Annotated in this window: 53 protein-coding genes (2 of these 53 only partly in view); 35 read left to right on the forward strand and 18 right to left on the reverse strand. The window is 63.9% G+C overall.

The features are described from left to right. A protein-coding gene (gene galT, locus ACFQ2F_RS12470) for a galactose-1-phosphate uridylyltransferase (protein ID WP_379090334.1) crosses the window boundary here: on the forward strand, positions 1-398 show its final stretch. It extends 580 nt beyond the left edge of the window; the window shows 398 of its 978 coding nt (coding positions 581-978); its start codon lies off the left edge, out of view; its stop codon occupies positions 396-398. Here the strand turns inward: galT and tal are convergent. From tal to ACFQ2F_RS12485, 3 genes are all read right to left on the reverse strand, one after another. Beyond that, complete coding sequence (gene tal / locus ACFQ2F_RS12475) at positions 395-1,510, reverse strand: transaldolase (protein WP_379090336.1); 1,116 nt, start codon at positions 1,508-1,510, stop codon at positions 395-397. The two genes, galT and tal, sit on opposite strands and share 4 nt — an antisense overlap. 131 nt (positions 1,511-1,641) lie before the next feature. Then, a complete protein-coding gene (locus ACFQ2F_RS12480; RefSeq protein WP_379090712.1) occupies positions 1,642-4,350 on the reverse strand; it encodes a cation-transporting P-type ATPase in 2,709 nt (902 codons plus the stop codon). 208 nt (positions 4,351-4,558) lie between these two features. Continuing rightward, complete coding sequence (locus tag ACFQ2F_RS12485) at positions 4,559-5,359, reverse strand: MipA/OmpV family protein (RefSeq protein WP_379090338.1); 801 nt, start codon at positions 5,357-5,359, stop codon at positions 4,559-4,561. Between the two features lie 281 nt (positions 5,360-5,640). Between ACFQ2F_RS12485 and ACFQ2F_RS12490 the strand changes: the two genes are divergently transcribed. Further along, positions 5,641-6,066 carry a DUF2177 family protein gene (locus tag ACFQ2F_RS12490; RefSeq protein WP_379090340.1) on the forward strand — a complete coding sequence of 142 codons (426 nt, stop codon included), beginning with the start codon at positions 5,641-5,643 and terminating at the stop codon, positions 6,064-6,066. Here the strand turns inward: ACFQ2F_RS12490 and ACFQ2F_RS12495 are convergent. Genes ACFQ2F_RS12495 through ACFQ2F_RS12510 form a run of 4 tightly spaced genes read right to left on the reverse strand, consistent with a single transcriptional unit; the run spans position 6,063 to position 9,178 of the window. Then, a complete protein-coding gene (locus ACFQ2F_RS12495; RefSeq protein WP_379090342.1) occupies positions 6,063-7,103 on the reverse strand; it encodes an SAM-dependent methyltransferase in 1,041 nt (346 codons plus the stop codon). The genes ACFQ2F_RS12490 and ACFQ2F_RS12495 overlap by 4 nt on opposite strands. Beyond that, a complete protein-coding gene (locus tag ACFQ2F_RS12500) occupies positions 7,100-7,921 on the reverse strand; it encodes a DUF1295 domain-containing protein (protein ID WP_379090344.1) in 822 nt (273 codons plus the stop codon). The genes ACFQ2F_RS12495 and ACFQ2F_RS12500 overlap by 4 nt, the downstream gene beginning before the upstream one ends. A 37-nt stretch (positions 7,922-7,958) precedes the next feature. After that, entirely contained in the window at positions 7,959-8,612 is a 654-nt protein-coding gene (locus tag ACFQ2F_RS12505; RefSeq protein ID WP_379090346.1) for a ChrR family anti-sigma-E factor, read from the reverse strand. Next, positions 8,609-9,178: a sigma-70 family RNA polymerase sigma factor gene (locus ACFQ2F_RS12510; protein ID WP_379090348.1), complete on the reverse strand. Its 570-nt coding sequence runs from the start codon at positions 9,176-9,178 to the stop codon at positions 8,609-8,611. Before ACFQ2F_RS12510 ends, ACFQ2F_RS12505 begins: the two co-directional genes overlap by 4 nt. Positions 9,179-9,418: 240 nt before the next feature. Here ACFQ2F_RS12510 and ACFQ2F_RS12515 point away from each other — a divergent pair, with 240 nt between their 5' ends. The 4 genes from ACFQ2F_RS12515 (at position 9,419) to ACFQ2F_RS12530 (ending at position 13,709) form a co-directional block, all read left to right on the forward strand. After that, the gene (locus ACFQ2F_RS12515) at positions 9,419-10,774 is read left to right on the forward strand and encodes an NAD(P)/FAD-dependent oxidoreductase (protein ID WP_379090350.1); all 1,356 of its coding nucleotides are present in this window, start codon (positions 9,419-9,421) and stop codon (positions 10,772-10,774) included. Between the two features lie 2 nt (positions 10,775-10,776). After that, entirely contained in the window at positions 10,777-11,556 is a 780-nt protein-coding gene (locus ACFQ2F_RS12520) for a DUF1365 domain-containing protein (RefSeq protein WP_379090714.1), read from the forward strand. Positions 11,557-11,593: 37 nt separating this feature from the next. After that, positions 11,594-12,835, forward strand: a complete 1,242-nt coding sequence (locus ACFQ2F_RS12525) for a class I SAM-dependent methyltransferase (protein WP_379090352.1) — start codon at positions 11,594-11,596, stop codon at positions 12,833-12,835. A gap of 172 nt (positions 12,836-13,007) precedes the next feature. Continuing rightward, positions 13,008-13,709: a type 1 glutamine amidotransferase gene (locus tag ACFQ2F_RS12530; RefSeq protein WP_379090354.1), complete on the forward strand. Its 702-nt coding sequence runs from the start codon at positions 13,008-13,010 to the stop codon at positions 13,707-13,709. Between the two features lie 27 nt (positions 13,710-13,736). On the opposite strand, the gene ACFQ2F_RS12535 is transcribed toward ACFQ2F_RS12530, so the two are convergent. Further along, positions 13,737-14,027 (reverse strand): hypothetical protein, encoded by a 291-nt coding sequence (locus ACFQ2F_RS12535; protein WP_379090356.1) that lies wholly within the window; start codon positions 14,025-14,027, stop codon positions 13,737-13,739. A 142-nt stretch (positions 14,028-14,169) separates the two neighbouring features. Between ACFQ2F_RS12535 and ACFQ2F_RS12540 the strand changes: the two genes are divergently transcribed. The 7 genes from ACFQ2F_RS12540 to ACFQ2F_RS12570 all read left to right on the forward strand — a co-directional run bounded on the left by ACFQ2F_RS12540 (position 14,170) and on the right by ACFQ2F_RS12570 (position 22,288). Next, on the forward strand, positions 14,170-15,480 hold the full coding sequence (locus tag ACFQ2F_RS12540; RefSeq protein WP_379090358.1) for an MFS transporter: 1,311 nt from the start codon (positions 14,170-14,172) through the stop codon (positions 15,478-15,480). Positions 15,481-15,706: 226 nt separating this feature from the next. Beyond that, complete coding sequence (locus tag ACFQ2F_RS12545; RefSeq protein WP_379090360.1) at positions 15,707-17,434, forward strand: type I secretion system permease/ATPase; 1,728 nt, start codon at positions 15,707-15,709, stop codon at positions 17,432-17,434. A gap of 27 nt (positions 17,435-17,461) precedes the next feature. Beyond that, entirely contained in the window at positions 17,462-18,772 is a 1,311-nt protein-coding gene (locus ACFQ2F_RS12550; RefSeq protein WP_379090362.1) for an HlyD family type I secretion periplasmic adaptor subunit, read from the forward strand. Between the two features lie 81 nt (positions 18,773-18,853). After that, positions 18,854-20,371 (forward strand): class I adenylate-forming enzyme family protein, encoded by a 1,518-nt coding sequence (locus tag ACFQ2F_RS12555; protein WP_379090364.1) that lies wholly within the window; start codon positions 18,854-18,856, stop codon positions 20,369-20,371. A gap of 105 nt (positions 20,372-20,476) precedes the next feature. Continuing rightward, positions 20,477-20,758, forward strand: a complete 282-nt coding sequence (locus ACFQ2F_RS12560; RefSeq protein WP_379090366.1) for a GlsB/YeaQ/YmgE family stress response membrane protein — start codon at positions 20,477-20,479, stop codon at positions 20,756-20,758. Positions 20,759-20,855: 97 nt separating this feature from the next. Beyond that, positions 20,856-21,113, forward strand: a complete 258-nt coding sequence (locus ACFQ2F_RS12565; protein WP_379090368.1) for a GlsB/YeaQ/YmgE family stress response membrane protein — start codon at positions 20,856-20,858, stop codon at positions 21,111-21,113. Positions 21,114-21,313: 200 nt separating this feature from the next. Then, on the forward strand, positions 21,314-22,288 hold the full coding sequence (locus tag ACFQ2F_RS12570; protein ID WP_379090370.1) for an endonuclease/exonuclease/phosphatase family protein: 975 nt from the start codon (positions 21,314-21,316) through the stop codon (positions 22,286-22,288). A gap of 20 nt (positions 22,289-22,308) precedes the next feature. On the opposite strand, the gene ACFQ2F_RS12575 is transcribed toward ACFQ2F_RS12570, so the two are convergent. Beyond that, positions 22,309-23,010: a Crp/Fnr family transcriptional regulator gene (locus ACFQ2F_RS12575; RefSeq protein WP_379090372.1), complete on the reverse strand. Its 702-nt coding sequence runs from the start codon at positions 23,008-23,010 to the stop codon at positions 22,309-22,311. 112 nt (positions 23,011-23,122) lie between these two features. Between ACFQ2F_RS12575 and ACFQ2F_RS12580 the strand changes: the two genes are divergently transcribed. From ACFQ2F_RS12580 to ACFQ2F_RS12615, 8 genes are all read left to right on the forward strand, one after another. Beyond that, complete coding sequence (locus ACFQ2F_RS12580) at positions 23,123-24,121, forward strand: HAD family hydrolase (protein WP_379090374.1); 999 nt, start codon at positions 23,123-23,125, stop codon at positions 24,119-24,121. Between the two features lie 52 nt (positions 24,122-24,173). Then, positions 24,174-25,877 carry an arylsulfatase gene (locus ACFQ2F_RS12585; protein WP_379090376.1) on the forward strand — a complete coding sequence of 568 codons (1,704 nt, stop codon included), beginning with the start codon at positions 24,174-24,176 and terminating at the stop codon, positions 25,875-25,877. 148 nt (positions 25,878-26,025) lie between these two features. Then, positions 26,026-27,075, forward strand: coding sequence for a class I SAM-dependent methyltransferase (locus ACFQ2F_RS12590; RefSeq protein ID WP_379090716.1), 1,050 nt, complete (start codon positions 26,026-26,028; stop codon positions 27,073-27,075). A gap of 209 nt (positions 27,076-27,284) precedes the next feature. Beyond that, positions 27,285-28,112, forward strand: a complete 828-nt coding sequence (gene phnC / locus ACFQ2F_RS12595; RefSeq protein ID WP_449288919.1) for a phosphonate ABC transporter ATP-binding protein — start codon at positions 27,285-27,287, stop codon at positions 28,110-28,112. After that, positions 28,109-28,966 carry a phosphate/phosphite/phosphonate ABC transporter substrate-binding protein gene (phnD, locus tag ACFQ2F_RS12600; RefSeq protein WP_379090378.1) on the forward strand — a complete coding sequence of 286 codons (858 nt, stop codon included), beginning with the start codon at positions 28,109-28,111 and terminating at the stop codon, positions 28,964-28,966. The genes phnC and phnD overlap by 4 nt, the downstream gene beginning before the upstream one ends. Before the next feature lie 42 nt (positions 28,967-29,008). After that, the gene (gene phnE, locus ACFQ2F_RS12605) at positions 29,009-29,815 is read left to right on the forward strand and encodes a phosphonate ABC transporter, permease protein PhnE (RefSeq protein WP_379090380.1); all 807 of its coding nucleotides are present in this window, start codon (positions 29,009-29,011) and stop codon (positions 29,813-29,815) included. Next, on the forward strand, positions 29,815-30,828 hold the full coding sequence (locus tag ACFQ2F_RS12610; protein WP_449288920.1) for a phosphonate dehydrogenase: 1,014 nt from the start codon (positions 29,815-29,817) through the stop codon (positions 30,826-30,828). Before phnE ends, ACFQ2F_RS12610 begins: the two co-directional genes overlap by 1 nt. After that, positions 30,822-31,706 carry a LysR family transcriptional regulator gene (locus ACFQ2F_RS12615; RefSeq protein WP_379090384.1) on the forward strand — a complete coding sequence of 295 codons (885 nt, stop codon included), beginning with the start codon at positions 30,822-30,824 and terminating at the stop codon, positions 31,704-31,706. Before ACFQ2F_RS12610 ends, ACFQ2F_RS12615 begins: the two co-directional genes overlap by 7 nt. A 3-nt stretch (positions 31,707-31,709) precedes the next feature. On the opposite strand, the gene ACFQ2F_RS12620 is transcribed toward ACFQ2F_RS12615, so the two are convergent. Continuing rightward, positions 31,710-32,210 carry a flavin reductase family protein gene (locus ACFQ2F_RS12620; protein WP_379090386.1) on the reverse strand — a complete coding sequence of 167 codons (501 nt, stop codon included), beginning with the start codon at positions 32,208-32,210 and terminating at the stop codon, positions 31,710-31,712. Positions 32,211-32,338: 128 nt separating this feature from the next. On the opposite strand from ACFQ2F_RS12620, the gene ACFQ2F_RS12625 reads away from it, so the two are divergent. The 3 genes from ACFQ2F_RS12625 to ACFQ2F_RS12635 all read left to right on the forward strand — a co-directional run bounded on the left by ACFQ2F_RS12625 (position 32,339) and on the right by ACFQ2F_RS12635 (position 34,498). After that, positions 32,339-32,605, forward strand: a complete 267-nt coding sequence (locus ACFQ2F_RS12625; RefSeq protein WP_379090388.1) for a hypothetical protein — start codon at positions 32,339-32,341, stop codon at positions 32,603-32,605. A 220-nt stretch (positions 32,606-32,825) separates the two neighbouring features. Continuing rightward, positions 32,826-33,800, forward strand: a complete 975-nt coding sequence (locus ACFQ2F_RS12630; protein WP_379090390.1) for a phosphodiester glycosidase family protein — start codon at positions 32,826-32,828, stop codon at positions 33,798-33,800. Further along, positions 33,797-34,498 (forward strand): glycoside hydrolase family 25 protein, encoded by a 702-nt coding sequence (locus tag ACFQ2F_RS12635; RefSeq protein ID WP_379090392.1) that lies wholly within the window; start codon positions 33,797-33,799, stop codon positions 34,496-34,498. Before ACFQ2F_RS12630 ends, ACFQ2F_RS12635 begins: the two co-directional genes overlap by 4 nt. A gap of 21 nt (positions 34,499-34,519) precedes the next feature. Here the strand turns inward: ACFQ2F_RS12635 and ACFQ2F_RS12640 are convergent, their stop codons facing one another. The 3 genes from ACFQ2F_RS12640 to ACFQ2F_RS12650 all read right to left on the reverse strand — a co-directional run bounded on the left by ACFQ2F_RS12640 (position 34,520) and on the right by ACFQ2F_RS12650 (position 39,276). Further along, positions 34,520-36,193 carry a tryptophan halogenase family protein gene (locus ACFQ2F_RS12640; RefSeq protein WP_379090394.1) on the reverse strand — a complete coding sequence of 558 codons (1,674 nt, stop codon included), beginning with the start codon at positions 36,191-36,193 and terminating at the stop codon, positions 34,520-34,522. An 88-nt stretch (positions 36,194-36,281) separates the two neighbouring features. Continuing rightward, complete coding sequence (locus tag ACFQ2F_RS12645) at positions 36,282-37,385, reverse strand: SH3 domain-containing protein (protein WP_379090396.1); 1,104 nt, start codon at positions 37,383-37,385, stop codon at positions 36,282-36,284. A gap of 565 nt (positions 37,386-37,950) precedes the next feature. Then, on the reverse strand, positions 37,951-39,276 hold the full coding sequence (locus ACFQ2F_RS12650; RefSeq protein ID WP_379090398.1) for a carbohydrate porin: 1,326 nt from the start codon (positions 39,274-39,276) through the stop codon (positions 37,951-37,953). 376 nt (positions 39,277-39,652) lie between these two features. Between ACFQ2F_RS12650 and ACFQ2F_RS12655 the strand changes: the two genes are divergently transcribed. The 3 genes from ACFQ2F_RS12655 (at position 39,653) to gluQRS (ending at position 42,575) form a co-directional block, all read left to right on the forward strand. Next, positions 39,653-40,573, forward strand: coding sequence for a CHAD domain-containing protein (locus ACFQ2F_RS12655; RefSeq protein WP_379090400.1), 921 nt, complete (start codon positions 39,653-39,655; stop codon positions 40,571-40,573). Between the two features lie 48 nt (positions 40,574-40,621). Beyond that, on the forward strand, positions 40,622-41,629 hold the full coding sequence (locus ACFQ2F_RS12660) for a sodium:calcium antiporter (RefSeq protein ID WP_379090402.1): 1,008 nt from the start codon (positions 40,622-40,624) through the stop codon (positions 41,627-41,629). Between the two features lie 70 nt (positions 41,630-41,699). Further along, entirely contained in the window at positions 41,700-42,575 is an 876-nt protein-coding gene (gene gluQRS / locus ACFQ2F_RS12665) for a tRNA glutamyl-Q(34) synthetase GluQRS (protein ID WP_379090404.1), read from the forward strand. An 8-nt stretch (positions 42,576-42,583) separates the two neighbouring features. Here gluQRS and ACFQ2F_RS12670 read toward each other — a convergent pair whose 3' ends face one another. The 3 genes from ACFQ2F_RS12670 to ACFQ2F_RS12680 form a co-directional block, all read right to left on the reverse strand. Beyond that, positions 42,584-42,883, reverse strand: coding sequence for a DUF2218 domain-containing protein (locus tag ACFQ2F_RS12670; RefSeq protein ID WP_379090406.1), 300 nt, complete (start codon positions 42,881-42,883; stop codon positions 42,584-42,586). A gap of 58 nt (positions 42,884-42,941) precedes the next feature. Continuing rightward, positions 42,942-43,913 (reverse strand): alpha/beta hydrolase, encoded by a 972-nt coding sequence (locus tag ACFQ2F_RS12675; protein WP_379090408.1) that lies wholly within the window; start codon positions 43,911-43,913, stop codon positions 42,942-42,944. Between the two features lie 108 nt (positions 43,914-44,021). Then, positions 44,022-46,379 (reverse strand): TonB-dependent siderophore receptor, encoded by a 2,358-nt coding sequence (locus ACFQ2F_RS12680; RefSeq protein WP_379090410.1) that lies wholly within the window; start codon positions 46,377-46,379, stop codon positions 44,022-44,024. A 386-nt stretch (positions 46,380-46,765) separates the two neighbouring features. Here ACFQ2F_RS12680 and ACFQ2F_RS12685 point away from each other — a divergent pair, with 386 nt between their 5' ends. The 5 genes from ACFQ2F_RS12685 (at position 46,766) to ACFQ2F_RS12705 (ending at position 51,482) form a co-directional block, all read left to right on the forward strand. Then, the gene (locus ACFQ2F_RS12685) at positions 46,766-47,755 is read left to right on the forward strand and encodes a helix-turn-helix transcriptional regulator (RefSeq protein ID WP_379090412.1); all 990 of its coding nucleotides are present in this window, start codon (positions 46,766-46,768) and stop codon (positions 47,753-47,755) included. Positions 47,756-47,849: 94 nt separating this feature from the next. Beyond that, the gene (locus tag ACFQ2F_RS12690) at positions 47,850-48,779 is read left to right on the forward strand and encodes a siderophore ABC transporter substrate-binding protein (RefSeq protein ID WP_379090414.1); all 930 of its coding nucleotides are present in this window, start codon (positions 47,850-47,852) and stop codon (positions 48,777-48,779) included. A 12-nt stretch (positions 48,780-48,791) separates the two neighbouring features. Then, positions 48,792-49,751 (forward strand): ABC transporter permease, encoded by a 960-nt coding sequence (locus ACFQ2F_RS12695; RefSeq protein WP_379090416.1) that lies wholly within the window; start codon positions 48,792-48,794, stop codon positions 49,749-49,751. Continuing rightward, the gene (locus tag ACFQ2F_RS12700; protein ID WP_379090418.1) at positions 49,744-50,727 is read left to right on the forward strand and encodes an iron chelate uptake ABC transporter family permease subunit; all 984 of its coding nucleotides are present in this window, start codon (positions 49,744-49,746) and stop codon (positions 50,725-50,727) included. Before ACFQ2F_RS12695 ends, ACFQ2F_RS12700 begins: the two co-directional genes overlap by 8 nt. Beyond that, complete coding sequence (locus ACFQ2F_RS12705; RefSeq protein WP_379090420.1) at positions 50,724-51,482, forward strand: iron ABC transporter ATP-binding protein; 759 nt, start codon at positions 50,724-50,726, stop codon at positions 51,480-51,482. The genes ACFQ2F_RS12700 and ACFQ2F_RS12705 overlap by 4 nt, the downstream gene beginning before the upstream one ends. Positions 51,483-51,496: 14 nt before the next feature. Here ACFQ2F_RS12705 and ACFQ2F_RS12710 read toward each other — a convergent pair whose 3' ends face one another. Next, entirely contained in the window at positions 51,497-52,345 is an 849-nt protein-coding gene (locus tag ACFQ2F_RS12710) for an LOG family protein (RefSeq protein WP_379090422.1), read from the reverse strand. Positions 52,346-52,619: 274 nt separating this feature from the next. Between ACFQ2F_RS12710 and aguA the strand changes: the two genes are divergently transcribed. Both aguA and ACFQ2F_RS12720 read left to right on the forward strand, forming a co-directional pair. After that, complete coding sequence (gene aguA, locus ACFQ2F_RS12715; RefSeq protein WP_379090424.1) at positions 52,620-53,726, forward strand: agmatine deiminase; 1,107 nt, start codon at positions 52,620-52,622, stop codon at positions 53,724-53,726. A gap of 149 nt (positions 53,727-53,875) precedes the next feature. Further along, positions 53,876-54,682 carry a hypothetical protein gene (locus ACFQ2F_RS12720; RefSeq protein WP_379090426.1) on the forward strand — a complete coding sequence of 269 codons (807 nt, stop codon included), beginning with the start codon at positions 53,876-53,878 and terminating at the stop codon, positions 54,680-54,682. A 19-nt stretch (positions 54,683-54,701) separates the two neighbouring features. Here the strand turns inward: ACFQ2F_RS12720 and ACFQ2F_RS12725 are convergent, their stop codons facing one another. Then, entirely contained in the window at positions 54,702-55,406 is a 705-nt protein-coding gene (locus ACFQ2F_RS12725; RefSeq protein ID WP_379090428.1) for a GntR family transcriptional regulator, read from the reverse strand. A gap of 136 nt (positions 55,407-55,542) precedes the next feature. Between ACFQ2F_RS12725 and ACFQ2F_RS12730 the strand changes: the two genes are divergently transcribed. Then, positions 55,543-56,571, forward strand: the 5' portion of a protein-coding gene (locus ACFQ2F_RS12730; RefSeq protein ID WP_379090430.1) for a glutamine synthetase family protein. It continues 318 nt past the right edge of the window; the window shows 1,029 of its 1,347 coding nt (coding positions 1-1,029); the start codon lies at positions 55,543-55,545; its stop codon lies off the right edge, out of view.

A 56,571-nucleotide genomic window follows, 5' to 3' on the forward strand; every position in this document is an offset into this window, starting at 1 on the left:
GGAACGAGCTGGAAGACGGCACCCGGATCATCGAGGGGACGGAAGATTTCGTGCTGCTGGTGCCGTTTGCCGCGTCGGGCCCTTTCGAGCTTCTCATCCTGCCGCGACGGCATCAGGCGTCGTTCGCCGAAGCGACCGCGCCGGAGCGCGCAGCACTCGCCGCGATGCTGCAATCGGCGCTGCGGCGGCTCAAGACGGTGATCGGACCGCTCGACTACAACTGGGTGTTCGAGACGTCGCTGCCCCACGATGCCGAGCCGGAATTGCAGTATTGGTGCTTACGGATCGCGCCCCGGCTTTCCACCCCCGGCGGGTTTGAGCTCGGGACCTATTTGCCCGTGAACTCGTCCTCGCCGGAGGACGATGCGGCCGCGTTGCGGGATGCTGCCGGCAGCTAGCCTTTCAGCTTCGCTTCAAGCGCCTGCATGAGCGCATCGAAGGGCTTCACGAACTTGTCGATGCCCTCCTCTTCCAGCTTCGCGCTCACCTCGTCGATATCGATGCCGAGCTGCTTCAGCTTGTCCGGAAGAGCGCGGGCCGCATCGAGATCGTCTTCCAGGCGCGTGGCTGGATCGCCGTGATCGCGATAGGCATCGAGAGTCTCGACGGGAAGCGTGGAGACGGTATCGGGACCGATCAGCGGATCGACATATTTGGTGTCCGGATAGGCCGGGTCCTTCGGCTGGGTGCTGGCCCAGAGCAACCGCTGGGGCGCGGCGCCCTCTTTCGCGAGGCGCTGCCAGCGGTCCGACTCGATCATGCGGCGATAGCTTTGATAGGCGAGCTTGGCGAGGGACTCCGCCGTCTTGCCCTTCAGAGCCTTCGCCTCGTCTGAGCCGATCTCGTCGAGCTGCGGATCGACCATGGCATCGATACGACTCAGGAAGAAGCTCGCCACGGAGGCAATGCCGGAGACCGGCTTGCCCTTATCGAACCGCTGCTCCAGCCCGCTCATATAGGCGTCGGCCACGGCCTCGTAGCGCTCCACGCTGAAGAGCAACGTGACGTTCACGTTGATGCCTTCGGCGGTCAGCATCTCGATCGCCTTCAGGCCGGGCTGGGTCCCCGGGACCTTGATGAAGACGTTCGGCCGGTCGAGCCGCGCCCAGAGGCGGCGGGCTTCTTCCACGGTGCCTTCGGTCTCTAGAGCGAGGAGCGGCGAGACCTCATGACTGACATAGCCTTCCCATCCGTTGCTCTTGTCGAAGGCGGGCCGGAAGAGATCGGCAGCGTCGGCGATGTCCTTCAGCACCAGCGCGTCATACAGCGCGGCGACATCGGCCGACTGGCTGCGCAGCTCGTCGATGGCCGACTGATAATCCTCCGAATGGCTGATGGCCTTCTCAAAGATCACCGGGTTGGAGGTGATGCCGCCCAGGCCGTCCTCCTCGATCAGGCGGGCGAGCGCGCCGTCCTCGATCATGCCCCGGCGGATATAGTCGAGCCAGATGCTTTGGCCCAGCTCCTTCGCCTTGAGCAGCGGATTGGTGCTCGCGACATCCTGCTTCATGACGGCTTTCTCTCCCTTGTTGTTGGCCAGCGCCGACGGCCGGCGGTTCTTCTAGGCTGGTAGGATATCGGAGTTGCGACATCACACGCAAAACTCCGTACCAATTCACTTGGGTCGCGGGTCTCGCTGCATCAACCGCGGGGCGGGCGGGGCCGGCCGTAGCGCCGCATCCATTTCGGTTTCCTGATCGGCATGAGGCGCGCAGCGACGCGCTTCTCGATCTCCACGATCAACAGCAGCGCGACGCCGATGGCTGTAATGATGGCGAGATCGGAGACCGCCAGCGGGCGGCTGTCGAAAAGCGTCTGCATGAACGGGATATAGGTGAAGGCCAGCTGGGCCAACACGACCACGGCGACCCCGATCAGCACCGCGCGGGTCCCCAGCACGCCCTGCCACGTGGTGGACGGCCCGTGCACGTAGCGCACGCTGAAGAGATAGAAGATCTCCATGGCGACGATGGCGTTGACGACCATGGTGCGGCCCTCCTCCACGGGCAGGCCGCGCTCGTTGGCCCAGGCGTAGAGGCCGAAGCCGCCGGCCACCATGAGAGCTGAAACGAAGAGGATGCGCCAGAGAAGCCGCCTGGAGATCAGCCCTTGGCCCGGCGGGCGCGCAGGCCGGCTCATGGCGTTGGGCTCGGTCGGCTCGAAGGCGAGCGTGAGGCCGAGGGCGACCGCGGTGACCATGTTGATCCAGAGGATCTGGACCGGCGTCACGGGCAAGGTAAGGCCGAAGAGAATGGCCAGGATGATGGTGAAGGCCTCGCCGCCATTGGTCGGCAGAGTCCAGGCGATCACCTTGGTGAGGTTGTCGTAGACCGTGCGGCCTTCGCGCACCGCGGCGACGATGGAGGCGAAATTGTCGTCGGTGAGCACCATCTCGGCCGCTTCCTTCGCGGCTTCGGTGCCCTTGTCGCCCATGGCGACGCCCACATCGGCGCGCTTCAGAGCCGGGGCGTCGTTCACCCCGTCGCCGGTCATGGCGATGACCGAGCCGTCCGCCTGAAGCGCCTCGACGAGCCGCAGCTTGTGCTCGGGGCTGGCGCGGGCGAAGACCGTGGCGGCCTGGGCCCGGGCATCGAAATCCTCCGCTTCCAGCGCGTCGAGCTCCTGGCCGGTAATGACCTCGGGGTGCTCGGCCAGGCCGAGCTGGCCGGCAATGGCGAGCGCGGTGGCCTTGTGATCGCCGGTGATCATCTTCACGCGGATGCCGGCAGCCCGGCATTCGGCGACCGCCGCCATGGCTTCCTTCCGCGGCGGATCGATCAGACCCACCAGGCCAAGCAGGGTCAGGCCGCGCTCCACATCGGGCGACCGGAGCGTGCGGGCGCCCTCAGGCAAGGTCCGGCAGGCGATAGCGATGACGCGCTGGCCCTGGGCTGCGAGCTGCTCGATGCGCTCGTGCCAGATGCTCGCATCGTATGGTTCGCTGTCCGCGCCGGCGACCTTGTCGCACATGGCAAGGATGCGCTCCGGAGCACCCTTCACATAGACGACCGGGGCCGCACCTTCGTCCTTGTGCAGGGTTGCCATGTAACGGTGACGGGCATCGAAGGGGATCTCGTCGAGACGCTTCGAGGTCTCCCGGAGGTCCGCTGCATCCAGCCCCGCCTTGCGGGCGAAGCAGACGAGCGCGCCTTCCATGGGATCCCCGTCGACGGTCCACGTCTCGTCCTTCTGAGTCAGGTGGGCGTCGTTGCAGAGCAGGCCCGCCCGGGCGAGCTGAGGCAGGACCGCGTCGGCAGGCGGGTCGATCAGCTTGCCGCCGCGCTCGAAGTCTCCGACAGGCTCGTAGCCGGCGCCGGAAACCGTGACCGCGCCCTCGCCCGTGAAGACGGATTTCACCGTCATCTCGTTGCGAGTCAGGGTGCCGGTCTTGTCGGAGCAGATGATCGAGACGGAGCCTAGGGTCTCCACTGCGGGCAGACGCCGGATGATGGCGCGCCGGCGGGCCATGCGCTGGACGCCGACGGCGAGCGCGATGGTCATCACCGCAGGCAGGCCTTCGGGGATGGCGGCAACCGCCAGGCCGACCACGGCCATGAAGCCTTCATCCAGGGTGTAGGAGCGGACCAGAACCGCATAGGCGAAGACCAAGGCCGAGACGCCGAGCACCGCGATGGTGATCTGCCGGGCGAAGGCATTCATCTGGCGGACCAGCGGGGTGGTGAGCTGTTCCACGGCGCCGATCATGCTGCTGATGCGGCCGAGCTCGGTGGCGGCGCCCGTCTCGGTCACGACGCCCATGCCGTGGCCCGCGGCAACGAAGGTGCCGGAAAAGGCCATGGAGAAGCGATCGCCAAGAGGCGCGTCCTGTTCGACCGGATCGACGGTCTTGTCGACGGGCACGGATTCGCCGGTGATGGCGGCTTCGTCGGCCTTGAGATTGCGGGCGGAGATCAGACGCAGATCGGCGGGCACCCGGTCGCCCGGCTCCAGGATGACGATGTCGCCGGGGACGACATCTTCGGCCGGCACGGTCATGCGGCGCCCGTCGCGCATGACCGAGGCGCGCGGATCGATCATCCGCCGGATGGCATCCAGCGCCCGCTCCGCCCGGCCTTCCTGAACGTAGCCGATCACTGCGTTGAGGAGCACCACGCCGAAGATGACGATGGCGTCTGGCCCGTGGCCGATGGCCGCCGCCATGATGCCGGCGGCGAGCAGAACATAGATCAGGAGGTTGTGGAACTGTGCCAGGAAGCGGACGAACGCGCTGCGCTGCTTGCCCTGGGGCAGGCGGTTGGGGCCGTGACGGGCCAATCGCTCCGACGCTTCCGTCGAGGCAAGCCCGCGAGGGCTGCTCGCAAGGGCTCCAAGCACCTCATCGGCCGCTATCGCATGCCAGCTTCCCGGATGCGACGGGGTGGTGCTCGTCTTCGGTGTGGGGGCAGACTTCGTGGGGGGCACTGATACCCTACGATGCTGACGATGGCCTTCGCTTGGCTACTCTAACTCGCTGCAAAAGCGTGGCAACCGGCGCGGGGTTTTTTCGCCTGCGGCTCTTCCGCCCTAAGGCCCTTGCCTCGCCCGGCTTTCTCGCTGATCAATTCGGGAGATTGAAGCGATAGGCGACGCCGAAGATGCCGGAGAGCTGATCTGGCGTCTCGACCACGGGGCTGTCAGCCGCGTCGCCGACCAGGCGGCCGTAGCGGACGCCGCCCTTCATGAGCCAGCGCTCGCTGAAATCGTATTCCGCACCCAGCTCGACATAGACATCCTTGAAGCCGGCATCGGGATCGTAGCTCTGCAGGCCAGCTTCTGAGCGCGCGGCCTGGGAGGGCGTTACGCCGAAATAGGTCTGCATATAATCGGAGCTGGCGACCGTGGTGCCCAGACGCGTGACGAGGGTGATCTTTTCGGTGACCTCCCGCTCGGTCTGCACGCCGAAGCGGAACTCCGGACCACCAGCATCGCCGGTGACCCGGTCCAGGATCGCGGCATCGAACTCGAACTCGCCGATATTGACGCCTGCGTAGCCGCCGAGCACAAGGCCGCCGTCGATATCGCCCCAGCCGCGCAGGAGATCGCCGTCATTCTGCTCTCGCTCGGTCATCCAGCCCGTGACGAGGCCGGCCTCGAAGAGGTCGCCGCCGATGGCGCGAATCCGGATGTCGTCGAGGCCGTGGAACTCGATGCGCTGACGGACCTGCTTGAAGAGCGAAGGCTTGGAGTCGTCCACGGGAGAGAGCTTCGGGATGATGATCGGGATCCCGAGCCACTCGTGCTCGTCGGAGCCTTCGTATTTCGGCTTCACGATGCCTGCACCGCCCAGCGCCACGGTTTTCCGGTGCTCGGAAACGCCATCGGCGAGGGCCGCCGGGGCGCAGAATAGCCCCGCGGACACAGCAAGAGCCGGAACCGCACGCCCAGGAAACCGGCCGCGCGGCGAAGAGAAACCTGTCAGACGTCCCAAAATATCCCCCGATTCGGCATGCCCGTATTCATAAGGCACGCGAAAACTTCAATGAATCGAATCGGACTGGGCCTGACCACGCAATCGGTCGCAGCCAAAGTGGCGATCACATCTTTCTTATCCGCCGGCTGGTGAACCGACGGCACTCCCCATGCGTAGTTCTCCGATTGAGCGGAAAACACCGGTGCGCCGGTGCAGAAGGAAAAGAGGTGATGATGCAGTGGGCTGCCGCCTATTTCGGGGCTTTGATCGTATTCGGGATCGTCGATGTCGCGTGGCTCAGCCTCATGGGCAGCGTGTTCTATAAGCCCATGCTCGGCGACATGCTGGCCTCCAGCGTCCGGCTCTTGCCCGCCGTCGTCTTCTATCTCTTCTTCCCGGTCGGATTGGCGACCTTCGCCATCGTACCCGCCTTGCGGGACTCTTCCCCTATCACGGCGCTGGCCTATGGCGCCTTGCTCGGGGCGCTCTGCTACGGGACCTACGATTTGACGAACCACGCCGTCATGCGGGAGTGGAGCACCGAAGTGACAGTGGTCGATATCGCCTATGGCGCCTTTGCTTCGGCGGTGGCGTCGATCGCGACCTACTACATCGTCGCCAACGTGCTGGATCTGAGCGGCTCGTCTTCGTCTTAGCCGCGGGTTTGGCCTGAGGGGGCGAGCCGATAGTGGCTGACGCCCCAGGCGCCCGAGCGGTGGCCGAACAAGCCTTCCGTCGCCAGAAAGAAGAGGCGCCAGCGGCGTTCCCAGAGCTTGGCCTGGCCGCCATAGACTGGTTTCAGGATCTCTGCGATGGCCTGGCGATTGGCGTCATAGTTCTTCAGCCAGTCCCGCGCCGTCTGGGCGTAATGCTCCCCATCCCACCGCCAATCGGCTTCGAGCTCGAAGAGATCGGGAAAGGACGCGATCAGCTTGTGGCTCGGCATGATGCCACCGGTAAAGAAGTGCTGGGCGATCCAGTCCGACGTGTCTCCCACCTCGAAGCGGTAGGGCGCGCTCTTATGGGTGAAGACGTGGATGAAGAGCCTGCCGTCCGGGCGCAGCCAGTCCCGCGCCTTGGCAAGGAGCGCGCGCCAGTTGGCCATGTGCTCGAACATCTCGATGGAAACGACGCGGTCGAACCGCTGGTCGGTCTCGAACACGTTCATGTCGGCGGTCCGGACCTCGAGATTGGCCAGCCCTTCTCGCTGGGCCTCGCCCGCGATGAAGGCGCGCTGGGAGGCGGAATTGGAGACCGCGAGGATCTTCGCGTTGGGATAATGGCGCGCCATCCAAAGGGTAAGCGACCCCCAGCCACAGCCGAGCTCAAGAATGGTCTGGCCGTCGGCGAGATCGGCGTGGTGGGCGGTCTCGCGTAGCGCGCTTTCTTCGGCCTCGGCGAGGCTGGCCTCCGGCGTCTCATAATAGCAGCAGGAATATTTCCGCTGCGGCCCCAGAACCTGCTCGAAGAAAGCCGCCGGCAACTCGTAATGCTGCTCGTTGGCCGCATCGGCATGCTCGGCTATCGGATAGCCCGCCATGGCGTCGGCAAATTCGCTATCTGACATCCGGCCCGCTTCAAGAAGCTTCTGGCCTGTGTCCGAGACCCGGCTCGCGATAACCGCCCGAGTCAACGAGTCCGGCCAGGGCAGCCTTTCGCCGAGATAGAGCGCCGCGTCGCTGAGCCTGCTCATGATGCGCTTCCTTTTGGCGGCAGAGGAAAGAAGGCGCTGACCCGGTTCTGATAGGCGCGGAATTGCCGGCCCCGGGACTCGAGCATGTGCTCTTCCAGGGGCGGAATGCCTGAGACGTAGACCAGCAGCCAGTACATGAAGGCGGGGCCGAGCAGCGCTAACCAGCCCCACGGATAATCTGCGAACCCGTCGATGGCGAAGAGCGGGTACGCCCACCAGCCGAGCCACTGGAAGAAATAGTTCGGATGGCGAGACCAGCTCCAAAGTCCGGTATCGCAGATCTCGCCCTTGTTGGCGGGATCGCGCTTGAACGCCTTAAGCTGGGCATCGGCCAGCGCCTCTCCACCGATGGCAATACCGAAAACGACCGCGGCCAGGAGATCCTGGAAGCGCAGCTCGGGCAACGGATTCCAGGCGGCGAGAAACATGGAGAGGGCGAGCGGCAGGCTGGCATAGGCCTGCATCTGCAAAAGCCAGAACATGCGCCGCGGCGCGTCCTCGCCCCAGCTCTCGGCGAGCTTGGCGTAGCGGGGATCGTCCTTGATGCCGCTGGTTCGCACGGCGATGTGGCTCCCCAGCCGCAGGGACCAGATGGCAATAAGCGCGACGATCATGAGTTGGCGGGCGAGCGAGCCGTCGCCTGCGGCCATTGCCGCGAGGGCGCTGCCGATGCCGGCGAGGCCCAGACCGAAGGTCCAGGCCGTATCGACCCAGCCTGCGTTGCCTGTGCGCCGCCACAGGACCCAGGCGATCGACATGACGGCCGCCAGAACGAGCGCGAGGACAATCGCGGCGAGGATGACCTGAACGAAGCTCATCTCCCCAGCCTCGTCTCGTTCTCGGAGGGGGAGCGCATCAGAAGCGCACGAGGGGCTGGAGCAGCCGGCCGAGCCAACCTTGCAGCTCGATGCCGCCCTGCATGGCGACGATGCAGATGCAGCGCTCGCCCTCCTCCACCACGGGGTGATGCTCGACAGAGTCGTCGGCCTCATCGAAATCGCCGGCGCCGTAGCGGCCATGCTCGTGGCGGAAGGCGCCCTGCAGAACGCAGGTCCATTCCCGCCCCGTGTGCCGATGGTGGGGAAGCTTGATGCCGGGCTCCGCCTTCAGCATGAAGAGCCGCGTATCGGCGGGGCTTTCCACCTCGATGGCGCGCATCTTCAGGCCGATGCCGAGGGACCGCCATTTGCCGAGGGGAACACCTTGGAAGATCGGCGCGATGGCATCGGGAAGATCCGGTTCTTCAGAAGATGCCTCGTTGGTTACCGGGCTGGCCGGGGGCGCCTCATCAAGCTTGGCGAGAGCGGCCTGAAGGCTGCCCTCCCCCAACGGCACGGGCGCGATCTTATCAAGCAGCACACCGCCTGCCGTCTGGAGCATCCGTAGGGTCGACCGGCAGCTATCGCAAAGCCGGAGATGGCTTGCCACGACCAGGCGGCTGGGCTCGTCCAAGGTTCCGCCCACGAAGGCGGCAAGGGTCTCATCGGACGGGTGATGTTCGATCGTCATACGCCCTCTCCGAGAGTTTCGCGAAGCCGAGCCATGGCAAGGCGGACACGGGATTTCACGGTTCCGAGCGGGATCTCCAGCTCATCGGCGATCTCGCTGTGGCTGCGGCCGTCGAAGAAGGAAAGCTGCAGGACGCGCAGCTGATCCGCCGGCAGGACCTGAAGGGCATCGCGCACGCGGTCCTCGTCCTGGACGCTCTCCAGCACGTCGTCCGGGCGTTCCGGCCCGTCAGGCTCGACGGCCTCGTAAAGGATATGGCCTCTCTTCCTGGCATCGCGGCGCGACCGATCGATGCGGAGATTGCGCGCGATGGTGAATATCCAGGTCGAGGCGCCGGCTTTTTCCGGCTTGTAGGTTTCTGCTTTCCGCCACACCACGAGAAGGGTCTCCTGAGCGATATCCTCGGCGAGCTCTTCCGACGTTCCACCGCGCATCAGGAAGCCCTTGATGCGGGGCGCGTAGAATTCGAACAGAGAGACGAATGCCTCCCTATCCTTCCGGCTGGCAATTGCTGTGATCAGCTCTGCCGGATCCGGCTCGGCCACCGCTCCGCCCTCACCCTGCATTTGCGTTCCGCATCCCAGGAGCTGTTGCACCTCTTCGACGCTCCTCAGGAACGCGCCTGTTCACAGCCGCTGCGCAGCCGGGCTGCACCGAATTCCTGAAGCTCGTTACGTCCGTCTTCATGCGTCGGATCACTTCCCGGTGATCCAAGCCCGCCGGCATGGCGTAGCTAGCAGACTTTATCGGAAGATAGGCCGCATCGCGCCCTTCCGCCCGGCAACCGATCTCGCAAGGTTTATCCATTGTTGCAGGATACATCAGAAGCGCCGCTGGATATCGGGGTGATCGGTACGGGGATCTCGGGACTCGCTGCCGCTTGGCTGCTGTCTCAGCGCCATCGCGTCACGCTCTATGAGAGCGAGAGGCGGCCGGGCGGCCACAGCCACACGGTGACGGTCGACCACAACGGCGCCGAGACGCCCGTCGACACCGGGTTCATCGTCTATAACGAGCATACCTATCCCAATCTCACCGCGCTCTTCCGATTGCTGGAAGTACCAACGCAACCGACCGAGATGTCGTTCTCCGTTTCGCTCGACGATGGTGCGCTGGAATATTCCGGGAGTGGCTTGAGCGGGCTATTCGCCCAGCGGCGAAACCTGATCGGGCCGCGCTTCTGGTCCATGCTGCGCGACCTCCGGCGGTTCTACGCGGAGGGGCCGCGGGACCTCGACGAGCTCCCGCCGGAAATGCCCCTTGGCGATTATCTCGACCGCGGCGGCTACGGCGAAGCGTTCCGGGACGATCATCTGATTCCCATGGGCTCGGCGATCTGGTCCGCATCGGGGCGCAGCATGGCCGACTATCCAGCCGCCTCCTTCATCCGGTTCTTCCACAATCACGGGCTGCTGCGCTTTCGCGATCGGCCCCAATGGCGCAGCGTCGTGGGCGGCTCCAAAGTCTATGTGGAGAGGCTCATCGCGAAGTCGAACGCAACCCTGCGGCTCGGGACGCCCATCGCGCGGATCATGAGCGACGGCGCGTCCGTGCAGCTTGAGGACGAGACGGGCGCGGTGGTGCGCCACGATCACGTGGTGGTCGCGGCCCATGCAGATCAGGCGCTGGGAATGCTGGCCCCACCGTCGGAGGAAGAGCGCCGCTGCTTGAGCGCGTTCCGCTACAGCCGGAACGAGGCGGTGCTTCATTCCGATCCCAGCGCGATGCCGCGGCGGCCGGCGGCCTGGGCGGCCTGGAATCACATCGGGCGCAGGAACGCGGCCGGTGACGCGCCGACCATGGTCACCTACTGGATGAACCGCCTGCAGCAGCTCGACACGCGTCAGCCCTTCTTCGTCAGCCTGAACCCAGAACATGAGCCGGACAAGGTCTGGCACCGGCAGACTTTCGAGCACCCGATCTTCGATACCTCCGCGCTCAACGCCCAACGCGCGCTCTGGTCTTTGCAGGGCCGGCGGCGGCTCTGGTTCTGCGGCGCCTATTTCGGCGCGGGCTTCCATGAGGATGGGCTGCAGGCGGGGCTGGCCGTTGCGGAGCAGCTCGGCGGTCTCCGACGCCCCTGGGACGTGCCGGACGAGTCCGGGCGCATTATTGTCGATCCGCATCATGCCGAAACGGACCGGACGGAGCTTGCGGCGTGACCATGCGTTTCCCTCCCATGCGCTCGAAACTCTATGCCGGCTGGGTGGCCCATCGGCGGCTTCGTCCCCGTGCTCACAGTTTGCGCTACCGCGTATTCTGGATGCTGCTCGATCTCGACGAGATCGAAGCGGTGTCTGCGCGTCTCAAGCTCTTCTCTCACAATGGTTTCAATGCCTTGAGCCTGCGGGATGCGGACTATGGGGACGGCAGCGGACGGGATTTGAAGGCCCAGGTGCTGGACCATCTGGCCGAGGCCGGGCTGGAGACAGACGGCGTGCGGGTCTCGCTGCTGACCATGCCCCGCATTCTCGGCTACGGCTTCAATCCCTTGAGCCTCTACTATGTCTTCGATGCCGGCGACCGGGTGACCGCGATCCTCTACGAGGTCAGCAATACGTTCGGCGAGCGGCACAGCTATCTGATGCCCGTGACGGAGGAGGCTGACGGCGTGGTGGCGCAGAGCTGCTCGAAAGGCTTCTACGTCTCGCCCTTCCTCGACATGGATCTCGACTACCGCTTCCGGGCGCGGATGCCGGAGGACCATGTGGGTCTCAACATCGTGGCGTCGGATGGGGATGGGCCCATGCTGACCGCATCGATGCATGGTCACGAGATGGCTCTGCGCGACAGCGTCTTGCTTCGCCTCCTCGTCACCCATCCGCTGCTTACCCTGAAGGTGATCGGCGCAATCCATTGGCATGCGCTGAAGCTCTTCGCGAAGGGAATCGGCCTACGCCCCCGCCCTGCCCCACCTGAACATCCAGTGAGCTTTTCCCAGTGACATCCCGCGACATTTATAAGAGGACGGATCTGCCTCGATGAACTCTGACGTTTCCCAATTCGCTTCCGACGAACCACGCCGGCGTCCGCTTTCCACGCGGGCCGTGCGCGCCTTCTTCGACCGGGTGCTGCCGCGCTTCGAGATCGGCGGCCTGCGGCTGGTGCTGCCGAGCGGCGATACGATCCTGCGCGGCCGCAGGGGCGATTCCCTGCAGGCCGATATCGTGATCCATCGCTGGCGGGGCCTGCGGCGCATGCTGGCCGGGGAGCCGGGCTTCACGGCGGGCTATCTCGACGGCGACTGGTCGACCTCGGATCTCGGCGCGCTTCTGGAGCTTTGCATCCGAAACGAGGAGGTTCTCCGCCGGCGGCGCAGCAGCGCGGTGCTTGCCCATCTCCAGCACAAGCTGGCCCATCTCGCCCGGGCCAATACCCGCCGGGGAAGCCGCCGGAATATCAGCGCCCATTACGATCTCGGGAATGCGTTCTACGAGAGCTGGCTCGACGAGGGGATGACCTACTCTTCAGGCTTCTACCGCACCGGCACGGAGACCCTTGAAGACGCCCAGGAGGCGAAGCTCGCGCGCGTCATTCAGCTTCTCGATCTTGCAGGCGGTGAAGACGTGCTGGAGATCGGCTGCGGCTGGGGCTCCTTGGCCCAGAAGCTCGCCGAGGCCGGTTGCGGGATCACCGGCATCACGCTTTCGAAGGAGCAACTCGCCTATGGGCGGGAGCGTCTCGCCGGCCATGACGCGGTGGATCTGCGGCTGGAAGACTATAGGGATCACGAAGGCCGCCACGACCGGGTGGTCTCCATCGAGATGCTGGAGGCAGTGGGTGAGCGTTACTGGCCCACCTATTTCCGGAAAGTCCGCGAGTCTCTGCGCGACCAGGGCATCGCGGTGCTTCAGGCGATCACCATCGAGGAGGACCGCTTCGAAGATTACCGGCGCTACCCGGACTTCATTCAGCAGCACATCTTTCCCGGCGGGATGCTTCCGACGGTCTCCATCGTGACCCGTGAGGCTGCGAGGGCCGGTCTGCAGCTTGTGCAGCAGCAATCCTTCGGCATGAGCTACGCCCGGACCCTCGCCGAATGGCGCAAGCGGTTCCGCGCCGCATGGCCACGGCTCAAGACTCTGGGCTTCGACGAACGCTTCCGGCGGCTTTGGGAGTACTATCTCGTCTATTGCGAGACGGGATTCAAAACCGGCTCCATCGACGTCACCCTGTTCAAGCTCGTGGCAGAGGACGGCCCCAAGACAGAGGCGGCCTCCTAGCGCGAAGGGGTACCTCTTTCGGCTAAATTGCAGGCCCTGGGACCGATCGCCATATGGTTTTGTCCCACTGACAGCCGTATCACGGGCGCGCTTCTGAACACTTTGCTTTTGAACATTTCGCCGGTCGATCCGCCGGCCATCACCGCATTTTCGCTTATTGGAGAGGGAGGGGATGAAACCTGTCCGCATCATCCGTCATCAAGACTGGGTCGAGGCCGGCCATCTGACCGACACGCTGGAGCGCCGAGGCATCCCTTATGAAGTCGTCGCGCTAGACGAAGGCCGGCCGGTGCCACAGCAGACAGACGATGTTTCGGCGCTCGCCTTTCTGGGCTGCACAAACAGCCTGACCGAGGATGCAGACTGGATGCGTGACGAGATCGCCCTGATCCGCAAGGCGGCGGAGGCGGATGTGCCGATCCTCGGCCACTGCTTCGGCTCTCAGCTCATCAGCGCTGCGTTCGGCGGGAAGATCGAGCCGATGTCCCAGAAGGAGATCGGCTGGCACAGGGTCAGCCTCGCGGACTCCGACGCCGCAAGAGCCTGGTTCGGCGACTTGGAGGATCCGGAGATCCTGATCTGGCATCACGACGCTTTCACCCTGCCCGAGGGCGCCGATTCGCTTTATTCGACGGATTTCTGTCCCGACCAAGCCTTCGCCATCGGCGACACCATCGTGGGCACCGTGGCCCATGTGGAGGCCACGCCCCAGCTCCTGAAAACCTGGCTGCAGGTCTATGGGGACGATATCGACGAGATTTCGGACACCGTGCAAAGCGCCGACGAGATCCGAAAGGACATCGAAGGCCGCTGCGCCAGGATGCATGCGCTAACCGACCGCCTTTACGACAAGTGGATCGCGACGTTCGCGTGATGCGCGTCAGCCAACGACGCGCACGGCCTAGTCGGTCTGGGCCGTCTCGCGCTCGACGAATTTGTGGAAGCGGCTGATGGAGCCGTCCTCGGTCTTCTCCTGATACATCATGACGAGACGTTCCTTCTCGAACTTGTCGAAGAACTCCTCCCAGGAGATTCGTTCCAGGCCAGGCGCGTCGTCGGGCTCGAAATCGAGACGCAGAATGCCGGCCTCACCGCCCTTGCCTGTGTCGGACACTGTCGCAGGACGTCCGCCGCGCTCCTCGGCCCATCTCTGAATCGTGTCGTGCTGGATGGTGATCTTGGTATCGCTCATGATCCTCCTCCGTCTTGTTGCCTGCCGCGTAAAACCGATTGCCGTCTGGTGAAGTTCCGCGTCCCGCTTGTCGTGCGGGGCCTGCGCCGCACCGGCGAAGCGTGGTAGTAGGGAATTGGAAGGTCGGAGCGCCGGGAGCCAGATGAGCGAAGCCCAGCAGAGCGCCAGCGATGCATCGCAGCAGGCGCATGAGAAGCAGCTATCCCTTGCAGCCCTTGGCGCAGGCGCCGGCGGCAATCTTCTGGAGTGGTACGATTTCGGCATCTACGGGCTGCTCGCACCCGTGCTCGCCACCATCTTCTTCCCGGCAGAGGACCGGATCGCCGGGCTGATCGGCGCTTACGGGCTGTTCGCCGTGGGCTTCGCCATGCGGCCCATCGGCGGGCTCGTGCTGGGTGATCTCGGCGACCGGCTCGGCCGGCGCTTCGTGCTGATCTTCTCCGTGGTTCTCATGGGGCTTGCGACCACGGGCATCGCGCTTTTGCCCGGCTACGAGACCCTCGGCATCGCGGCACCGATCCTTCTGCTCCTGTTGCGGCTGGTGCAGGGCTTCTCGGTTGGCGGCGAGTTCACGGGCTCGGTGAGCTATCTGGTGGAGACGGCCCCCCAGCACCGCCGCGGCTTCGCCGGAAGCTTTGCGAATTTCGGATCGACATTGGGCATGCTGCTCGCCGCGGGCGTCAGCGCCCTCATCGTGACCTTCGCCACGCCGGAGCAGCTCTCAAGCTGGGCGTGGCGCCTGGCCTTCCTGCTCGGCGGCGTCATTGCGCTCGGCGGGTACTTCCTCCGCCAACACATGGAAGAGGATGGGCATAAGCCGCCGAAGCCCAGCCTCGACGACCCCCTGCCCCTGATGCAGGCGGTCACGAAGGCGCCGGGCGCCATGATCGCGGCCATCGTGTTCACCTCCGGCTACGGTATCGTGAACTATCTCACCATGGTGTTCTTCCCGGTCTATGCCAGCGAGTTCGGTGGCATTCCGGAGGCCACGGCGCTGCAGTTCAACACCCTCGCCCAGGCGGCGGCGCTGGTGGTCGTGCCCCTGGCGGGACTTGCAACGGATCACCTGATCCGCCGACGCAGCCTTCTGGTTGGCGTGTTCCTCGCCGAGGCGGTCGCGGCCATCGCCTGCTTCAGCCTGGCGGCCGCCGGCGGAATCTGGGGCTTCGCCGCGGCGCAGATCCTCTTCGGCATCATGCTGGCCCTGGTTATGGGCACCGCGCCTGCCATGCTGGTGGAGCTGTTCCCCAGCGCGTTCCGCATGAGCGGCTATTCGGTCTCCTTCAATATCGGCATCGGGATCGCCGGCGGAACGGCGCCCATGGTGGCGACTGGACTGGTCGGCACGACGGGAGATCTGCTCGCGCCGGCTTGGTTCTTGATGTTCGGCGCAGCGATCGCCGCGGTCGGCGCTTTCGTCATGACCGACCGGAGCCGCGAGCCGCTTCGATAGTGCACCGCAGCATTTATTAAGCTCTGCCGCCATTTCCCGGCCTTTTGCCCGGGCTTCTCAGACAATTTTCCTAAATCTGAAAAAGGCTTATTCGACAAAGCTTTAACTAGAAATTTTCGAGCCTTTTTAAGAGCTTGTCTGATTAGCTCATGCTCTAAGTGATCGGTTGCTCAGGTTGGGAGGACCCGACAACCGGTGGTTGCATGAGTGAGGTCTGGACGCACAAGTGGTTAAAAAAGCAGGTTTCCAAGACGTAGACGCTCCCGTTGAGCGCTCTGAGCTTGCCCAAGCTCTTTCCCAGTGCCGCGCAGCATTCGTTTCGGTCGGCCTGTTCAGTGCATTGATCAACGTGCTCATGCTGACCGGGCCGCTGTTCATGCTGCAGGTCTACGATAGGGTTCTGCCGAGCCGCAGCGTCGAGACGCTGGTGGGCTTCGCCATCCTCGTCATCATCCTCTACGCCTTCCAGGCGATCCTCGAAGGAATCCGGGGGCGGCTGATGAGCCGCATCGGCACCCATCTCGATGAAAGCCTTTCCTCCAGGGTCTATTCAATCATCGCCAAGCTGCCGTTCTTCGCGCGCGGCCAGGGCGACGGTCTGCGTCCCGTTCGCGATCTCGATCAGATCCGCTCGTTCCTCTCCGGAGGCGGACCGACCGCCATGTTCGATCTGCCATGGATCCCGGTCTATCTCGCGCTTTGCTTCCTGTTTCATCCGCTGATCGGCATTGCGGCTCTTGCCGGCGGTGCCGTCCTCTTCGTGATCACGATACTGGCGGAGTACATGACCCGCAGGCCGACCGCCGCCGCCGCGGAGCTTGCCGCTTCGCGCAACGGGCTTCTGGAAGCAACGCGACGGAACGCTGAAGCCGTGCACGCCATGGGAATGGCGGATCGCCTTAACGACCGGTGGTCGGAGGTCAATGCCGGCTATCTGGAGCATCAGCGCCGCGCCTACGACGTGGCGAGCGGGCTCAGCACCCTGTCGCGCGCGCTGCGGCTTCTAATCCAATCGGTAATCTTGGGCCTCGGCGCCTATCTCGTGATCCACGAGCAGGCGAGCGCCGGCGTGATCATCGCGAGCTCCATTCTGGTCTCCCGCGCGCTGGCCCCGGTCGAGCTTGCGGTCGCCAACTGGCGGAGCTTCGTGGGCGCGCGCCAGAGCTGGAAGAGCCTGGAGCAGATGTTGACCATGATCCCCGCCAGGCAGGCACCGCTTGCGCTGCCGCGGCCGGAAGAGATCTTGGCCGTCGAAGGCGTCTCGACCACCCCGCCCGCTTCGCCGCGCATCGTTCTCAGAGATGCGACCTTCGCTCTGAAGGCCGGCGATGCGCTGGGCATCATCGGCCCGAGCGGCGCCGGCAAGTCGACGCTTGCGCGCACCCTGGTGGGTGTCTGGCCGGCCCTGCGGGGGCGGATCAGCCTGGACGGCGCGGCCCTCGACAATTGGTCGGCCGAAGATCTCGGGCGCCATATCGGCTACCTGCCCCAGGGCGTTGAGCTTTTCGACGGCACGGTTGCGGAAAACATCTCGCGGTTCGATCCCGAAGCCAGCCCCGACGCGATCCTGAGCGCGGCGAAATCCGCCGGCGTCCATGAGCTGATCCTGTCCCTGCCGGCCGGCTACGACACGATCATCGGCGAGAGCGGCGAAGCACTTTCCGCTGGTCAGCGGCAACGGGTGGCGTTAGCGCGCGCGCTCTACGGCGATCCGTTCCTGGTGGTGCTGGACGAGCCGAACGCCAATCTCGACGAGGCGGGCGACCAAGCTTTGACCACGGCCATCGCAAGCGTGCGCGAGCGCGGCGGAATCGCCGTGGTCGTGGCCCATCGACCGAGCGCGCTGGCGGCCACAAATCTCGTTCTCTTGCTGGTCGAGGGGCGGATCGAGCGTTTCGGCCCCAAGGAGAAGACGCTGCGCGGACTGGTCCGAAGCGCGACCGAGGCAGCCTAACAGGCAAGAATCAACAGGTAAGACTCCATGGCGGCGAACCAGACACATCAAACCAAGGCGGCACTCCGGCGGCATATGCTGCTCGGCCTTGCCTGCACGCTCCTGCTCGTGGGCGGGCTCGGCGCGTGGGCGGTGGTCACGGAAATTTCCGGTGCGGTCATTGCGCCCGGCGTTCTGGAAGTCGATTCCAGCGTGAAGAAGGTTCAACACCCGACCGGCGGCGTGGTGGGGGAGCTGCTGGTGCGCGAGGGCGACAAGGTCGAGGCCGGCCAAGTTCTGGTGCGGCTCGACGAGACTCAGACGCGGTCCAATCTCGCCATCGTCGCCAAGTCGATCGATGAGTTCCTGGCGCGCGAGGCCCGGCTCGAGGCGGAGAAGACCGGGGCGGACAACCTCGACTTCGCCGACGAGCTCATGGTGCGGCGGGACGATCCGACGGTGAAGAAGCTCATGACGGGCGAACGCAAGCTGTTCGAGCTGCGCAAGAACGCGCGGGAAGGCCGCAAGGCCCAACTACAAGAGCGTATCGCCCAGCTGAACGAAGAGATTTCCGGCCTGACCGAGCAGGCCGAGGCCAAGAAGAGCGAGATGGCGCTTCTGGAAAAGGAGCTCGGCGCGGTCCGCACGCTCTGGGACAAGAAGCTGGTTCAGCTCAATCGCGTGACGGCGCTGGAGCGGGATGCTGCCCGTCTCGCGGGCGAGCGCGGCCAGCTGATTGCGTCCATCGCCCAAGCCAAGGGCAAGATCGCCGAGGTGAAGCTGCAGATCATCCAGGTGGATGAGGAGATGCGCAGCGAGGTCGCCCAGCAGCTCGCGGAGATCCGCGCAAGTCTGTCGGAGCTGGCGGAGCGCAAGGTGGCCGCGGAAGACCAGCTGAAGCGCGTCGACATCCGGTCGCCCCAGAACGGCATCGTGCATGAACTCGAGGTTCACACGGTGGGCGGCGTGGTGTCGGCCGGCGAGCCGCTGATGCTGATTGTGCCGCGGGACGACGACCTGATCGTCGAGGCCAAGGTCTCGCCCAACGACATCGATCAGCTCCGGCCGGGGCAGCGGGCGGTGCTGCATTTCTCTGGATTCAATCAGCGCACGACGCCCGAAGTGGACGGTGAGATCAGCCGCATCGGTGCGGACCTCTCCACGGACAAGGCCACGGGGCGGCAGTACTTCCTGGCACGGGTGACGATCGATCCCAAGAGCCTCGAAAAGCTCGGCGACTTGAAGCTGGTGCCGGGCATGCCGGTGGAGGTGTTCATGAAGACCGAACCCCGCACGGTTCTCTCCTTCCTGCTGAAGCCGCTGCAGGACCAGATCGAGCGGACCTTCCGGGAGGCGTAGCCGCCTCGCGCGACTGAGGTGGATCGAGCGGCGTAGCCTCGCCCCTTGCCAGACGGGCCGGGACGGCTTAGCAGGCGCGGCATGGATGCCATCTTCGACCGGGGCGCGCCGCCGCCCTGCCCCGCGCCCTTCAATCTCGCAGCGTATGTGCTGCATCACGCGCGAGATCTCGGCGATAAAACCGCGCTTGCGGTGATCTCTCCATCCGCTGCCGACCGATGGAGCTATCAGCGTCTCGAGGCCGCGGTCCTGGGAACGGCGCGGGGCTTCGTGGCCGAAGGGTTGCAGCCGGGCGACCGCCTACTCATGCGGCTGGGCAACAGCGTGGAGTTTCCGCTGACTTTCCTGGCCGCGCTCGCCGCCGACATCATTCCCGTGCCGACCTCGGCCCAGCTCACGGCGTCGGAAGTCGCCAAGATCATCACGGAAGTGGCGCCGAAACTGATCGTCGCGGAAGACGGCGTTGCGGTTCCGGAGAACGCGCCCTGCCCTGTGCTTCCCGCCGAGGCGCTGACCGAGATGAATGGGCTTGAGCCGGCGGAATACGCCATGGGCGATCCGGAACGGCCCGGCTACATCATCTACACATCCGGCACGTCTGGTCAGCCCCGCGCCGTGACCCATGCGCATCGCGCGATCTGGGCGCGGCGGATGATGTGGGAGGGCTGGTACGGCTTGGAAGAGAGCGACCGGCTGCTCCATGCAGGCGCGTTCAACTGGACCTATACGCTGGGAACGGGGCTGCTCGACCCCTGGACCCGTGGCGCGACGGCGCTCATCCTCGATAGCGGGGTGACGCCTGATCAGCTCGGCGCGCTCATGAAAGACCATGAAGCGACGCTGTTCGCTGCCGCGCCGGGCGTCTATCGCAAGCTTCTGCGCACACCGCTTCCCGCCCTGCCCGCGCTCCGCCACGGACTTTCGGCCGGCGAGAAGATGCCCGACGGAATCCGGAGCCATTGGGAAGAGGCGACCGGCACCCCGATCCACGAAGCGTTCGGCATGTCGGAATGCTCCACCTTCGTCTCCAGCTCGCCAGCCCATCCGGCGCCGACCGGCACGCTCGGCTATCCGCAGAAAGGGCGCCGCGTGGCGGTGCTTGGCGAAGACGGACCAGTCAACTTCGGCGAACCGGGCGTGCTCGCCGTCTCCCGGCGAGACCCCGGTTTGATGCTGGGCTATTGGGGCGAGGCGGAAGAGACGGCGGAGCGCTTCTCCGGCGAATGGTTCCTGACCGGCGACCATGTGAGTCTCGCCAAGGACGGCGCGGTCACCTATCTCGGCCGGACCGACGACATGATCAATGCGGGCGGCATCCGCGTCTCGCCCATCGAGATCGAGTCCGTGCTGAACGCCCATCCCGATATCGCCGAGAGCGCGGCCGCCGAGGTGGAGGTCAAGGCCGATACGACGGTCATCGCCGCCTTCTATGTTTCCTCTGGCGAGATCGATCAGGACGCGTTGCAGGCCTACGCGTCTGAGAAGCTCGCCGCCTATAAGGTGCCGCGGATCTATGTGCGCCTGGACGCTCTGCCGAAGAGCGCCAACGGTAAGCTGGCGCGCAAGTTGCTCCGGGAAGACTACGAGCACAGCCACTAGCGCATGCTTCAGGGGCCGATCCGGACCCGGCGAAAAAGCTTGTACTCGCCCGCTCGTTGAGCGAGCCTTCCCATGGGGAGCATGTCTTCAAGGGAGGGCTGAAGCATGACTGCTACCATCGTTCAAATCATAGTTTGGCTTATCGTCGGGGCGCTCGCCGGCTCGCTGGCCGGGTTTGCCATCACAGGCAAGCTCAGCGGGCTCGGACGCTGGATGAATCTCGGCCTCGGACTTGTCGGCGCGTTGATCGGCGGCGCGGTGTTCCGGTTCTTCAATATCTGGCCGGGGCTCGATTCCGTCTCCATTTCGCTTCGGGACATCGTCGCGGCGTTTCTGGGGGCGCTGGTTTTCCTGATCATCCTGCGGCTGATCCAGGCCCGACGATAGGCTTCCGCGTCCGACAGCGCTGTGGAGAACGGTTCGGACCGGCGGAACCGCAATGGGGCGTGCACGTTGCTAGAGCAGGCAACTTGAGAGGGGAGCTATGCTCTATATTCTTTGGATCATTCTGATCGGCTTCATTGCTGGCGTCATCGCCAAATTCATCATGCCGGGGGACAACGAGCCTCAGGGCTTCATCCTGACTACCCTGCTCGGCATTGCCGGCGCGTTCGTCGCGACCTATCTCGGCCAGTTCATCGGCTGGTATAATGCGGAGGATTCCGCCGGTCTTATCGGCGCGACCGTCGGAGCGATCATCGTGCTGTTCATCTGGGGCGCCATCGCCAAAGAACGCAGCTAGACGCGTGTAGCGCCGCCGCTGCGAAGCGGGTGCAGAGGACCTGCATGGAGAACTTTCTCCCTGCAGGTCTTCCCCGCTCGGCGTATCGATATTGCTTCCGTCGTCGGAGAGACACGCTTCTCCGTTAGATGCATTCTCTGCGACCGAACTGAATTGTACTGACCCAAATTTGCCGATCGAAATTCATGGGGGCTTAGACAGTGGCAGCACTGTCAGTAGCTTTTTTCATTCTGGCGGCGATCGTAATCGTGGGCAGTTATCTGCCTCTGATCCCGACTCATGCCGGAATCGTCCGTATCTGCGATTTTCCGCGGCCGCAATTGCTCATCGGCGGGGCCGTCGCGCTTGCGGGACTTGCGCTGACGACCAGCTGGCAGGATCCGCTCTTCTGGATCGCGGCCGTACTGCTAATCCCCGCCCTCGTGCTGCAGGCCTTGCGCATCTGGCCTTACATGCCGCTTCTGCCACCTCCCACGCGTCCGCCGGCGAAGCCGGAAACCCGTAAGCTCTCGCTGCTGATGGCCAATGTGCGGCGGGAGAATCGCAACGCCGATACCCTCGTCACGCTCCTCAAACAGTACGATCCGGACATCGCCTTCATCGTGGAGATCGACGATTGGTGGAAGGACCAGCTCCAGCCGATCGCCGATCGCTATCCGCACGTCACCGCCCTGCCCCAGGACAATGGCTACGGGCTCCTGTTCATGACGCGATTGCCCCTCGAGGCGTGCGAGATACGCCACTTGGTCCGTAAGGAGATCCCGTCGCTGAGGGCCAAGCTGAGCCTGGAGCCGGGGAACAGCTTCTGGTTCTACGGGCTCCACCCGGAGCCGCCCGGGCCGGTGCAGGACGCTGAAGACCGGGATGCCGAACTGCTGATCGTGGCCCGGGAGATGCGCGACGACGGCGAAGCTTCCGTGGTGGCCGGCGACCTCAACGACGTCGCCTGGTCACGCACCACGTCGAGCTTCCAGCGGATTTCGAGCTCACAGGATCCGCGCCGCGGGCGCGGACTTTATGCGACCTTCCACGCCGATTACTGGTTCGCCCGCTGGCCGCTGGACCACCTGTTCCATACCCACGAGTTCGCAACCAAGGAGATCGAGGTGTTGCCCCATATCGGGTCGGATCACTTCCCGGTCTTCGCGCGGCTCTCCTATGTCGGCGAGCCTTAGGCTGTAGCCGGCGTAAAGCCCTACGCTTCATCCTGCTGGCAGATGCCCAGGAGCCCTTCGCGGTCGGTCACCTTGATCCGGCCATAGCTTTTCTCGATCAGCCCCTCGTTTGCGAAACGTTTGACCACGCGCTGCAGGGTCGGCACGGAGATGGCCGTCATGCGTGCCAGATCGGCTTGGGAAATCGGCAGCCAACCGTCTTGGTCCGGCCAACCGTTCAGTTCGAAGAGCAGCTTGTCGGCAACCCGTTTGGTGGCCGACGCCATGGACAGGTTGGTGACGATCTTGAAGGTGGACTCGAAGTTCTCGTAGGTGAGCTGATAGAAATCCGCATAGAGAGCGGGATCCTCACGCAGCATCTTGCTCAGTTCGTGGATCGGCAGATGAACGAGGGTGGTCTGCTCGGCGGCGTAGAGGGACACGAGGCGCGGGCGGTCCGACAAAAGCGCTAGATCACCGAACCAGAATCCGGCGCCGGCCCGGTGCATGACGTAATCCTCGCCATCGCTGCGGGGGAACGAACAGTTCAGCGAACCGCGGACCAGCCCAAACACCCCGCTCGGCGCGTCCCCGGCCCGGTATACGGCCGCGTTCGCCTCGAAATGGCGGAGCTTCGCAATCGAACCGAGCCGCTTCCGGACTGCTGCGTTCCGCTGGGCGAACCACCCCCGCTGCTCCAGGACCGTGAGGGCCGCGTGCAGCCTTGTAACCTCATGATTCAAAGCAGAAGAACCATTTTCCGAATTTGTGAACCAATCCCATCAGATGATCGCTTCTCTGTCATACGGCAGGAGTAGGCTGACCACAATAAAGAGCGCCTAGGGAGGGCGTCCTATGGGGTCCACTGCGCGCGTCATTGCGCTGGCAGCCATTGCGGTGGCGATTGCCTCGTCCGCCTTCGCCCAGGCGGATCCACTTCCCTCATGGAACGACGGTCCCAGCAAACAAGCCATTGAAAGCTTCGTCGAGAAGGTGACGGAGGAAGACGGCGCGGACTATGTCGCGCCCGACGACCGGATCGCCGTGTTCGACAATGACGGGACTTTATGGGTCGAGCATCCGGCCTATACCCAGTTCGTCTTCGCCATGGACAGGGTGAAAGAGCTGGCGCCGGAGCATCCGGAATGGAAAGAGCAGCAGCCCTTCAAGGCCGCGCTCGAAGGCGACATGAAGACCCTTGCCTCCTACGGAAAGAAGGGGCTTGTCGAGATCATCATGGCGACCCATGCCGGCATGACACCGGCGGAGTTCGAGGCGATCGTCGAAAAGTGGATCGCCACGGCAAAGCATCCCCGCTTCAAGAAGCCTTACACCGAGCTCGCCTACCAGCCGATGCTGGAGCTGCTCGACTATCTCCGCGACAACGGTTTCAAGACCTTCATCGTCTCGGGCGGCGGCATCGAGTTCATGCGCCCCTGGACGGATCGGGTCTATGGGGTGCCGCCCGACCAGGTGGTGGGCTCCAGCATCAAGACGGAATTCCAGGACAAGGACGGCAAGCCGGAGCTTTTTCGGCTGCCTGAGATGAACTTCGTCGACGACGGGCCGGGCAAGCCTGTCGGTATCAATCAGCATATAGGCCAGCGGCCTATTGCTGCCTTCGGCAACTCCGACGGCGATCTACAGATGCTCGAATGGACCACGGCGGGCGACGGCCCCCGCTTCGGCCTGATCGTGCACCACACAGATGCGGAACGGGAATACGCCTATGACCGGGATACCCAGTTCGGACGCCTCGACAAGGGGCTCGACCTGGCGCCGAAGGAAGGCTGGACGGTCGTCGATATGAAGACCGACTGGAAAGAGATCTTCCCGCCGGAGCCTAAACCGTAGCACGGTGAGGCCCGGCATAATTTTTCGAACAGCTTCGTAGGAGGAAGCAGGCATGAGTGGCCCATTGAAGCGATATCTGTGCGTCACGCTGTCGATGACAGTGATGGCGTTTTCCGGGGCGGCCTACGCCCAGTCGGAAACCCCGGCAGATCCCACCAAGAAGGAAACAGCCGAAACGACGACCGAGACCAAGAGCGATCGGCCGAACATCCTGCTGATCGTCTCCGACGACACGGGCTGGGGCGATCTCGGCCCCTATCTCGGCGGCAAGGCGCGGGGGATGCAGACCCCGAATTTCGACAAGCTGGCCGAAGAAGGCATGACCTTCACCAATTTCTATGGCCAGCCGAGCTGCACGCCTGGCCGCGCCGCGATCCAGACGGGCCGCATTCCCAACCGGTCCGGCATGACCACCGTGGCCTTCCAGGGCCAGGGCGGCGGCTTGCCGGCAGCGGAATGGACCCTGGGCTCGGTTCTCAAGAAGGCCGGCTACGACACCTACTTCACGGGCAAGTGGCATCTTGGCGAAGCAGACTACGCGCTACCGAACGCGCAAGGCTACGACAAGATGAAATACGCCTTCCTGTATCACCTGAACGCCTACACCTATGGCGATCCGAAGTGGTTCCCGGCCATGGATCCCAAAGTGCGTGAGATGTTCCAGAAGGTGACCAAGGGGGCGATGTCCGGCAATGCGGGCGAACCGGCCAAGCAGGTCTTTTCGGTGAACGGCGAGTATGTCGATACGCCGGAGGAAGGCGTGGTGGGCATCCCCTATCTCGACGCCTATGTAGAAGAAGCGGCCACCGAATTTCTCGAGGACGCGGCAAAATCCGACAAGCCTTTCTTCATCAACGTCAACTTCATGAAGAACCACCAGCCGAACATGCCGGCACCGGAGTTCGAGCATAAGTCGATCTCGAAATCGAAATATTCGGATTCGGTCTACGAGCTGGATACCCGGGTCGGCCGGCTGCTGAAGAAGCTCGACGAGCTCGGCATGGCGGAGAACACCATCGTCTTCTACACGGTCGATAACGGCGCCTGGCAGGATGTCTATCCCGACGCCGGCTACACGCCGTTCCGCGGCACCAAGGGTACCGTTCGTGAAGGCGGCAACCGCGTGCCGGCCATCGTGCGCTGGCCCGGCAAGGTCGCGGAAGGTGTGGTCAGCGACGACATCTCCGGCGGTCTCGACCTCATGGCCACGTTCGCCTCGGTCGCCGGTACCGAGCTGCCGAAAGAGGACCGGGACGGCAAGCCGATCATCTTCGACAGCTACGACATGACGCCGGTTTGGACCGGGTCGGGCGAAGCGCCTCGGGACCAGTGGTTCTACTTCACCGAGAACGAGCTTTCGCCGGGCGCGATCCGCTACCAGCAGTACAAGTTCGTGTTCAACATGCGCGGCGACGACGGTCAGCAGACCGGCGGACTTTCGGTCGACACCAATCTCGGCTGGAAGGGCGCGGAGAAGTACGTGGCAACGATCCCGCAGCTCTACGACCTGCGGGCCGACCCGCAAGAGCGCTACGACATCTTCATGACCAACTTCACCGAGCAGAGCTGGGCGGCGGTGCTCGGCAACGAGGAGCTCGCGAAGCTTATGAAGACCTATGTCGAGTATCCGCCCCGCAAGATGCAGAGCGAGACCTATACGGGCCCGATCACCCTCTCCGGGTATCAGCGCTTCGATTGGGTCCGGAAGCAGCTTGAGAAGGATGGGGTGAACATTCCCATGCCCACGGGCAACTAAGGCGCAAGATCAAAGCACCCGAGAAGGGCCGGTCCGGAAACGGGCCGGCCTTTTTTTTATGCCTCTTTTTGGCGTCACGCGGACCGAACTCCGGCGTAGTATTCACCACTCGAGGTTGTTTCTCGGGTTCCACGCAAGGAGCAGCATGATGACCCTCAACATGGAAAAACTGGAGCCCCTGCTCCACACGATGGTGCAGGAGCTGGGGGCGGCCGCAACCGCCGCGCTGGTTCTGATCGGCGACAAGCTCGGGCTCTATGCGGCGCTCGCCGAAGGCGGACCGTTCAGCCCCCAGGAGCTTGCCGACGAGACGGGCACGAACGAGCGCTATATCCGCGAATGGCTCGCCTGCCAGGCGGCGTCGGGCTACGTGGACTACGATGCAGAAACCGGCGATTTCTCCATGACACCAGAGCAGGCCGCCATCCTCGCCGATCCCGACAGCCCGGTGAACATGACCGGCGGGTTCTATTCCCTGGCGGCGGTCTTCGCCGACGAACCGAAGCTGGTAGAAGCCTTCAAATACGGAAGCGGTATCGGCTGGGGCGATCACAGCGAGTGCCTGTTCTGCGGCACCGAGCGCTTCTTCCGCCCCGGCTACAAGGCCCATCTGGTCAATGACTGGCTACCGGCGCTGGACGGCGTGGTGGATACGCTCAAAGCGGGCGGCAAGGTCGCCGATGTCGGTTGCGGCCACGGTGTCTCGACTGCCGTGATGGCGGAAGCCTTCCCGAAATCGGAGTTCACCGGCATCGATTTTCACGCCCCCTCGATCGAGCACGCCAAATCCCACGCGAACGGCCAGAGCAATCTGAGCTTCGAGGTCGGCCAGGCGCAGGATTTCGAAGGCAGCGGCTACGATCTAGTGACAGTGTTCGACGCGCTACATGACATGGGCGATCCCGTGGGCGTGGCCTCCCATATCCGCAAGACGCTGAAGCCCGGCGGAACGCTGATGATCGTGGAGCCTCTGGCCGGCGACACGCTGGCGGAGAACCTCAATCCCGTGGGCCGGATCTATTACGCCTTCTCGACGAATATCTGCGTGCCGGCTTCGCTGAACCAGGAGGTGGGGGCCGCGCTCGGCGCCCAGGCGGGCGAGAAGCGGCTGACCGAGGTGCTGACCGAAGCGGGCTTCGCAAGCGTACGCCGCGCGGCCGAGACGCCGTTCAACATGATCCTGGAAGCCCGCGCTTAGAAAGAACCAATGCGTCCAGGTGCTGTTTTCGAGCGCCTGCCGAACATGCGGGAATTCCGCCGGGCGCTGCGCTGATGGCTGCGCTTTTGCGCACGCCGCACCACGAGATTTCACCCAACTGTCACCGACGCGATACGGCCCTGTCATGGGCGGCGCCTACGAACGAATGATCTGAATTCGCAATCATCGAGGCAGCTCGATTACAGATCATGATGGTTCGTCTGGACGAGATAAGCGTTCAATATCCCAATGGCGTCAGAGCCTTGAGGAACTGCACGACCGGATTCGGCAAGGGCGAGTTCATCGTTCTGCTCGGCCAGTCGGGGGCCGGGAAATCTACCCTGCTTCGTTGTCTAAACGGGTTGGTGCGACCGACGAAGGGCCGTGTGCTGACGGCCGCCTTCGGCGACATCTCTAGCCCGCAGGCGCTGCAGGCCCATCGCCGGCGTACCGGCATGATCTTCCAAAACCACCACCTAATCGGCCGGCTGAGCGTGCTCAAGAACGTGCTCACGGGCCGGCTCGGCCATCACTCGTCATGGCGCACGCTTCTGCCCCTGCCCCGCGCCGATCAGCAGATCGCGCTCCGTGCCATCGACCGGGTGGGACTCCTCGAAAAGACCCTCACCCGGGTAGACGAGCTTTCCGGCGGTCAGCAGCAGCGGGTCGGCGTGGCCCGGGCGCTCTGCCAACAGCCCCATCTCATCCTAGCCGACGAGCCCGTCGCCAGCCTCGATCCGGCCACGGCCGCCAAGGTGCTCGAGAGCTTGCGGGATATCTGCGCCAAGGACGGCATCACCGCTGTGGTCAGCCTGCATCAGGTCGAGCTGGCGCGGCGCTTCGCCGACAGGATCGTCGGCATGTCGGAAGGCACCATCGTCGCCGACACGACCGCCGCCCAGCTCAACGAGAGAATGATCGACCAGATCTACGGGACCGGTCCGAAGACCGCCCCTGCGAAAGCAACGGAACGGCACGCCGATTCCGACGCGACTGAATCATCCGAACAACAGCCAGCCATGGAGGCAATGCTATGAGACTTGCGACGCTCGCATTCAGCGCCCTCGCCCTGCTCGGGCTTTCGATGCTCCCCGCCACCGCGCAGGAAGCCGATCCCGACACCCTGAAGGTCGCGCTGCTGCCCGACGAGAACGCGGCGACCATCATCAAGAACAACGAGCCGCTCAAAACCTATCTGGAAGACCGGCTCGACAAGAATATCGAGCTCGTGGTCACCACCGACTATTCCTCGATGATCGAAGCGATGCGGTTCGGCCGGCTGGATCTCGCCTATTTCGGCCCGCTCTCCTACACGCTGGCCAAATCCAAATCCGATATCGAGGCCTTCGCCGCGTTTGAGAAGGACGGCGAGACGACCTATCACTCCGTTCTGATCGGCAATAAGGAGGCCGGCGTCACCTCGATTGCGGACGTCGAAGGCAAGGACATGGCCTATGGCGACACGGCTTCGACCTCCAGCCATCTGATCCCCAAATCGATCCTCATGAAGGCCGGGCTCAAGGCGGACGAGAACTACAAGGAGCACTTCACCGGATCCCACGACGCGGTGGCCATGGCGGTGCAGAACGGTCATGCCCAGGCCGGCGGCCTCAGCCAGCCGATCTTCAAGAGCCTAGTCGATCGCGGTCTCGTCTCTAAGGACAAGGTCGTGGTGCTCGAGGTCTCCAAGCCCTTCCCGCAATATCCCTGGACCATGCGGTCGAACCTGGACCCGGAGCTGAAGGAGAAGATCAAGACGGCTTTCTACGAGCTCGACGAAGAGGCCGTCCTTACGCCCTTCAAGGCGGAGGGTTTCAAGCCGGTCGAGGACTCCGACTACGACGTGGTGCGCGAGCTCTCCCAGATCCTGGGCAACGTCCCGACCAACTAAAGGAATAAGGCGCCGGGGGCTCACGTCCCCGGCCCCATTGCCATGTCTCTTTCCAGCTTCGACGAAGACGACATTCTGGCGCGCCAGCGCCGGGACTGGATTGGTGCCGCGGGCCGCGGCGCCATCTTCGCGATCGTGGTGATCGCCAGCGCCTACTACACGGGCCTTCTGGACGCGGAGCGTCTTTCGGAAGGCCTGCCGGCGCTCTGGACGTTATTCACCGAGATGCTACCGCCGGATTTCTCAGCCTGGAGGGATTGGTGGAAGCCGCTTGCGGACACGTTCGCCATGAGCATCGCCGGCACGGCGCTGGCCGTTCTGTTCTCGCTGCCGCTCGGGTTTCTGGCGGCGCGGAACACCTCGCCCCACCCGATCGTCTACCGGCTGGTCCGCACGCTGCTTAACGGCCTGAGGTCCATTCCTGAGCTCATCATGGGCATCGTCTTCGTGGCCGCGGTGGGCTTCGGCGCCCTGCCCGGCGTGCTGGCGCTTGGCGTTCATTCCATCGGCATGGTGGGCAAGTTCTTCGCCGAGAGCATCGAGCATGTGGACCCTGCGCCAGTCGAGGCGGCGCGGGCGGCCGGCGCATCGCCCTTCCAGGTGGTGATGCACGCCATCCTTCCCCAGGTGATGCCCCAGATGTCCGACGTCTCGATCTACCGGTGGGAATACAATTTCCGCGCCTCCACCGTGCTCGGCATGGTCGGTGCCGGCGGTATCGGCTTCGAGCTCATGGCCTCCTTGCGGATCATGAACTACCAGGAGGTCGCCGCACTGCTGATCGTCGTGCTGGTCATGGTCAGCCTGGTCGACGGGCTCGGCGCTCTGCTGCGGCAGAGGCTGGCGTGATGGCGAAGATCGTCGTGACGAACCGCATCCACGCCGATGTGCGCGAGAGGCTCGAGGCGTATGGCGAGGTCGTCGTGAATGCCGAGCCGGAGCCCTGGCCTCAGGCCGAGCTGGAGCGGCTGGCCAGCGATGCGCACGCTCTCATGACCTTCATGCCGGACTCCATTGGGGCGGCCGAGCTTAGGGCCATGCCCGAACTCAAGCTCCTGGCCTGCGCGCTGAAGGGCTTCGACAATTTCGATATCGAGGCCTGCACCCTTCGCGGCGTCTGGGTGACCATCGTACCGGACCTGCTGACGGTCCCGACGGCGGAGCTGACCATCGGTCTGACGATCGGGCTGGCCCGCCATGTAATGACCGGCGACTCTCAGGTACGGTCCGGTTTCGAAGGTTGGCGGCCGACCCTCTACGGGACCGGGCTCGCCGGATCGCGAGTCGGCGTGCTCGGGATCGGCGCCATCGGAAAGGCGATTCTGCAGCGCCTGGCGGGCTTCGAGGTGGACGCGAGCTATTGGGACAAGGCACCGCTTTCGCCTGAAGACGAGCGGAAGCTCGGTGCCCGGTTCAGCGCGCTGGAGCCGCTGCTGCGGGAGAGCAACTTCGTCATCTGCGCCCTGCCCCTGACGCCCCAAACCCTTCACATCATGAATGAAACCGCCATCGCTCAGCTCAAGCCGGGCGCCTTCCTCATCAACCCGGCGCGCGGGAGCCTGGTCGACGAGAGCGCCGTTGCGGACGCGCTGGAGAACGGCCGGCTGGCCGGCTACGCCGCCGATGTCTTCGAGATGGAAGATTGGGCGCGGGAGGACCGGCCCCGGCAGATCGAGCCTCGCCTGCTGGCGATGGCCGACCGCACTTTGTTCACGCCCCATCTGGGCTCGGCCGTCTCTTCGGTGCGCCACGCCATCGAGATGGAGGCTGCCCGGAGCATCATCGATTTTCTGGAAGGCCGCAGCCCGCGCGGTGCGGTGAATTCCCCGGCGCAGAGGGTTGGAGAGGCCGAGACATGCTGAACCTCGTCCACGTCAACGCCTTCCTTGCCGTGCTTCAGACCGGCAGCTTTCACGCGGCCGCAAGACGGCTCGATGTCGGGCAACCGGCCGTGAGCCAATATGTGAAGCAGCTCGAGGTCTCGCTCGGGTTTCCCCTGATCGAGCGGCGGCGAAAGGGATGCGTGGCCACCCGCCACGGCGAGATCTTCGTCCACTACGCGCGCCGGCTCATCGCCACCGCCGAGTCGGCCAAAGCCCATGTGCAGGGGACGCGGCTCGCGCTTGGTGCCAGCGGCAATATCGGGGTCTATCTCCTGCCGCAGGCGCTGCAGAGCATTCGCCAGACCACAGCAGGGCTTGGCGATGTGTCGCTGACCATCGCGACCAATCCGGACATTGCCGAGCAGCTGACCGCGGGCGCTCTGGATCTCGCCGCCATGGAGTGGTGGGACGACCGGCCGGGCTTCACCGCAACGCCCTGGCGGCAAGAGAGGCTTGTGGTGATCGTGCCCCCTGACCATCCCTGGGCCACGTTGGAAGCTCTGGAGATCGGCCGGCTGAAAGGCGTTCCGCTGTTGGGCGGCGAGCGCGGGTCCGGCACGGGCACCCTCATCCGCAGCCGGTTGGGCCGGCTCGCCGACGACATCGTCATGGGCGACAATCTCGGCAGCACCGAAGCGGTCAAGCAGGCCGTGAAGGCCGGGCTCGGCATCTCGCTCGTCTTGGCGAGCGCTGTGACCGAGGACGTCGCCCGGGCCAGTCTGGTTGCGCTTCCGCTGGACGGGGTGGAGCTGGTCAAGGAGCTGAAGCTCGTGTTGCCGTCGCATCTGCCGCACTCCTCGCCGGCGGCGCGGCTTGCTGCGACCCTCGCAGCGATCCCTGCCGAAGCGCGAGCCTGACCCTCAACCGCCGAAGCTTTTCGGAAACAGCGCGGCCGCCCCATCCATATCGCCGGTATCGGCATAGGTGAGCGGAGTTGCGTCCGCATCCAGAATCTTGCCGCCAACCACCTCGCCGGTGACCAGGTTGTGGTCGCCCGCAGGCGCGATGTATTTCGCCTTGCATTCGAACCAGGCGAGCGCGTCGTTGCGCAAAGGAAGCCCGAACTCCCCCGCGCTCCAGTCCGGCGCGCCGAAATCTTCCGGGGCGCCGGGCTTGCCGTAGGCTTCCGCCAGATCGAGCTGGTCGGATTTCAGCACATTGACGCTGAAGGCCCCGCCCTTCTCCAGTAACGCGAAAGAGGAGTGCTCCGGATTGATGCTCAGCGCCAAAAGCATGGGATCGAAGGAGACCTGCATCACCCAGGCGGCGGTGAAGGCATTGCGCTCCTCCCCATCCGCCACGCCGATGAGATAGAGCCCTTGGGTCAGGCGCTTGAAGAGATCGGGGATCGAGTCGCTCATGGTTTCCTCCCTGGCGTGGTCTCTGGCTTGCTCTTCCGAATTGCGACGATCCAAAGGCACGGTGATCCGGCGCGATCTGCGCCCCGTAGGCCCTCCCATAGCGAAAACCAAAACTCGGAGGAATACGTATGACTTCCATCACCAAAGCACTTTCTCTCGCCCTTGGCATCGCCTTCATCACCGCATCCGGCTCTGCCGCTCTGGCTGACCATCACATGAAGGACGGCATGTCCAAGCGGCACATGAAGATGATGGAAAAGTGCCAGGCCATGCCTAAGGACGAGATGATGCAGAACAAGAAGTGCATGAAGCTGAAGCAGAAGATGGACAGCTCCATGGGCGGAGAAGAGGCTTCGCCCCATGCCGGCGATCCGAAGCAGGCAATGCCTGAGTAGTTCGGCCTCTAAAGTTGTGGTGGGGTGCAGCCAAGGGGGGTGCGCCCCACCGTTCTCTCACGCTCGCGCATCGCCACCGCTGACATCAGCAGCCGGACGCTAACCGGCGCATTTTCCGGCCGCTTCGTCCGGAACTTGGCGCAATTTTTAATTGAATTCGACGGCTTCACACGGGAAGATTGGGTCCTCACCTTCGAGTCACAAAACTCCCCGGATATTCATGAGCCGTCCTGCAAAAATCACCTTGTCCGTTCTCGGCTGCCTTGTGGTGGCCTTCCTCGCCGTCTTCATCGGCATCTATATGTATTGGGGCTGGTACGGCATCAACGTCGTGCTGCAGCGCGGCGGCAGCCAGTGGGTCACCGTCAGCAAGGACGACGAGCGCATCTCGCCGGCCATGCGACTGGCGCTTCAGGACAACCCGCCTAGCGGGACGGCTGGCGAGCTCGAATGGAAAGAGATCGCGCCGGGCTTCGAAGCCGGCACCCTGCCCGTGCTAGTGGACGGCGAGGAAGTCGACAGTTTCCTGCTGGCGCGGATCGATCCGGAGCGCTTCAAGCTCATCGTGCGCATTTCGCCGCCGGGCGATCACGAGGTCGGCGACTGGATGGACGAGCTCGGCGCCGTGATGGCCGTGAACGGCAGCTATTTCGCCATGGACGGCTGGCCGGACACGCCGCTCGTCGCGGACGGAAAACGCTACGGTCCGGAGGAGTATGACGCAGACCATGGCGCCTTCGTCGCCAAGGGCACGGAAGCGGGCATCGTCGATCTGAAGGACCGCGACTGGCGGGAGGTGCTGGAGGGCGCCGACGACGCCATGGTTTCCTATCCGCTCCTGGTCGACCGGAACGGGGAGAGCCGCTCCAAGGGCGACAATCGCTGGCTCGCCAACCGTAATTTCGTGGGCGAGGACAGCTCCGGCCGGATCATCATCGGCACCACGACGGATGCCTTCTTCTCACTGAACAGGCTGGCGACGTTCCTGGCCGACTCGCCGCTCGACCTTGCGATCGCGCTCAATCTCGATGGCGGGCCGGTGGCCTGTCAGGCCATGCAGCTAAACGGCTTTGAGCGGGATTTCTGCGGCGATTGGGAGATCGCGGTGGACGACGAGGAGATCAAGCTCCTCACCCCCATGATCGGCCAAAAGCGCTGGACCCTGCCCATCGTCTTCGCGGTCATGGAGCGGTGATATTGTCTGTCGCGCGGATTTTGATCGGCGCCGTCGTGCTGATCGTGGCAATCGCCGTCGTCGCGGGGATCTACCTTTTGACCTATAGACCTGACGCCAACCGCTATCCCGTCCGGGGTGTCGATGTCTCTCATCACCAGGGCGATATCGATTGGGGCAAGGTGGCGGCCGATAATGTCGCCTTCGCCTATATGAAGTCGACCGAAGGCGGCGACTGGCAAGATCGCAAGTTCCTTGAGAACTGGAAGGCGGCGAGAGAGGCGAGGCTCGCGACGGGCGCGTATCACTTCTTCACGCTGTGCCGGCCGGGGAAGGACCAGGCGGAGAACTTTCTCGCCACCCTGCCGAGGGACGGCTCGATGCTGCCGCCGGCGGTCGATCTGGAATATGTCGGCAACTGCAAGGAGCGCCCTACCCCGGAAGCGCTAAAGCGCGAGGTCGACGACTTCTTCGGAATGGTGGAGAAAGCGCTTGGCCGGGAGGCGATCATCTATGCGCCGGAGGACTTCCTCGCCGACTATCGCGAAGCGCTGCCGGACCGTCCGCTCTGGCGCCGCTCGGTCTTCCGCCCGCCTCACAGCGACGATTGGCTCCTATGGCAGTACACATTCACCGGCTTCGTCGACGGCATCGAGGGCGGTGTGGACCTGAACGTGCTGAGCGGAGATAAGGAGACGCTTTCCGATCTGCTTCGGTAGCCCGAGGCTCGGCCAAACCCCCTACCGCCGCTTCAGCTTACGGCGACGGCCTTTCACGTTTTTTGGGGCGCCGCCGAGCTTGATCTTGGTGCTGCCGGGCGCGAAGGACGAGAAGTCCGGCATGGAGGGCTGGGCCAGCGGGCCGCCCGGCGCCTTGCCCCCGGTCTTCAGGAATTCCGCCTGGCTGACCAGGCCCTCGAGCTGGTTCGGCCGGGCCTTGCGTGCTTCCGACCGATAGCGCTCATAGGCCATACGGCTCAGCGACTGCGCCTTGGCGAGATCCCGGTTCTTGTAGAACCCCTTGGCGATCAGCAGCAGCGTGTAGACCGGCGCGCTGAATAGGTAGGACGTCCCGAGATCCATCATCTCGGGGGTCGTGTGCTCCCAGACTTTGAGATTTTCCTGCAGCCTGTCCGACAGCTTCATCTCCTCCCGAGCCACGCGCCAGTATTCGGAATCCTGCCGGTTGTTCAGGTGATAATGAGCCTGCACGAAGTCCCGCACCTCCTCATAGACCTGGGAAACCTGGCGGTTATAGGCCGCGGCGAGCTCGGGCTCGAAGTCCTGGGTGGGCAGGTAGTGGTGAAGCCAGCGCGCGCCCAGATCTGTCATGAAGATGGCCGTCGCCTCCAGGGGCTCGATGAAGCCGCAGGAGAGGCCCAACGCGACGCAGTTCTTCACCCACGCGTTGCGGACCCGGCCGGTGCGCATGGGGATGATGCGGGGCTCGTAGCCCTTGGCCTGGTCGCCGTAGAATTCCAGCAGCTCGTCGACGGCCTCGTCATCGGAGAGGAACTTGCTGGAATAGATGTAGCCGGTGCCCACGCGGGTGGTGAGTGGGATGTTGAAGTTCCAGCCCGCCTTGAAGCCGGTGGCCCGCGTCGTGGGCGCCATGATCCGCTCGTCCTCATGGGGAATCTGGACCACGGCGGCGCGGTCGTTCAGCAGGTGATCTGAATAGGATTCATAGGGCTCGCCGAGCGCCTGCTGGAGGATCGAGCCGCGAAAGCCCGTGCAGTCGACCACGAGGTCGACAGGGTGCTCGCCATGCTCGCGCAAGCTCAAGGATTTGACGAACCCCCGCTCGTCGAGATTGACCTCGTCGACATCGTCCAGGATGTGGTTCACGCCCCGGTCGGTGGCGACGTCTTTGAGGAAGCCCGCCAGCTTCGTCGCGTCGAAGTGATAGGTGTAGCCGAGCTCGCCGCTGAAATCGGGCTCGCCCGGGCGGCGCGGCGCCAGGTTGCGGCGAACGATCTCCACGGCGGGCGAGAAGAGGCGCACGTAGTCCAGGCCCGCCTCGGGGCCGGCATGGGCCGGATCGTAGGTCACGAAATAATCCGCCAGCTTCCGGCCGTCGATCTGGCCCGGCGCATTCAGGACATTGAGGAACTCGGTGGGCCGGCCCTTGTCGTCGTGGTTCCAGTTGATGAAATGGGCGGCAACCTTGAAGGTGGCGTCGGTGAGCTTGAGAAATTCGGATTCGGAAACGCCGAGCTGATTGAGCAGCACGACCATGCCCGGCAGGCTCGCCTCGCCCACGCCGACGATGGGGATGTTGGGTGACTCGATCAGGGTGATCTTCGGGCCGCGCCTTCCCTCCTTCGCCGTGCAGTAGCGGTTGAGAAAGGTTGCCGTCAGCCAGCCTGCGGTGCCGCCGCCGACGATGGTAATGCTACGGAGTGGTTCGCCCATTTCGCCCCCAGTTCATTCGGGCCCTGAGGCTAGACACAGGCTCAAGGCGTGCCAAGGGCAAATGGCGTCGCGCGCGCAAGGCTATGGCCTACTCGGCGTCTTTGAGGAAGCGCTTGTAGATCCAGCCCCCTTGTCCACCGTCCGGATCGGAGACCCTCAGCCAGCCAAACTTGTCCTCGGTGACCTTGAGCCGCTTGCCTTGGGGCATGACGGAGACGGTCTGAGCGTCGGAGTCCGGCTCGGCGCGCATGTTCACCGCGGTGGTCACTTCCATCCACTTGCCGTCGGCGGCGTCTGCCACGCCGTCCTCGGAAGGCGGGCCGAGGGATGCGGCGGGCTGGGGCTGCTCGCTTGGGGCGGCTGCGTCCTGTTCCACCGATGCGGTCTCAGCGGGGTCTGAGGCCGGCTCCATCTGCTGGGTGAAAGTGGGGTCCGGCTGCGTGCTCTGCTCGGCGTCCGCGCTCACGGTCTGAGCGGCCGCGCCGCCTTGGATCACCAGGGTGGTATTCGCATCGGCGATGACGCCGCCTTGAGCATCCACAAGAGCGATCCGCAGATCGTGGCTGCCGGAGGTGCCCGGCGGCACGGTGATGGCGAGATCACGGATCTCGTCGGTCCGGACAGTCCATTCGCCATTGCCGTAGGGACGTCCGGCGGAAAGTTGAGCGCCTTCAGGCAGGCCGACGATCGCGACGGCGCTGCGCGCCGGCACGGCGTTTTCCGGATCGATGGAGATGGGAAGCGGGATGGCCGTGGCCGGCTCCATCTCGATCATGGAGGAGGTGCTGAGTTCGGGAGTCACGGCAGCGGTCTGTTGCGCCGGCGGCGTCGCGGCTTCCGCGGGCGGGGCCGACATGCTCTCCAGATCCGCTTGGGCCTCTTCTGCAAACCGTCCTTCTATGGTCTTGCCGGGAAGTATCGGGCCTTCGGAGCTGAACAGGCTCGCCACGCCGACGACGAGAAGGCTGAACAGCACCATGCCACCGGCGCCGACACCGGCGACCAGGATGGGATTGCGGTCCCATAGGCTGAGAAGGCCGGATTGCTTCGGCTTGGCCGCGCGGTTCGGCTGACCCGGGACAGGGCCCGCGGCGCGGGGCCGCTCAGACAAATGGCGGGGCGGTTCGGGCGCGATATGGCGGGCAATGGCATCGGGGGTCAGATCTTCTCCCGATCCGCGAGGTGCGTCCATATCCGGCCTCTGCTGTCCTTGTTGGTCTTGCTGGCCTGGGTTCGCCCAATCGTCGCCGGGCCCGCCCCGGGGCGGCGCTCCATAATTCGGCCTGTCGTGACGCATGTTACTCATTGAGGTGACTCCCTCATACACTCTGCGGCGCGCTGGCCGTTATGGCTCGAGGTTCGATGCCGCCACGCCGGATACGGCGATCCGCAAGCGGCGGGCCATACCTTGAAGCGCCTGGCGCGGTCTCGCGGGTGAACGGTCTCTATGGCGATCGCTGGGCGCAGGCGGCATCGTGAGACGGCGTGCCGGCTACAGGCATGCCGATCGGACTCGAGCTTGAGGGCAAGACGCATCGCGTCCCTCCGAAGTCCCCCAACTCTCTACCCCTGCGGAAACTGCACCGGGAGTTTCTCGTGCGTGAGCACGCCCCCGGTTGCTCTTTTTGAGGTTCTTATTTTCCTCAATTTCAATGGAAGCGCAGCGGGGCGAAAACGGCAAGGGCGATTGCGCGGTGACACGAAATGACCTTGTTCCAGCCACAAAGGGCAATAGGCCCCAAAAGCGCCGCCTTCTCTCAAAAAGACCAGACGGAACGGGTGCCGATCACGAGGGAGTCCTCAAGGCGTTGTGGGTTCCGGGGATGGCTATAGGTATAGCCCCCGCGGGGGCGCCAGAGATATTGCAGGCTCGTTTGCAAGGTCCAAGCGTCGCGGAGCGACAATGTGTAGGTGAGTTCGGCCAGAGATTCATACGAACGCCCGGCCTCCGCGCCGCTAACGACTTCGGAAGCCACGGCGCGTTCGGATATCTCCGTATACTCGAAGCCGAAAGCGACAGCATCGTCCGGCCGCGCCGGTATTAGTCCTGCGAAGATCACACCCGCCTCACCATAAAAATCGATGAAGTTATGGTCCTCAGGCGCTCCCATAACTCGGCTGAACAGCGTAATGCCCTGATCGCCTTCCGCGCCCTTCGGCTTCCACACGGTCTGCTGCAGGAGGGCGTATAGGCCGTAATCGCCGTCGAGCGGCGCGCCGGAACGGCCCGTGATCGTAATCAGATTTCCTCCGGCATCGAAGCGCACGTCTGAGACATCGCCAGAATGATGCCAGCTTCCGAGTTTGAAGGCACCGGGCAAGCCGTCGCCAAGCTCGTAGCGCATCGTCATCTCGCCCATGACAAGCGGCGGATCGCCGAGAGGGAATTCCACCCCATGCAGATTGCAGAGTTGGGGATCCTGGCCGATGCAATCCTCGGCGACCCTGCCGTTGAAAGCGGCGATCTTGAAGTCGAAATGCTCGCTCGGCCGGACGGCCAGACGCACGCCAGGAGCCGCCATGGGATAGGCCGGGCCGCCCTCGGGCGTGTCGAATGCCGTGATGGTTGGCCACCCCCAAGTTGCGTTCAGGAGGTAATCCGACGCGCTCGTGGTCATGAACTCAGTGTCCGCCGCCAACTGGCCGAAGCGGACGGAGGCGCGGCCGCTGAACAGACTCTGCTCCAGCCAGATTTCCGACAGGCGCGTTGCCGGATCGGCCTCGATGCTACTGGCAGCCGCAAGCCCGCCGGTTCCTTCGGCGGTGATGCTTTGCCCATGGATTTGGAAGGCGTTGGCGTGAAAGCAGAGGCCCTTCCAGCCCGCAAGACGTTCGAGATCGGCATCGACGGCAAGATCGAGTAATCCGTCATAGGTGACGGCTTCTTCGAGACCGCCGGCGAGATTGGCGAAGACCTCGCCCGCGTAGCTCGCGCTCACGGCAATGCCGCGCTCCGCCCACGCGGTTCGCCACTCCTGCAGACGCGGCGCGTATGGGCTGGCCGTCACCTCGTCCAGACAGGCGGATCCCCGTGCCTCTCCGGTGCCGGCCAGGACGGCGCAGACCGCGGCGGCCATAGCCATGCGCCAACCCGGCCGACCGAGTGTTTTCCGTGTTTTACGGATCCCCGCCCCCGCTCTTTCGCCCCTGTCGGCAGACGCGCCTCGAAGGCCGCCCAACCGAAAAACCCCAATCATCAGCAAAGCATCCCTCCTGCTTGCTGACCGGAATAGCCCAAACTCTCCCTAGATGCAAATGATTTGCATGTGCGATAAATTCCGTACCATCTCGTTCTCCCGACGACCGTTGCACAGCTGTCGTGAAATGAGACTAAGGGCCGATCCGAAGCCGGCAAAGGTAATGCTGTCGGCGCAGGAGGGCATCGCGGCAGGAACCTCCTAGGGATTGCATGGTTTTTTCGATGATGCTCCGGTCGCGGAGCGCAGAAGGAGGCGGCATTTGGCCTACACGTTCAAGCTCGGAAAATCGGTTGAGAAGAACACACGGCGCGTGGCGAAGAGCCAGATCGAGAAGGCCATTGCCGAGATCGACGACGGCGATCTGAACTTCAACGATACGGTCCATCAGGTCCGCAAGCGCTGCAAGAAGCTGCGCGGGCTGATCCGCATGGTTCGCCCCTGCTTCGACGATTACAAGCGTGAGAATATCGTCTTCCGCGATGCGTCCCGCGAGCTTTCCTATGTCCGCGACACCGAGGCGACGCTGGAGACCCATGACGATCTGATGGAGTTCTATGGCAGCGAGGTCGATGGGTTCGCCTACGCCGCGATCCGCGGCAAGCTCTTGGAGCGGAAAGAGCAGGCCATCGATGAGTTGCCGCTGGAAGAGAAGCTCGCCCGTTTCCGCGAGACCATGTGCGATGCAAAGGCCCGCGCAAACGACTGGAAAATCGACGGGCGCGGTTTCGAGGCCATCGCAGGCGGCATCGAGAAGACCTACAAGCGGGGCCGCAAGGCCATGGCCGAGACGATGGATGACCCGACACCCGAGGCGCTGCATCAATGGCGCAAGCGCGTTAAGTATCACTGGTATCACACGCGGCTGCTCGGCGACATCTGGCCGGAGATGATGGTGCCGTATGGCGCGGCCGCCAAGCGACTCTCCGATCTTCTCGGCGCCCATCACGACCTCGCCGTGCTCCAGGATATCGCGCCGGATCTGTTCGACGGCAACCGGGATGCCATGAAAACCTATCTCGGCCTCGCCCAGGGGCGGCAGGCTCTTCTGGAGTCGCAGACCTTTCACTTAGGCCAGCGGCTCTTCGCGGAGAAACCTTCAGCGCTCACGAAACGTTGGGGCGCCTATTGGGAGGCGTGGCAGGCCGGAGACGAGTCCCGTCACCTGCTCCAGGCGGCTTAGACCTAAGAAGCCTGCTATTCTCTTTCTTCTCCAATCCCGACCCAAAGGATGTGGCCAGTGATTGAAGTCGGGGCGTTCGCGCTAGCCGCTCTCGTGATCGCCGTTGCCGGTGTCTACATGACCCGGGTCGCCGACACGCTGGCCGACCGGACGAAGCTGGGTGAGGCTGTCGTCGGCGGGATTCTGCTGGGCGCCGCGACTTCTCTTTCCGGAGTCGTGACATCGGTTTCCGCGGCCATCGACGGTCTGGCTCCCCTTGCCGTGTCGAACGCGGTTGGCGGCATCTGCGTCCAGACCGTCTTCCTCGTGGTCGCCGACCTCACCTATCGGCGCGCCAATCTGGAGCACGCGGCGGCGGACGAAAAGAACATGCTTCAGGCGGCGCTGCTGGTTCTGCTGCTGGGTATTGCGCTTGCAGGCTACGTGACGCCCCAGCTGACCGCCTGGGCCCTGCACCCCGCTTCCTTCTTATTGATCGGCGCCTATATCTTCGGCGTCCGCACCAATGTCGCCCTGCAGGCGCGGCCGAGCTGGAAGCCGAAGCAGACCTCGGAGACACAGCCGGACGAGCCGGAAGAAGACGCCATGCAGGAGGCGCTGATTCCGCTTGCGTTGAAGTTCGCCGGGCTTGCCGCGGTCCTCGCCGGGGCCGGTTACGTGGTCGCCAAGACGGGCGCGGCCATCTCGGAAGATTTCGGCATCTCGCAGACCGTGGTCGGGGCTCTGCTGACGGCGACCGCCACCTCCCTGCCGGAGCTGGTGACCACGATTACCGCGGTCCGCCGCGGTGCGCTGCAGTTGGCGGTGGGCGGCATTGTCGGCGGCAACACCTTCGACGTCCTCTTCCTGACCATCTCGGATGTGGCCTATCGTGACGGCTCCATCTACGCCGCCATGGGCTCCCGCGATGCGCTGCTGCTGGTGGCAGGCATCGTGATGACGGCGATCCTTCTGATGGGGCTGATCTTGCGTGACCGAAAAGGCATCGGCTTCGAAGGCGTCTCGATCCTCGCGGTCTATGCCGCGGTGATCGCCTTGCAGATCTATCTGGGCTGACGCCTTAGCCGCGAGCGCCTCGCGAACTTAGGGAATTGATCGCGCACCGGCTTTTCCGTACGGCTTGTGCATGGCTTCCGCCGCACCGTCCGTCGTCGAACGTTTCGCCCCCTCTCCCACGGGAGAGCTGCATCTGGGCCATGCGTTTTCGGCCCTGACCGCCTGGGAGGCGGCTCAAGCGGCAGGCGGCACGTTCCTGTTGCGCATGGACGACCTCGACACCGGGCGCTGCAAGCCTGAGTTCGCCCAAGGGATCGAAGACGATCTGCGTTTCCTCGGCTTCTTCTGGCCCGAACCGGTGCTCTATCAGTCGACCCGGGCGGCGGAACATGGCGCCGTGATCGACGACCTCATCGCGAAGGGGCTGGTCTACCCTTGCGTCTGCACGCGCGCCGAAATTCAAGCGGCAGCCGGCGCACCCCAGGAAGGCGCACCCGACGGGCCACCCTACCCCGGCACCTGCCGCGGACAATCGGGTCTTCCTTCAGACCAGCCTCATGCGCTGCGGCTCGATATGGGAAAGGCCATCGACTTCCTCGGCGGGAATGAGGCAGTCCGCTCTCTGACATTCGAAGAGATCGGCGTGGGTCCGAACGGCGAGCGCGGTACGATCCCTCTGGATCCGGATGCGCTGATCGAACAGGTCGGCGATGTGGTGCTGAGACGCAAGGACGGCGCCATCGCCTATCACCTGGCGGTGGTGCTGGACGATGGGTTTCAGGGCATTACCCATGTCACACGGGGACAGGATCTCTTCCCGTCAACGCCGATCCACCGCCTGCTTCAGGCGCTCACGGGCACACCGACGCCGATCTACCGCCACCATCGCCTGATCCGGGACGAGAATGGTCGGCGTCTGGCGAAGCGCCACCGCGATCTGTCTCTTTCGGTGCTGCGGGCGGGCGGCGCCACGCCTGCCGATATCCGCGCCTCAGCGGGGCTGTAGAGAACCGGCTACTCGGCCGATTGGCCGCCGCCGTTCCACTGGACCTGAAGCTTCTCCCGCCAAGCGAAGCGCTCCAGGTGTCCGCCGACCACATTCTGCATCTTGGTCATGGACGGCTGGTCAGGCGAGTCGCAGCTGATGGCGAGCTCCCGCTCGTTGGCTTCCATCTCGCAGAGCCCGAACGGAAACTCCACCCGCGCGGTGGTCATGTCGAAGGTCGCCGGCGCCTTGTGGGCGAAATGCTTGCAGAGCTGCTGGAGATATTTGCTGGCCGCCGGAGTCTGCACGACGGCTTGGGATTTGATCATGGCTGGCTGGTCTCGGTCTGGAGTTGGCTGACTTTAGATCAATGAACTGGTCTCTGGGTCAGGGACGGGATCGGGGCTTCTCGACGGGTAAGGCGTCGGGCAGCACCTTCATGATGAAGACGGGCAGAACCGTGCCGTGGTTCTCCTCCGGGAAGATCCGAAGCTCGGTCTTAAGGGCGGGCAGGCGCTTCTGCAGCACGCCCACCACGGTTTCGGCATTGGCGATCATGCCGTCCCCGGCCGCCTCTTCGCTCTCGGCACTCTCGCTTTGCGCGCTCGCCCCTTTTTCCTTCTTCATCTTGCCGAAACCGGACTTCTCCAGGCCGCCGACACCGACCACAAGACGCTTATCTCCTGCATCTTCCGGCGGATCGGAGACGAAGCTCTCCAGCTCGCCCATGATCTGGCCTTCGTTGAACCAGACCGACGGGCTGGCCGCGAGATAGGTGTCGAAGAGGCCCGGCCGCGTGAAGAGCGTGTGGAGTGTGAAGAGGCCGCCGAAGGAATGACCGAACAGAATCTCCTTCGATGCATCGACTTCGAAATCCCGCTCGATGGCCGGCTTAAGATCGTTCTCTATGAAGTCTAGGGTCTCGTCAGCTCCGCCCATAGGCGGCCAGGGCTTGCCGTTGGGCCGCTCCGGCAGGTCGTAGGATTCGGCCGGCAAGGTGAAGTCGTGGATCCAGCGCTTCACGTCGTAGGCCTTCCCGGTGGGAAAGCCGATGCCGACGATTATCGCGGCTTCGAGGTTCGGATGGAGCGGGTTTTCCGCCCCGGTCCGCATGAGATTGACGAAGGTGAGGAAGTTGGCGTTCGCGCCGATGGCGTAGACCACCGGATAGCCGCCCTCCGGCGCCTGAACCTGCGGCTTGCGGATGAAGATCCGGAAAGTTTCGCCGGAACCGCTCGCCGTCATGTCCCGCTGCTGGGTGCCCTCCAGGGTGACCGGCGGATAGGTCTCCGCCGCGGCAAGGCTCCGCAGGGGAAGAGCGGCGACGCACAGGATCAGCGCGACTGTCAGGTACCGCATGGGCGACCTCTTCCCTTCTCCAGTGTCCCTCAAATCCTGCGCTCCTCAAAGGCGGACGGCGGAGGCCACAGCCCCCGCCGCCCGCTTTCTGTCTCTACCCGGCAACGACTAGAAGTCCATGGATGCGCGCAGCCAATAGCTTCTCGGAGCGCCGTAGAAATTGAAAAGCATCGGCGACCCCAGGCGGGCGTAGTACTTCTCGTCGAACAGGTTGTTGACCGAGAAGGTCAGGTCGAGGTCGTTCTTGAAGGTGTAGCCGACCGACGTGTCGACAACGACATAGCCATCCTGCTCCAACCGGTATGGTCCGCCCGTCGGTCCGGGCATGGTGCCCTCGGTGAAGAACGAGGACAGGTACCGGCCACCGGCGCCGACGTGGAAGTCCTGGAGCGTACCCTTCTGGAACCTGTACTCACCCCAGAGCTGGACGATATGCTTCGGCGTCCAGGTGCTGAACGTCGCGCCGTCCTGGCCGACCGCGCCCTGAATATATTGGGTGTGGGTATAGGTGTATCCGGCATAGAGATTCAGCCCGTCCATGGGAGAGCCCGAGATCTCGGTTTCGACGCCCTGGACTTCGACCTCGCCAACCGCGAGAGACGAGCCGGGGTTGAACGGGTCTGCAACCGCCCGGTTTTCATCTCGAATGTCGAAATGGGCGATCGAAGCGTTCAGCCGGTCATCGAAGAACGACGATTTCAAGCCGATCTCGTACTGATCTCCCACCCGGGGCTTCAGAGGCTGGTCTGCTGCCGTGAGTTCCGTCTGCGGCTGGAAGATCGACGTGTAGCTCGCATAGGCGGAGACGTTGTCGTTGAGATCGAAGATCACGCCGGCGTAAGGCGTGGTCTCGCCCTCGTAATCGAGATCGATGGTGTTGCCGAGACCCGACGGCAGAGCCGCGTTGGCGGTCGAGCTTTGATACCAGTCCACGCGGCCGCCGAGGATCACCATCAGAGGCTCGATCGGCTTGAGGCGAAGCTGGCCGTAGAGACCGGTCTGCTCCATGCTCTGATCCGTCCGGTCCTGCCAGTTGATCGGGGCCCGGACGACGTTTGAGACGTCCGGGTCAAAAACATTCACGATTCCGGCTGGCTGATTGATGAACTGGAGCTGGGAGCTCTTATACTTCCGGTAGTCGGACCCGAGCAGCACGTTCTGCTCCAACCCGATGGCCTGGAAGGGCAGGCTCACATGGGCGTCGGCCGAGAAGGTTTCCTCGTTGAAGTTCCGAGCCAGCTGACGTGTGTTCACATCGCCAGTGATCGGATCCACCGGGGTGACCGAATAGGCGTAGTCGAAGAAGACATCCGTATCGACCCAGCGCGCGCCGGCTTGGAAATATCCGCCGCCGGCGAAGTCATGATGCACATCGAGGTGATAATCGTTCGTCGCATTATCGAACGTGTTCCAGGCTCCGCCGATGAAGGTCGAACGATCGACATTCAAGAGCGTGCCGTCGGCATAGGCGGGTAAGCCGTTGAACGGCTGGATATCCCGATCCTGACGCCGGTAGGAGAATGACAGGGTGGTCCGATTTGTGATGTCGGCTTCTATGATGCCGTACCCGACGAACGCCTCGTTCCCGTTGTTGTCGACCCACGTGTCATGATCCGTATAGGCGCCGACCGCCCGCGCCCGGACCTTCCCGCTGGTGCCAATGGGCGTGGAGACATCGACTTCCCCACGGTAGTAGTCCCACGAACCGACCAGAGCGCTGGCGCTCATTGCGGGCACGTCGAAGGGGCGCTTACGTACCAAGTTGAGGATGCCGGCCGGCTCGCCGCTGCCAGAGAACATGCCCGCCGGCCCCTTGAGAACCTCGATACGGTCATAGGGGGCAAGGTCGGGAACGGTGCCGTAGACGCTGGCGAGCGGCGCAGGCAGACCATCGACATAGGCGTCCTGAAACTCGTAGCCACGAGAAAAGATGGAGGACCGGCCCTGGTCGTTGTTCAGCACCACCATGCCAGTGGTGTTGCGCATGGCGTCGTCGAGCGTGGTGAGGTTCTGGTCCTCCATGCGCTCTTGGGTGACGATGCTGAGGGACTGCGGAATATCTTTCACCGGCTGGGGATCGCGTCCCCCGTTCGTCGCGACCCCGACCGTATAGGTGTCACGCGTGGTGATCGGATAACCGGGAATACCGTAGATGTCCTCGGAATCGATGATCTCGGCGTCGACCTCCTGGGGCGTCTCCACAGGAGCCGGCACCGCCGCAGGCGCCAGCGTGGGGCGCAGCGAGGGCCGAACCGGCGCGGGCCGCGGCTCAGCGCCTTCGACGACGATGGGGTCCAGGATCTGATTGGTGGAGGTCGCGTCGGACTCAACTTCCTGAACCGGCGCGGTCTCGGCCTCCCCGGCAGTTTCGGCACTCTCGCCGGGCTGTTGCCCCTCAGCATCTTGCGCACCAGTCTCTTGCGCCATCGCGCTCACCGGCAGAGCGGCGAGTGCTGTCGACATCATTAGAAGCGCAAAAAGCGATGTGCAGCGCTTACGCGCAGCGCGCCCCCTTACAAAACTCATTTTTGAATATCCCCCTGCGGTCCCAAAATTAATTGCGACGTTTAAAGTCGACTTTTAACCTAGGGTATCGGGAGACAGGCGCTCAATGTGCCGACCTTTCCCAAACGGGCAGAAATCTTTGTGCCAAATCCAAGTTGAACAGTTGAGAGAGGCTCTGTGGCCGATCAGCCACAGCGGTTTGATCGACTCACTGCTTTCATCATTGCCGCCAGGAGGCGGCGGCCATTAAGGCCTTGTGCGACAATAGGAAAGGCTTTTTCGCTCGAAAAATGACTTTCATAGTCATAATTTGAGGCCATTGGGCCAACCGATGCGCGAGGGAGACAGTGGGGACAGACAACCCAGCATCAGCGATCCGGTACGCAGATCTCGAGGCGGCCTCAAAGCATGTCGGCTATGAGTTCAAGGTGGTCGGGCGAGACGACGGGCCCGACGTGCCGGCGTTGGAGGGCACCTTCCAGGCGCTGAAGCTACGCTCGGGTCTCTTCCTGCATGCCAGCGACGCCGTCGAGCTGCAGGATCTGACCACCCATGTGATTCACCAAGCCGGCCTAACAGTCTCTGTCTTTCTGGATGGCAGTGTGCGTGCGCGGCAATGCGGGGAGGATCATGTGATCGGCGTGCCCGAAGGCGGCGCGCCGCGCTGCTATCTCTTCAATCGCACCGAGCCGGATCTGTTCGTGCGGCGGTCGCGGACCGGCACGCGCGTTCGCAAGGTGAACGTCACCGTGTCACCGGAATGGATTGAAACGGCGATCGGTGATTTGCCCGCCAGGGCGTCGCTTTGCCATTTCATCAAGGACCACGGCGCGCGAGCGGAATGGCCGGCCCCGGCGCGGCTCGTGTCCCTTGCCGAGCAGGTTCTGAAGCCCGGCAAGCTCGATCCCGCGCTGCATCAACTCTATCTGGAGAGCCGAGCGATCGAGATTCTATTCGCCGCCCTTTCGGCACTCGGCGAGGAAGAGTCGGCGGCACCCAAGGCATCCTTGCGGGCGAGCGATCAGCGGCGGCTGCAGCGCGCCCTCGATTTGTTCGAAACCCGCGATGCGGAGAATATGAGCCTGCACGAGATCGCCAAGGAAGTCGGGGCGAGCATCAGCACCCTGCAGCGCCTGTTCCACACGGCCTACGGCACCTCGATCTTCGAGCACATCCGGGGGCGGCGGCTGAAGAAGGCCCGCGATGCCCTGGCGAATGACGGTGTCAGCGTGGCGGAAGCGGCGCAGCTCGCCGGCTATCGCAGCGCCGCCAATTTCGCGACCGCCTTCAAGCGCGCGTACAACGTCTCTCCAAGGAGCCTGCGCGCCAAAACTTGACGGCCAACGGGGATCGCTGCTTCAAGCCTGACGGCGTAGCGCGCCCGTCCCCGCCGCATCTCACCTCGCAACCGACTTTCCGCAGGAGACCTCCATGAGCATTATCGCAAGGCATTTTCCAGCCGGTCTGCTCCTGGCCGTTTCCCTGCTGATCGGCTCGCTTTCCGTAGCCCACGCCGGCAAGATCACGGTGGAGCACGCGAAGGGCACGACGACCCTGCCGAACACACCCGAGACGGTGCTGGTGTTCGACGTGGCCTCCCTCGACACGCTGGATGCGATCGGGGTCGATGTGGCCGGTGTGGCGGGCGGCTTCTTTCCCGGGCACCTCTCGAAATATGCCGACGACAAATATGAGAAGATCGGATCGCTGTTCGAGCCCGACTACGAGGCGGTGAACGCGGCGGAGCCCGATCTCATCATCACCGGCGGACGCTCCACAGCGGCCTATGGCGATCTTTCCGGCATCGCGCCGACCATCGATCTCACAGTCGATCAGCACGACTATCTCGCAAGCGCAGTCGCCCATGCGGAGACTCTCGGGAAGATCTTCGGCAAGGAGGACGCGGTGAAGGAAAAGATCGCGGCGCTGGAGACCTCTGTAGAGGCACTGAAGACAGACGCGAAAGGAGCCGGCGACGCCCTGATCGTGCTCACCACCGGCGGCCATATGAGCGCCTACGGACCCGGCTCCCGCTTCGGCATGATCCACGACGAGTTCGGCATCCTACCGGCGGTCGACGACCTTGATCCCGCGGTGCACGGCCAGGCCATCTCGTTCGAGTTCATCTCCAAGATCGATCCGGAGTGGCTGTTCGTCATCGACCGGGATGCCGCCATCGAGCAATCCGGCCAGGCCGCCGCCAAGCTTCTGGACAACGAGCTGGTACGCCAGACCACGGCCTGGAAGAAAGGCCAGGTGGTCTATCTCGATCCGGTGAACTGGTACCTGATCGGCAGCGGGCTCACGGCGCTCCAGAACCAGGTGGATGAAGTCTCCGCCGCCCTGACCGAGACGCGTTAGCCTCGCCTCCCGATGCGCCTGCTCCTCGCCATCCTCGCCGTGTTCGGGCTCGCGATCCTGAGCCTGTTCGTCGGGGTGGAGGATCTTTCGTTGGCCGCGCTGGTCTCCGGCAAGGAAGACAGCCACGCGCTCCTCATCTTGTTGGCAAGCCGCATTCCCCGCACCATCGCGCTGGTGCTGGCGGGCATGTCCATGGCGGTCGCCGGCTACATCATGCAGATGCTGGCGCGGAACCGGTTCGTGGAGCCGTCGACGGCGGGCACGGTGGAGTCCGCCGGGCTTGGGATCCTGACCGTGATGATCATTGCGCCCGGCCTGCCGATCTTCGGCCGGATGATCGTCGCCACGCTCTTCGCCATCGCCGGGACGGCCTTGTTCCTGCGCATCATCCAGCAGATCCGAATCCGCTCGCCCTTCATCGTACCGCTGGTGGGTATCATGCTCGCCGGCATCATCAGCTCGCTGACGACGTTTCTCGCCTATCGCTTCGACCTGCTGCAGTCACTGGGCGCCTGGATGACCGGCGACTTCTCCACCGTCCTGCGCGGCCGCTACGAGCTTCTATGGATCTCGTTCGTGCTCACGGGCATCGCCTATTACGCGGCCGACCGCTTCACCGTGGCCGGCATGGGCGAAAACTTCACCACCAATCTCGGCATGAACTACGCCCGCGTCATGGCGCTCGGGCTCACCATCGTCTCCATGGTCACCGCCGTGGTGACGACCACCGTTGGCGTCATCCCCTTCGTCGGTCTGGTGGTGCCGAATATCGTGAGCCTCACCATGGGCGACAATGCACGGCGCTCCATTCCGTGGATCGGTCTGGTGGGCGCGCTGTTCGTGCTCTCCTGCGACATCATCGGGCGGATCGTCCGCTATCCGTACGAGATCCCGGTCGGCACCATTCTCGGCGTGGTCGGCAGCGCCGTCTTCCTCTATCTGCTCTTGCGACGGGGGCGGTGCCTTGCCTGAACCGCGCCGACGCTCTCCCCTCCTCGTGGTGCTTCTGCTGGCCGGACTCGCAGTCGCGTGCGGCATCGCCTTCATGACGGTGGGCGCCAAGGGAAGCTGGGACTTCATCCTGCCCTTCCGCGGCACCAAGCTCGCCGGCATGGTGCTGGTCGGTTACTCGGTGGCGGTTTCCACGGTGCTGTTCCAGACCATCACCCAGAACCGCATCCTCACCCCGTCGGTGATGGGCTTCGATGCGCTCTACGTACTGATCCAGACCTGCCTGGTCTACTTCGTGGGGGCTGCGGGGCTGGCGGGCATCGATCCGCGCCTCCTCTTCTTTGTCGAGGTCGCCATCATGGTGACCTTCGCCGTGGCCCTGTTCCGCTGGCTGTTCTCGGGCCCGGTGCGGAGCATCTATCTCCTGATGCTGGTGGGGCTGGTGTTCGGGATCCTGTTCCGCAGTCTTTCGGCCTTCCTGCAACGAGTCATCGACCCCAACGAGTTCGTCGTGCTGCAGGGGCAGATCTTCGCCAGCTTCAATTCCATCAACGAGCAGCTTTTGCTCGTGGCCACGGTCGCGGTGATCGCCGTCTCCATCGTCGGCTGGCGGCTGATGCATACATTCGATGTGCTGGCGCTCGGGCGCGAAACGGCGGTCAATCTCGGAGTGAACTATCAGCGGACGGTGACGGTCATGCTGATCCTGATCGCGATCCTCGTCTCGGTCTCCACGGCGCTGGTCGGCTCCACCGCGTTCCGCGGACCGGCCATGTTCTTCGGTCTGCTGGTCTCCAATCTCGCCTATCAGCTTGTGCCGACCCATCGCCATGTGTACTTGCTGCCGGCCGCCGCGCTGATCGCGATCATCTTCCTGGCCGGCGGGCAGACGGTGCTGGAGCAGGTCTTCGCGTTCGAGACTGCGCTTCCCATCGTGATCGAATTCCTGGGCGGTATCGTCTTCATCCTGCTCTTGCTTAGAGGATCGGCGCGATGATCGAAGTCTCCAATGTTTCAAAGCGCTATGGCGACAGCGTCGTTGTCGACGACGTCTCCGTCCGATTGACTGCAGGCGGCATCACCTCGGTCATCGGCCCGAACGGGGCCGGCAAGTCGACGCTCGTTTCGATGATCAGCCGGCTGCTGCCCATGGATGGCGGCAAGGTGAGCGTGGACGGGCTGGATGTCACGGAGACGCCGGACGACGTGCTTGCCCGGCATCTGTCGGTGCTGCGTCAGGACAACCAAATCGTGGCCCGGCTCACGGTGGCAGACCTCGTCGCCTTCGGCCGCTACCCCTACACGAAGGGGCGGCTCACCATCGAGGACAAGAAGCATATCGACGATGCGCTGGGCTATCTGGAGCTTATACCCCTGGCGGACCGGTTTCTCGACGAGCTCTCCGGCGGGCAGCGCCAGCGCGCCTTCATCGCCATGGTGCTCTGCCAGGACACCGACTACGTGCTGCTCGACGAGCCGCTGAACAATCTCGACATGAAGCATGCGGTGGGGATGATGCGGCTGTTCAGAGAGGCGGCGGCGAAGTTCGGCAAGACCTTCGTGCTGGTGCTGCACGACATCAATTTCGCCTCCTGCTACTCCGACCACATCGTCGCCATGCGGGATGGCCGGATCGCCTATCAAGGCACGCCGGACGAGATCATGGACCCGGCGGTGCTGCAGGATATCTACGACCTGCCCGTCGACGTACACGAGATCGGCGGCGACAAGATCGGTCTCTATTTCCGATAGGCCTTCCGCCGCGATCAGACCTCGGGCAGCGGTGCCCGATCCAACACGCCGTGGGCGAGCATCACCTCCCAGGCTTCCTCGGCGCTGTCCACGAACTCGAACAGCTTCGCGTCCTCGCTTCCGATCATGTCGAACTCGGCCAGCGCCTCGAAATTGACGATTGAACGCCAGTAGTCCCGGCAGAACAGGATCACGGGCATCATGGGCGGGTATTTGTGGGACTGGCGCAGGGTCAGAATCTCGAACAATTCGTCGAGGGTCCCGAAGCCGCCGGGGAAGACCGCGAGCGCATTGGCGCGCATGGCGAAATGCATCTTGCGGATGCCGAAATAGCGGAAGCGGAAGGTCAGCTCCGGGGTGATGAAGCGGTTCGGCTCCTGGGGCTCGGGCAGCGCAATGTTGAAGCCGATGGTCGGCGCTCCTGCCTCCGCCGCGCCCCGGTTTGCGGCTTCCATGATGCCGGGGCCCGCACCGGTGGCGATGACGTTGTGGCGGTCGCCCTCGATCGCCAGCGCCCCACCGCGTTCTGAGACGATCAATGCGAAGTGGCGCGCCTCTTCGTACCAGACCGACATTCGCTTCTTGTGCTCTGCCCGCTTCCGGCTTGCCTCGTCCTGGGCAGCCTTAAGCGCTTCTTCCGCCTGCTCCGGCGAAAGAACGCGATGGCTTCCGAAGACGACGACCGTCGAGGCGATCCCCTGTTTCTGCAGGGCGAGATCGGCCTTGCTGAACTCCAGCGCCAACCGCAGGGGCCGCATCTCATCGCTGCGGAGGAAGTCGAGATCCTCGAAGGCGAGACGGTGGGTTCTGCCTTTTTCTTCGCTTGCCTCTTCGTCGTCCAAGATGTCCTCCGGTCGGTTCATCGCACGAGCCTCGCAGGCCTCGGCCTCGTAAGCAGAGGCAATGACAGGTCCGCTTCCGGCCTGCAACAGCGAGGGCCGCATGACGCAGTAGACCGCCATCGCCGGAACGGCCTATTCTCCGCGCCTCGATTTTCTTGATCCAACTCTCGGTGAGTTCGAAACGATCTATCCCACCCCAATAGCCTGCACCCCATAGCCGTATGCCTTTCGATCGCTCCCGCAATCGGCGGAGCTTGATCCGGCTCCGGCAGGGCCAGCCCAAGGAGCGCACAGGATGACCAGAACCCTGCAGTCGACGCCCGCCGCGGACGGCTTTCGCATGCCAGGCGAGTGGGAGCCCCATGCGGGAACGTGGATGCTCTGGCCGGAACGGCCGGACGTCTGGCGCCTGGGCGCCCTACCCGTCCGGCAAACCTTCGTGGAGGTGGTGAAGGCCATCGCCACCAGCGAGCCGGTGACCGTGGGCGTCTCGCCGCGGCAGTTCCTCAATGCGCGCGCGGTGCTGCCGCCGGAGATTCGCGTCGTCGAGATCGCCAACAACGATATCTGGATGCGCGATTGCGGCCCGAGCTTCGTGACAAATGCCGACGGCGAGGTCCGCGCGGTGGATTGGAAGTTCAATGCCTGGGGCGGTGTCGACGAAGGCGCCTATTTCCCCTGGGATCAGGACGAGCTGGTGCCCCAGAAGGTGGCCGAGATCGAGCAGGTCGACCGGTATGCGGCGCCCATGATTTTGGAGGGCGGCTCGATCCATGTGGACGGCGAAGGCACCCTGCTCACCACAGAAGAGTGTCTGCTGAACCCCAATCGCAATCCGAAGATGGACCGGGGTCAGATCGAGCACGTGCTCAAGGACTATCTCGGCATCGAGAAGATCATCTGGCTTGGCAAGGGCGTCTATAAGGACGAGACCGACGGCCATGTCGACAATCTCTGCTGCTTCATCCGGCCGGGCGTGGTCGCGCTGGCATGGACCGACGACAAGGACGATCCGCAATACGAGATCTCTGCGGCCGCGTTCGAGCGCTTGTCCGAGGCGACGGACGCGAAGGGCCGTAAGCTGGAGATCCATAAGCTCCACCAGCCGAGCCCTCTGTTCATTACAGAGGAAGAAAGCTCAGGGATTGAAAGCGTGGAAGGCAGCATTACCCGCCAAACCGGCAACCGGCTGGCGGCGTCCTACATCAATTTCTACATCGCCAACTCGGCCATCGTGATGCCGGGCTTCGGCGATCCGGCGGACGAGAAGGCGAAAGCGCAGCTCGAAGCGCTGTTCCCGGGGCGGAAGGTACTGCAGGTCCCGGGCCGCGAAATTCTACTGGGCGGCGGCAATATCCACTGCATCACACAGCAACAGCCGCGGGGCTCGAACGGTTCATAAGCTGTGTATTGTCGCTAAATCGACCTCATTGGCGCGCCGACCCCCTGCAACCAATGGTAAAGTTTCTCCACTGCCGGAGAGGACGGGCAATTTGATTCCCGCGCTTCCGGTTTAGACCGGACGCATCCGGATCGAGGGGGAGAAGCGGCATGGTCACGTGGCGTGGTGCGCTGGCGGGGGCTCTCGCGCTCTGCTTAATGGGGGCTTCGGGAGCACAGGCCCAGGACAACAATCTTGCCCAGCAGGCGCAGAACCCGATCGCCAATCTGATTTCGGTCCCCTTCCAGAACAACACCAACTTCAATGTCGGGCCGTTCGGGGACGAGCAGAACGTCCTCAATATCCAGCCTGTCATCCCATTCAAGCTGAACGACGACTGGAATCTCGTCACCCGCTGGATCCTACCGGTGGTGTATCAGCCGCCGGTCTATCAAGGTGACGAGAGCGATTTCGGCCTGGGCAATTTCAACCCGAGCTTCTTCTTCGTCACCGAGGTCACTCCAAAGCTCATGGTCGGCGGCGGCCCGACCTTCCTGCTGCCGACCAACACGGATGCGAGCCTGGGCGTGGACAAGTGGGGCGCCGGGCCGACAGCCGCGGTGGTCTGGACCCCGGGCAAATGGGTGGTCGGCGGTCTGGTGAACAACATCTGGTCGTTCGCCGGCGATTCGAGCGAGCCGGAAGTCAACCAGTTCCTGTTCCAGTATTTCGTGAACTACAACCTCAAGGACGGCTGGTACCTCACCTCGGCGCCGATCATCACCGCGGACTGGAACGCGCCGTCCGACGATCAATGGACGCTGCCGCTCGGCGGCGGTGTGGGCCGCGTGTTCAATATCGGCCACCAGCCCATGAACATGTCCCTCAGCGCCTACGACAACGTCATCGCGCCGGAAGGCGCGGCCGACTGGCAGCTTCGCCTCCAGGTGCAGTTCCTCTTCCCGACGGGAGGGTGAGGCTTCCGGGAGGCGCGTCTTACGCGACAGAGCTGAGGAGAGCGTCTTCGCCGCGCAGATTGCTCTCGATGAGGGCGGCGCCTGCGCGGATGTCCCTCAGCAGCGCATCGACCAGCAGGGTCTCGTCGCGCTTTTCGAGCGCCCGCAGGATCACCTTGTGATGATCGACCAGATAGTGGTCGCGGATCTTGTCGCCCGCCACACGCTGGCTCGGCCCCATCTGAAGCCACACGCTTTCGATGCAGTTCATGGCCGAGTGATACGGGTTCAGCTCGTAGAGTCCCTTGTGGAACTGCTGGTTCAGCACGATGAGATCGTCCACGGCGTCCTGATCGACCTTCTCGTCCATGCGCTGGTCGAGTGTCCGGAGCCGCGCGATATCGATATCGGAGACGTAGGGCAGCGCGCGGGTGGCAGCATGGGCCTCCAGGATCTCGCGGAGCGCAATGAGATCCTCGAAGCGCTCAAGGGTCATCTCCGGGATCTTCATGCGGCGGTTGCCGAGAATCTCGATGGCGTGCTCGGAGCTGAGCCGCCGGATGGTTTCGCGGATCGGGGTCGGGCTCATGCCGAGCGCGTCCGCAAGACCGCGCATGGTCAACTGAGTGCCCGGCGGAATGGCGCCGACCATGATGCAGTGGCGCAGCTTGAGATAGCTCCGTTCCTGGGTGGTCAGGGTCGAGTCGACCTGCACATCTGCCAAAGCGGCCCGGTAGTCGGCCATCAACAAAATCTCCAATGCGATCCTTCGGTGACGGAACCCCGGCGCAATTATCCGCCCGGCCATGTTGACGTCACGGCAAAATGGTATCACAAATGTAGAATAGCTATCAAAACAAAGAAAAAGAAATCAATAGGATATGGGATCGGACCCTAAAGCCTGGCTGGCGGAACGGCCGGAAATCGCCTCGATCTTTGCCTGTCTCTGCGATCTGAACGGAACGCTGCGGGGCAAATGGATGGCGGCCGAGCAGAGCTCAAAGCTGCTCTCCGGTGGCATTCGCATGCCGTTCTCCACCTTGAATGTCGATATCTGGGGCGCCGATATCGAGGGCAGTCAGTTCGTCTACGAGACGGGCGATGCGGACGGGGTCTGCTCCTATACGGGCCGGCCGCTGGTCGCCGCCGACTGGATGAGCCGCCCGGGCGCCATGGCGCTTCTCTGGATGTCGCACGAGGACGGCACGCCCTTCCTGGGCGATCCGCGCCGGGCGCTGGCGGCGATCTGCGAACGGTACGAGGCCGCCGGTCTCAGCCCTGTCGTCGCCGGCGAGTTCGAGTTCTATCTGTTCGATCCGTCGGGGGCGCGCCCGATGCCGCCGATCTCGCCCGTCTCAGGCGACCGGCTCGATGCCCACAATGCGATCTCCATCAGCGAGATGCAGCATTTCGAGGGCTTCCTGAACGACGTCTACGACTATTGCGGGAACCAGGATATCGGTCTCGACACGACGATCTCCGAATACGGCTTCGGGCAGTTCGAAGTCAGCATGAAGCATATCGCCGATCCCCTCAAAGCGGCGGACGATGCGATCCTGTTCAAGCACATGGTCCGCGCCATCGCGCGCAAGCACGGTTTCGGCGCCACCTTCATGGCCAAGCCCTATGGCGACGATTCCGGGAGCGGGCTGCACTATCACGTCTCCATGCTGGATACGGACGGAGCCAACGTGTTCGACGACGGCAGCGCGGAAGGCTCCGAGACTCTGCGCCATGCGGTGGGCGGACTGCTGACGACCATGCAGGAATGCATGCTCGCCTTCGCGCCCCACGAAAACTCCTACCGTCGCTTCCAGCCCGGCACCCATTCACCGGCCTCGGTCGGCTGGGGCTACGAGAACCGGACCGCGGCGGTGCGCATTCCCGGCGGCTCGGCCCAAGCGCGCCGG

The sequence above is a fragment of the Methyloligella solikamskensis genome, from assembly GCF_042676065.1.
In the GTDB taxonomy this organism is placed as follows: Bacteria; Pseudomonadota; Alphaproteobacteria; order Rhizobiales; family Methyloligellaceae; genus Methyloligella; species Methyloligella solikamskensis.

Coding starts and splice junctions, on each gene's coding strand:
- ACFQ2F_RS12525 (WP_379090352.1), top strand. CDS start 11,594: ATGAACTCTGACGTTTCCCAATTCGCTTCCGACGAACCACGCCGGCGT.
- ACFQ2F_RS12720 (WP_379090426.1), top strand. CDS start 53,876: ATGGTCACGTGGCGTGGTGCGCTGGCGGGGGCTCTCGCGCTCTGCTTA.
- ACFQ2F_RS12510 (WP_379090348.1), bottom strand. CDS start 9,178: ATGCAGGGTGAGGGCGGAGCGGTGGCCGAGCCGGATCCGGCAGAGCTG.
- ACFQ2F_RS12620 (WP_379090386.1), bottom strand. CDS start 32,210: ATGAGCGACTCGATCCCCGATCTCTTCAAGCGCCTGACCCAAGGGCTC.
- ACFQ2F_RS12660 (WP_379090402.1), top strand. CDS start 40,622: ATGTGGCCAGTGATTGAAGTCGGGGCGTTCGCGCTAGCCGCTCTCGTG.
- ACFQ2F_RS12520 (WP_379090714.1), top strand. CDS start 10,777: ATGCGTTTCCCTCCCATGCGCTCGAAACTCTATGCCGGCTGGGTGGCC.
- ACFQ2F_RS12695 (WP_379090416.1), top strand. CDS start 48,792: ATGCGCCTGCTCCTCGCCATCCTCGCCGTGTTCGGGCTCGCGATCCTG.
- gluQRS (WP_379090404.1), top strand. CDS start 41,700: ATGGCTTCCGCCGCACCGTCCGTCGTCGAACGTTTCGCCCCCTCTCCC.
- ACFQ2F_RS12495 (WP_379090342.1), bottom strand. CDS start 7,103: ATGAGCAGGCTCAGCGACGCGGCGCTCTATCTCGGCGAAAGGCTGCCC.
- ACFQ2F_RS12535 (WP_379090356.1), bottom strand. CDS start 14,027: ATGAGCGATACCAAGATCACCATCCAGCACGACACGATTCAGAGATGG.
- phnD (WP_379090378.1), top strand. CDS start 28,109: ATGAGACTTGCGACGCTCGCATTCAGCGCCCTCGCCCTGCTCGGGCTT.
- ACFQ2F_RS12650 (WP_379090398.1), bottom strand. CDS start 39,276: ATGGCTATGGCCGCCGCGGTCTGCGCCGTCCTGGCCGGCACCGGAGAG.
- ACFQ2F_RS12540 (WP_379090358.1), top strand. CDS start 14,170: ATGAGCGAAGCCCAGCAGAGCGCCAGCGATGCATCGCAGCAGGCGCAT.
- ACFQ2F_RS12550 (WP_379090362.1), top strand. CDS start 17,462: ATGGCGGCGAACCAGACACATCAAACCAAGGCGGCACTCCGGCGGCAT.
- ACFQ2F_RS12640 (WP_379090394.1), bottom strand. CDS start 36,193: ATGGGCGAACCACTCCGTAGCATTACCATCGTCGGCGGCGGCACCGCA.
- tal (WP_379090336.1), bottom strand. CDS start 1,510: ATGAAGCAGGATGTCGCGAGCACCAATCCGCTGCTCAAGGCGAAGGAG.
- ACFQ2F_RS12590 (WP_379090716.1), top strand. CDS start 26,026: ATGACCCTCAACATGGAAAAACTGGAGCCCCTGCTCCACACGATGGTG.
- aguA (WP_379090424.1), top strand. CDS start 52,620: ATGACCAGAACCCTGCAGTCGACGCCCGCCGCGGACGGCTTTCGCATG.
- ACFQ2F_RS12585 (WP_379090376.1), top strand. CDS start 24,174: ATGAGTGGCCCATTGAAGCGATATCTGTGCGTCACGCTGTCGATGACA.
- ACFQ2F_RS12615 (WP_379090384.1), top strand. CDS start 30,822: ATGCTGAACCTCGTCCACGTCAACGCCTTCCTTGCCGTGCTTCAGACC.
- ACFQ2F_RS12530 (WP_379090354.1), top strand. CDS start 13,008: ATGAAACCTGTCCGCATCATCCGTCATCAAGACTGGGTCGAGGCCGGC.
- ACFQ2F_RS12610 (WP_449288920.1), top strand. CDS start 29,815: ATGGCGAAGATCGTCGTGACGAACCGCATCCACGCCGATGTGCGCGAG.
- ACFQ2F_RS12625 (WP_379090388.1), top strand. CDS start 32,339: ATGACTTCCATCACCAAAGCACTTTCTCTCGCCCTTGGCATCGCCTTC.
- ACFQ2F_RS12725 (WP_379090428.1), bottom strand. CDS start 55,406: ATGGCCGACTACCGGGCCGCTTTGGCAGATGTGCAGGTCGACTCGACC.
- ACFQ2F_RS12500 (WP_379090344.1), bottom strand. CDS start 7,921: ATGAGCTTCGTTCAGGTCATCCTCGCCGCGATTGTCCTCGCGCTCGTT.
- ACFQ2F_RS12645 (WP_379090396.1), bottom strand. CDS start 37,385: ATGGACGCACCTCGCGGATCGGGAGAAGATCTGACCCCCGATGCCATT.
- ACFQ2F_RS12505 (WP_379090346.1), bottom strand. CDS start 8,612: ATGACGATCGAACATCACCCGTCCGATGAGACCCTTGCCGCCTTCGTG.
- phnE (WP_379090380.1), top strand. CDS start 29,009: ATGTCTCTTTCCAGCTTCGACGAAGACGACATTCTGGCGCGCCAGCGC.
- ACFQ2F_RS12690 (WP_379090414.1), top strand. CDS start 47,850: ATGAGCATTATCGCAAGGCATTTTCCAGCCGGTCTGCTCCTGGCCGTT.
- ACFQ2F_RS12555 (WP_379090364.1), top strand. CDS start 18,854: ATGGATGCCATCTTCGACCGGGGCGCGCCGCCGCCCTGCCCCGCGCCC.
- phnC (WP_449288919.1), top strand. CDS start 27,285: ATGATGGTTCGTCTGGACGAGATAAGCGTTCAATATCCCAATGGCGTC.
- ACFQ2F_RS12490 (WP_379090340.1), top strand. CDS start 5,641: ATGATGCAGTGGGCTGCCGCCTATTTCGGGGCTTTGATCGTATTCGGG.
- ACFQ2F_RS12680 (WP_379090410.1), bottom strand. CDS start 46,379: ATGATGTCGACAGCACTCGCCGCTCTGCCGGTGAGCGCGATGGCGCAA.
- ACFQ2F_RS12565 (WP_379090368.1), top strand. CDS start 20,856: ATGCTCTATATTCTTTGGATCATTCTGATCGGCTTCATTGCTGGCGTC.
- ACFQ2F_RS12710 (WP_379090422.1), bottom strand. CDS start 52,345: ATGAACCGACCGGAGGACATCTTGGACGACGAAGAGGCAAGCGAAGAA.
- ACFQ2F_RS12560 (WP_379090366.1), top strand. CDS start 20,477: ATGACTGCTACCATCGTTCAAATCATAGTTTGGCTTATCGTCGGGGCG.
- ACFQ2F_RS12675 (WP_379090408.1), bottom strand. CDS start 43,913: ATGCGGTACCTGACAGTCGCGCTGATCCTGTGCGTCGCCGCTCTTCCC.
- ACFQ2F_RS12705 (WP_379090420.1), top strand. CDS start 50,724: ATGATCGAAGTCTCCAATGTTTCAAAGCGCTATGGCGACAGCGTCGTT.
- ACFQ2F_RS12580 (WP_379090374.1), top strand. CDS start 23,123: ATGGGGTCCACTGCGCGCGTCATTGCGCTGGCAGCCATTGCGGTGGCG.
- ACFQ2F_RS12630 (WP_379090390.1), top strand. CDS start 32,826: ATGAGCCGTCCTGCAAAAATCACCTTGTCCGTTCTCGGCTGCCTTGTG.
- ACFQ2F_RS12670 (WP_379090406.1), bottom strand. CDS start 42,883: ATGATCAAATCCCAAGCCGTCGTGCAGACTCCGGCGGCCAGCAAATAT.